At 47.8% G+C, this 57,671-nt stretch carries 49 protein-coding genes and 1 pseudogene (1 of these 50 only partly in view); 25 read left to right on the forward strand and 25 right to left on the reverse strand.

The annotated features are described in order from the left end of the window. The 3 genes from ACYVGO_RS25910 to ACYVGO_RS25920 all read left to right on the forward strand — a co-directional run. A partial coding sequence (locus ACYVGO_RS25910; protein ID WP_460971763.1) for a hypothetical protein occupies positions 1 to 494 on the forward strand: 494 nt, incomplete at its 5' end. Positions 495 to 671: 177 nt separating this feature from the next. Beyond that, positions 672 to 1,175, forward strand: coding sequence for a hypothetical protein (locus ACYVGO_RS25915; RefSeq protein WP_460971764.1), 504 nt, complete (start codon positions 672 to 674; stop codon positions 1,173 to 1,175). Positions 1,176 to 1,178: 3 nt separating this feature from the next. Further along, complete coding sequence (locus ACYVGO_RS25920) at positions 1,179 to 3,635, forward strand: DNA methyltransferase (RefSeq protein WP_460971765.1); 2,457 nt, start codon at positions 1,179 to 1,181, stop codon at positions 3,633 to 3,635. 741 nt (positions 3,636 to 4,376) lie between these two features. Here the strand turns inward: ACYVGO_RS25920 and ACYVGO_RS25925 are convergent. Continuing rightward, on the reverse strand, positions 4,377 to 4,637 hold the full coding sequence (locus ACYVGO_RS25925) for a hypothetical protein (RefSeq protein ID WP_460971766.1): 261 nt from the start codon (positions 4,635 to 4,637) through the stop codon (positions 4,377 to 4,379). Between the two features lie 301 nt (positions 4,638 to 4,938). Between ACYVGO_RS25925 and ACYVGO_RS25930 the strand changes: the two genes are divergently transcribed. Further along, complete coding sequence (locus ACYVGO_RS25930) at positions 4,939 to 5,094, forward strand: hypothetical protein (RefSeq protein ID WP_460971767.1); 156 nt, start codon at positions 4,939 to 4,941, stop codon at positions 5,092 to 5,094. A 48-nt stretch (positions 5,095 to 5,142) separates the two neighbouring features. Here the strand turns inward: ACYVGO_RS25930 and ACYVGO_RS25935 are convergent, their stop codons facing one another. Beyond that, a complete protein-coding gene (locus ACYVGO_RS25935) occupies positions 5,143 to 5,592 on the reverse strand; it encodes a Kazal-type serine protease inhibitor family protein (protein ID WP_460971768.1) in 450 nt (149 codons plus the stop codon). Between the two features lie 495 nt (positions 5,593 to 6,087). Between ACYVGO_RS25935 and ACYVGO_RS25940 the strand changes: the two genes are divergently transcribed. Continuing rightward, the gene (locus ACYVGO_RS25940) at positions 6,088 to 6,489 is read left to right on the forward strand and encodes a LytR/AlgR family response regulator transcription factor (RefSeq protein ID WP_142773086.1); all 402 of its coding nucleotides are present in this window, start codon (positions 6,088 to 6,090) and stop codon (positions 6,487 to 6,489) included. Positions 6,490 to 6,664: 175 nt separating this feature from the next. On the opposite strand, the gene ACYVGO_RS25945 is transcribed toward ACYVGO_RS25940, so the two are convergent. The 5 genes from ACYVGO_RS25945 to ACYVGO_RS25965 all read right to left on the reverse strand — a co-directional run bounded on the left by ACYVGO_RS25945 (position 6,665) and on the right by ACYVGO_RS25965 (position 9,050). Continuing rightward, positions 6,665 to 6,946 carry a hypothetical protein gene (locus ACYVGO_RS25945; protein ID WP_460971769.1) on the reverse strand — a complete coding sequence of 94 codons (282 nt, stop codon included), beginning with the start codon at positions 6,944 to 6,946 and terminating at the stop codon, positions 6,665 to 6,667. A gap of 138 nt (positions 6,947 to 7,084) precedes the next feature. Then, the gene (locus ACYVGO_RS25950) at positions 7,085 to 7,336 is read right to left on the reverse strand and encodes a hypothetical protein (protein WP_460971770.1); all 252 of its coding nucleotides are present in this window, start codon (positions 7,334 to 7,336) and stop codon (positions 7,085 to 7,087) included. Positions 7,337 to 7,536: 200 nt separating this feature from the next. Further along, on the reverse strand, positions 7,537 to 7,914 hold the full coding sequence (locus ACYVGO_RS25955) for a hypothetical protein (RefSeq protein WP_460971771.1): 378 nt from the start codon (positions 7,912 to 7,914) through the stop codon (positions 7,537 to 7,539). A gap of 358 nt (positions 7,915 to 8,272) precedes the next feature. Next, complete coding sequence (locus ACYVGO_RS25960) at positions 8,273 to 8,542, reverse strand: hypothetical protein (protein WP_460971772.1); 270 nt, start codon at positions 8,540 to 8,542, stop codon at positions 8,273 to 8,275. Between the two features lie 67 nt (positions 8,543 to 8,609). Then, the gene (locus ACYVGO_RS25965; protein WP_460971773.1) at positions 8,610 to 9,050 is read right to left on the reverse strand and encodes a hypothetical protein; all 441 of its coding nucleotides are present in this window, start codon (positions 9,048 to 9,050) and stop codon (positions 8,610 to 8,612) included. Positions 9,051 to 9,258: 208 nt separating this feature from the next. Between ACYVGO_RS25965 and ACYVGO_RS25970 the strand changes: the two genes are divergently transcribed. Next, positions 9,259 to 10,866 carry a serine hydrolase gene (locus ACYVGO_RS25970; RefSeq protein ID WP_460971774.1) on the forward strand — a complete coding sequence of 536 codons (1,608 nt, stop codon included), beginning with the start codon at positions 9,259 to 9,261 and terminating at the stop codon, positions 10,864 to 10,866. Positions 10,867 to 10,948: 82 nt separating this feature from the next. Here ACYVGO_RS25970 and ACYVGO_RS25975 read toward each other — a convergent pair whose 3' ends face one another. Then, positions 10,949 to 13,120 (reverse strand): xanthine dehydrogenase family protein molybdopterin-binding subunit, encoded by a 2,172-nt coding sequence (locus ACYVGO_RS25975; protein ID WP_460971775.1) that lies wholly within the window; start codon positions 13,118 to 13,120, stop codon positions 10,949 to 10,951. A gap of 199 nt (positions 13,121 to 13,319) precedes the next feature. On the opposite strand from ACYVGO_RS25975, the gene ACYVGO_RS25980 reads away from it, so the two are divergent. The 4 genes from ACYVGO_RS25980 (at position 13,320) to ACYVGO_RS25995 (ending at position 16,178) form a co-directional block, all read left to right on the forward strand. Continuing rightward, positions 13,320 to 13,724, forward strand: coding sequence for a hypothetical protein (locus ACYVGO_RS25980; RefSeq protein WP_142773078.1), 405 nt, complete (start codon positions 13,320 to 13,322; stop codon positions 13,722 to 13,724). Positions 13,725 to 13,878: 154 nt separating this feature from the next. Then, complete coding sequence (locus ACYVGO_RS25985) at positions 13,879 to 14,745, forward strand: alpha/beta fold hydrolase (RefSeq protein ID WP_142773077.1); 867 nt, start codon at positions 13,879 to 13,881, stop codon at positions 14,743 to 14,745. Between the two features lie 12 nt (positions 14,746 to 14,757). Next, positions 14,758 to 16,050 carry an allantoate amidohydrolase gene (locus ACYVGO_RS25990; RefSeq protein WP_460971776.1) on the forward strand — a complete coding sequence of 431 codons (1,293 nt, stop codon included), beginning with the start codon at positions 14,758 to 14,760 and terminating at the stop codon, positions 16,048 to 16,050. Then, positions 16,047 to 16,178 (forward strand): hypothetical protein, encoded by a 132-nt coding sequence (locus ACYVGO_RS25995; protein ID WP_460971777.1) that lies wholly within the window; start codon positions 16,047 to 16,049, stop codon positions 16,176 to 16,178. Before ACYVGO_RS25990 ends, ACYVGO_RS25995 begins: the two co-directional genes overlap by 4 nt. A gap of 309 nt (positions 16,179 to 16,487) precedes the next feature. On the opposite strand, the gene ACYVGO_RS26000 is transcribed toward ACYVGO_RS25995, so the two are convergent. Next, the gene (locus ACYVGO_RS26000; protein WP_460971778.1) at positions 16,488 to 17,579 is read right to left on the reverse strand and encodes a tetratricopeptide repeat protein; all 1,092 of its coding nucleotides are present in this window, start codon (positions 17,577 to 17,579) and stop codon (positions 16,488 to 16,490) included. Positions 17,580 to 17,605: 26 nt separating this feature from the next. On the opposite strand from ACYVGO_RS26000, the gene ACYVGO_RS26005 reads away from it, so the two are divergent. From ACYVGO_RS26005 to cobA, 8 genes are all read left to right on the forward strand, one after another. Beyond that, positions 17,606 to 17,854 carry a hypothetical protein gene (locus ACYVGO_RS26005; RefSeq protein ID WP_142773074.1) on the forward strand — a complete coding sequence of 83 codons (249 nt, stop codon included), beginning with the start codon at positions 17,606 to 17,608 and terminating at the stop codon, positions 17,852 to 17,854. Between the two features lie 52 nt (positions 17,855 to 17,906). Further along, positions 17,907 to 18,299, forward strand: a complete 393-nt coding sequence (locus tag ACYVGO_RS26010; RefSeq protein ID WP_142773073.1) for a hypothetical protein — start codon at positions 17,907 to 17,909, stop codon at positions 18,297 to 18,299. A gap of 89 nt (positions 18,300 to 18,388) precedes the next feature. Further along, on the forward strand, positions 18,389 to 22,726 hold the full coding sequence (locus ACYVGO_RS26015) for a CusA/CzcA family heavy metal efflux RND transporter (protein ID WP_460971779.1): 4,338 nt from the start codon (positions 18,389 to 18,391) through the stop codon (positions 22,724 to 22,726). Positions 22,727 to 22,740: 14 nt separating this feature from the next. Further along, complete coding sequence (locus ACYVGO_RS26020; RefSeq protein ID WP_460971780.1) at positions 22,741 to 23,916, forward strand: efflux RND transporter periplasmic adaptor subunit; 1,176 nt, start codon at positions 22,741 to 22,743, stop codon at positions 23,914 to 23,916. Positions 23,917 to 23,945: 29 nt separating this feature from the next. Beyond that, positions 23,946 to 24,680, forward strand: coding sequence for a ZIP family metal transporter (locus ACYVGO_RS26025; protein WP_460971781.1), 735 nt, complete (start codon positions 23,946 to 23,948; stop codon positions 24,678 to 24,680). A gap of 125 nt (positions 24,681 to 24,805) precedes the next feature. Next, a complete protein-coding gene (gene tkt / locus ACYVGO_RS26030) occupies positions 24,806 to 26,851 on the forward strand; it encodes a transketolase (RefSeq protein WP_460971782.1) in 2,046 nt (681 codons plus the stop codon). 259 nt (positions 26,852 to 27,110) lie between these two features. Beyond that, on the forward strand, positions 27,111 to 29,261 hold the full coding sequence (locus ACYVGO_RS26035; protein WP_460971783.1) for a nitrite reductase: 2,151 nt from the start codon (positions 27,111 to 27,113) through the stop codon (positions 29,259 to 29,261). Between the two features lie 88 nt (positions 29,262 to 29,349). Further along, positions 29,350 to 30,102, forward strand: coding sequence for a uroporphyrinogen-III C-methyltransferase (gene cobA, locus ACYVGO_RS26040; RefSeq protein ID WP_460971784.1), 753 nt, complete (start codon positions 29,350 to 29,352; stop codon positions 30,100 to 30,102). A 109-nt stretch (positions 30,103 to 30,211) separates the two neighbouring features. Here the strand turns inward: cobA and hisS are convergent, their stop codons facing one another. Beyond that, positions 30,212 to 31,576 (reverse strand): histidine--tRNA ligase, encoded by a 1,365-nt coding sequence (gene hisS / locus ACYVGO_RS26045; RefSeq protein WP_460971785.1) that lies wholly within the window; start codon positions 31,574 to 31,576, stop codon positions 30,212 to 30,214. A 222-nt stretch (positions 31,577 to 31,798) separates the two neighbouring features. Here hisS and ACYVGO_RS26050 point away from each other — a divergent pair, with 222 nt between their 5' ends. Next, entirely contained in the window at positions 31,799 to 31,954 is a 156-nt protein-coding gene (locus tag ACYVGO_RS26050; RefSeq protein WP_168207803.1) for a hypothetical protein, read from the forward strand. A gap of 23 nt (positions 31,955 to 31,977) precedes the next feature. Here the strand turns inward: ACYVGO_RS26050 and ACYVGO_RS26055 are convergent, their stop codons facing one another. From ACYVGO_RS26055 to ACYVGO_RS26080, 6 genes are all read right to left on the reverse strand, one after another. Further along, positions 31,978 to 32,334, reverse strand: coding sequence for a hypothetical protein (locus ACYVGO_RS26055; RefSeq protein WP_142773065.1), 357 nt, complete (start codon positions 32,332 to 32,334; stop codon positions 31,978 to 31,980). Positions 32,335 to 32,444: 110 nt separating this feature from the next. Further along, the gene (locus ACYVGO_RS26060) at positions 32,445 to 33,452 is read right to left on the reverse strand and encodes a glycosyltransferase (protein ID WP_460971786.1); all 1,008 of its coding nucleotides are present in this window, start codon (positions 33,450 to 33,452) and stop codon (positions 32,445 to 32,447) included. An 81-nt stretch (positions 33,453 to 33,533) separates the two neighbouring features. Continuing rightward, positions 33,534 to 34,829, reverse strand: a complete 1,296-nt coding sequence (gene hemL / locus ACYVGO_RS26065; protein WP_460971787.1) for a glutamate-1-semialdehyde 2,1-aminomutase — start codon at positions 34,827 to 34,829, stop codon at positions 33,534 to 33,536. Positions 34,830 to 34,921: 92 nt separating this feature from the next. Further along, positions 34,922 to 36,700: a tetratricopeptide repeat protein gene (locus ACYVGO_RS26070; protein WP_460971788.1), complete on the reverse strand. Its 1,779-nt coding sequence runs from the start codon at positions 36,698 to 36,700 to the stop codon at positions 34,922 to 34,924. A gap of 110 nt (positions 36,701 to 36,810) precedes the next feature. After that, positions 36,811 to 38,664, reverse strand: coding sequence for a membrane protein insertase YidC (yidC, locus tag ACYVGO_RS26075; RefSeq protein WP_142773062.1), 1,854 nt, complete (start codon positions 38,662 to 38,664; stop codon positions 36,811 to 36,813). 117 nt (positions 38,665 to 38,781) lie between these two features. After that, on the reverse strand, positions 38,782 to 40,479 hold the full coding sequence (locus ACYVGO_RS26080; protein WP_142773061.1) for a CTP synthase: 1,698 nt from the start codon (positions 40,477 to 40,479) through the stop codon (positions 38,782 to 38,784). A gap of 272 nt (positions 40,480 to 40,751) precedes the next feature. Here ACYVGO_RS26080 and ACYVGO_RS26085 point away from each other — a divergent pair, with 272 nt between their 5' ends. The 3 genes and pseudogenes from ACYVGO_RS26085 to ACYVGO_RS26095 all read left to right on the forward strand — a co-directional run bounded on the left by ACYVGO_RS26085 (position 40,752) and on the right by ACYVGO_RS26095 (position 41,742). Further along, entirely contained in the window at positions 40,752 to 41,216 is a 465-nt protein-coding gene (locus ACYVGO_RS26085; RefSeq protein ID WP_460971789.1) for a GNAT family N-acetyltransferase, read from the forward strand. A gap of 144 nt (positions 41,217 to 41,360) precedes the next feature. Continuing rightward, positions 41,361 to 41,516 (forward strand): annotated as a pseudogene (locus tag ACYVGO_RS26090) (DUF4160 domain-containing protein). After that, positions 41,500 to 41,742, forward strand: coding sequence for a DUF2442 domain-containing protein (locus ACYVGO_RS26095; RefSeq protein WP_460971790.1), 243 nt, complete (start codon positions 41,500 to 41,502; stop codon positions 41,740 to 41,742). The pseudogene ACYVGO_RS26090 and the gene ACYVGO_RS26095 overlap by 17 nt, the downstream one beginning before the upstream one ends. Positions 41,743 to 41,798: 56 nt before the next feature. Here ACYVGO_RS26095 and ACYVGO_RS26100 read toward each other — a convergent pair whose 3' ends face one another. From ACYVGO_RS26100 to lpxK, 5 genes are all read right to left on the reverse strand, one after another. Further along, positions 41,799 to 42,440: a gluconate 2-dehydrogenase subunit 3 family protein gene (locus ACYVGO_RS26100; protein ID WP_142773058.1), complete on the reverse strand. Its 642-nt coding sequence runs from the start codon at positions 42,438 to 42,440 to the stop codon at positions 41,799 to 41,801. Then, a complete protein-coding gene (locus ACYVGO_RS26105; RefSeq protein WP_460971791.1) occupies positions 42,437 to 42,892 on the reverse strand; it encodes a four helix bundle protein in 456 nt (151 codons plus the stop codon). The genes ACYVGO_RS26100 and ACYVGO_RS26105 overlap by 4 nt, the downstream gene beginning before the upstream one ends. Positions 42,893 to 42,935: 43 nt before the next feature. After that, the gene (locus ACYVGO_RS26110; protein WP_460971792.1) at positions 42,936 to 44,684 is read right to left on the reverse strand and encodes a GMC oxidoreductase; all 1,749 of its coding nucleotides are present in this window, start codon (positions 44,682 to 44,684) and stop codon (positions 42,936 to 42,938) included. 209 nt (positions 44,685 to 44,893) lie between these two features. Beyond that, entirely contained in the window at positions 44,894 to 46,915 is a 2,022-nt protein-coding gene (locus tag ACYVGO_RS26115) for a putative porin (RefSeq protein ID WP_460971793.1), read from the reverse strand. A gap of 62 nt (positions 46,916 to 46,977) precedes the next feature. Next, a complete protein-coding gene (lpxK, locus tag ACYVGO_RS26120) occupies positions 46,978 to 48,042 on the reverse strand; it encodes a tetraacyldisaccharide 4'-kinase (RefSeq protein ID WP_460971794.1) in 1,065 nt (354 codons plus the stop codon). Positions 48,043 to 48,125: 83 nt separating this feature from the next. On the opposite strand from lpxK, the gene ACYVGO_RS26125 reads away from it, so the two are divergent. Together ACYVGO_RS26125 and ACYVGO_RS26130 are read left to right on the forward strand one after the other, a co-directional pair. Continuing rightward, positions 48,126 to 49,238 (forward strand): o-succinylbenzoate synthase, encoded by a 1,113-nt coding sequence (locus tag ACYVGO_RS26125; protein WP_460971795.1) that lies wholly within the window; start codon positions 48,126 to 48,128, stop codon positions 49,236 to 49,238. A 14-nt stretch (positions 49,239 to 49,252) separates the two neighbouring features. Then, positions 49,253 to 50,752: a helix-turn-helix domain-containing protein gene (locus ACYVGO_RS26130; protein ID WP_460971796.1), complete on the forward strand. Its 1,500-nt coding sequence runs from the start codon at positions 49,253 to 49,255 to the stop codon at positions 50,750 to 50,752. A gap of 51 nt (positions 50,753 to 50,803) precedes the next feature. Here the strand turns inward: ACYVGO_RS26130 and ACYVGO_RS26135 are convergent, their stop codons facing one another. From ACYVGO_RS26135 to ACYVGO_RS26150, 4 genes are all read right to left on the reverse strand, one after another. Beyond that, complete coding sequence (locus ACYVGO_RS26135; protein ID WP_460971797.1) at positions 50,804 to 52,276, reverse strand: TolC family protein; 1,473 nt, start codon at positions 52,274 to 52,276, stop codon at positions 50,804 to 50,806. Continuing rightward, on the reverse strand, positions 52,251 to 55,445 hold the full coding sequence (locus tag ACYVGO_RS26140) for an efflux RND transporter permease subunit (protein WP_460971798.1): 3,195 nt from the start codon (positions 55,443 to 55,445) through the stop codon (positions 52,251 to 52,253). Before ACYVGO_RS26140 ends, ACYVGO_RS26135 begins: the two co-directional genes overlap by 26 nt. 101 nt (positions 55,446 to 55,546) lie before the next feature. Further along, positions 55,547 to 56,686, reverse strand: coding sequence for an efflux RND transporter periplasmic adaptor subunit (locus ACYVGO_RS26145; RefSeq protein WP_460971799.1), 1,140 nt, complete (start codon positions 56,684 to 56,686; stop codon positions 55,547 to 55,549). 154 nt (positions 56,687 to 56,840) lie between these two features. Continuing rightward, entirely contained in the window at positions 56,841 to 57,245 is a 405-nt protein-coding gene (locus ACYVGO_RS26150; protein ID WP_460971800.1) for a hypothetical protein, read from the reverse strand. A 133-nt stretch (positions 57,246 to 57,378) separates the two neighbouring features. Between ACYVGO_RS26150 and ACYVGO_RS26155 the strand changes: the two genes are divergently transcribed. Further along, positions 57,379 to 57,671 carry the 5' portion of a GNAT family N-acetyltransferase gene (locus ACYVGO_RS26155; protein WP_460971801.1) on the forward strand. It continues 241 nt past the right edge of the window, so the window shows 293 of its 534 coding nt (coding positions 1-293); its start codon is at positions 57,379 to 57,381; the stop codon falls past the right edge of the window.

The raw sequence follows: 57,671 nt of genomic DNA on the forward strand, positions 1-57,671 counted from the left end.
AACTTTTCTATTTACAAGTAGAAAATGGCCAACAAAGTAATTTATTACACGATGCAAATATCCGTGCCTGTGGTCAATTTTTAAAAGAAAATAATCGTGGACAACGCGGTGTTCATGGAACAGCCGCTGCTCTCTATGTCTTATCCCATTCACACGAACAAGCTCATAAACTAACTCTACCTAAACTTTTTAATTATATAGAAAATAGAGAAACTATTGAAAATAATTTAGCAACTAATCAAATCGATCCTTCTTTTTCAAGAGACAGTAAAAATATCATAAAAATTGGTGAGATTTTAAACAGCCTTTCAAATGTAAATACCGGCACAGCTTCAAAAGATGTATTTGTAAGAAATTTATTATTAGAGTTAGCAAATAATAAAAAGAATTTAGATGGTTGGGGGTATTTTACAGATTCTGTAGAACCAGATGCCGAACTTTTACCAACAATTATTGCTACGAAAGGGATATTATCAGTTCAAGGAAATGACTAAGATGCAATAAGATTTATTGCTAGAGAATGTACAAATAAAATAAATGCGAATAGTATTGATAACACTACATACGCAATTGTTATCTTAGGAATATATACTTTATCTTTTTATGATTTGGGCAACACTGTACAGTTAAATTTTAATGATTTAGTTTCAAAATTATTCTCGCAGAGTCCAATGTCACTAAGTGAGAATAATGAAGTGAATATTGAATATTGGTATGGAGGAAAACATGAATACATTAGAATTCCTTGGCAAGTTTATTTGATAGCATTAGCTGCTAAGCACTCTCCAATAAATTTTTCTAAATTAGTTACACAAGAAAGGCTAAATGAACTTGTTCGCTCTACAGCTTCTAATGGTTTTAAATATAGCTATTCAGGGCCATATATTTCTTCAAGAACTAACTCGATAATTTATGAATGTTTCATTCATATTAAAAGCAATTTAGAAAACAGAATTCGTTATGAAATATTGCATTTTATTGATTTGGTTCGAGAGATTTTAGGAACAAGGTTTGTAAGATATTCGATTAGAGTATTTGTTGTTTTGCTTTTTTCGTATTCACTTTATATGTGGCGAGATGGAACTACAGAAAAAGAAAAGGTAAATAATATAGCAACAGATGTGGTCACATTTGTTTTGTTCTGGTTATTTAGTTTTGGCAAGAAAAGAAAATGAAATATGATATTTTCAGACACTCTGTACGGTCAGATTAATATACCTGATTGGTTAATACCATTTATCAAATCACCAGAATTTCTTCGTTTACGAGGAGTTAGATTATCCAACGTAGATTCATTTCAATTCAAGGATTTTAATGCCCCTACACGCTGGGAGCATTGTATAAGTGTAGCTTATTTAGCACTTCATTTTGCTCAAATTAAAAGGTTAAACGAAAATGAAACTACCCATCTAGTACTTGCTGCTTTATTTCATGACATTGCTACTCCTCCATTTGCACACACAATGGAATATGTGTTAGATAATTTTGATCATGAACTTGAATCTTACAGAATATTAAGCTACAAAAACTCTGACAATATTAGTCTCTCAATTCCAGTTTTCGCTTCACAGTTTCCTCGCTTTTTAAAACTGATTGAAATTGCCTCAAAAAACTTAAATATTAAAATCGACGCTGAAGAGATTGCAAAGTTAGTTGTTGGAGAAGGCAAATGGGGATACGTAATAAAAGGCACCTTAGATATTGATAACATTGATAATGTTTGTAGAGCCTGCCTTTTTATGGGAATTAAAATTGACAATGAAGTTCCTCTTAAATTAGTTAAATGGCTAGCAACTAAAGAAGGTTATCCAACAAATTTGAAGGCAGAAAATAATGAATCTGTTAAAGCATGGCTAGGATATAGGTATCAAATGTATAAAAGCTTTTATTATTCATCTGATGAAGAAATTGGCAGGCAGGCATTTTTGCAACATTTGATCCGAAGGTTGTTAAAGTCAGGTATAAATAGGTCATTTTTAATTTTTAATACAGATGAAGGTTTGCTTAATTTAATAGAAAATATAGAATCAAGAAATTCTATTGATGAACAAACCTCTTATCAAAACACTTTAAAAGATTTAGTAATTCATTACAGATTATTGAGCGACACAAATAAGATTTGTGAAATTTCAATTGAAAGAACAGATGATTTACGAATAATTAATAACCCTGTTTTTTCAGACTGGCTTGAGAGGTATTTATCTTCTAAAAATTTGGAAGTATTTGTTTTTGTTAAAAAGAGAAGATTTGAAGAACAAAACGTCCTATTCCCCCCCCCAGCAGGATCAGTTTCAATTTTTAAAATTAGTAGTGGTAGTTTAAAACACTCATTTTTACCTCAATGGTTACAAAAAATGACTCTAGAAAATACATCGGGTGACCAACTTCATAAGCAAGTTTCAAGTGTTTTGCATTCAGAAATCAAAAAATGGATAAAAGATAAACCTTGGCATTATGCTGATTCAACTAGGACAAATAATATTAAAGCAAATTTAGACAATATTGAGAACTGGGATTTCAAATTAAGCCGAAATGAAACTTCTCACTCCTATCCTGCTACATTTGTTCATGCAATACCCGCTGCTTTAATAACTGCTTTGGGCCTAAAAGGCGAAACTATATTTGATCCTTTTGGGGGTTCAGGAGTAACGGCGATGGAAGGTTTAAAGCAAGGTTGTAACGTTATAATCTCTGATGTCAATTCTGTATCAGACTTGATAATGCGCTCAAAATTTACATATCTGTCTCCTGAGAACTTGCATTTCATCAAGAAAATTCAAAAAGATTCTATTGCGGCAATTTCAAAATATAAAAAACCCAAACAAAAAGATTTAAATAAGTGGCATCACCCAAAAACTGAAATTGAGTTATCCAAAATAAAAACTTTTATAGAATCATTAAGTGAGGAATCTATTAAGATTTTCTTACTAGTTTGCTTTTCTGACATTTTGAATTTTACATCTGAGCGTAAGGGAAAAGATTTTGCTTATTTTGCAGACAATACACCTTTGCCGAAAGGAACTTTAATGCCAGAATATGTTGATGCTGTATCTTTATTTTTATTGAAGATACAGAGAAATACTCAAATCGTTGAGAAAACATATTTTTTGTTCGAACAACAAGGTAAAGATGTTGAAAAAGAATTTAATCGTGTAAAAGCTTTTAGAGCCGATATTACAACTATAAATCCTTCTGACTTTGGTTTAGAAAATAATTCAATAGATGCCATAATTACATCTCCTCCATATTTATGTATGGTAGATTATACTTACGGAAATAGATTGCCATATTACTGGCTATTTCCAGAAAGATTTGAATCAGATCACAAAATTGAAATCGGGTCTAGAAGAAGCAGAGGAAACCCAAAGGCTAAAGAAAATTACTTAAATGGAATGAGGAAATTTGCGCAGCAAAGCCATAAGTTTCTAAAGAAAAATGGTTACCTAGCTACAATAATAGGGTCTCCACTTGCACAAAAGTTTTTAGACTTTAATGTAGTTGATGAAGTATACGCGATTTTTGAGCAAGAAGGTTTTGAACTTCTTTGGGCAAACAGTAGGCAAATACATTGGCATCGTAATCACGGATTAGCAAAACTTAAAGAAGAGCGAATCGCTGTTCATATAAAGAAATAAAACCATACTCTAATATCATTTTAAAGCAACTAAACCAAATTAGAGTTTTACTACCTATTTCTTATTCTTTATGGCTTCTCGGCATGAGAAGCCATAAAATCCATAATCAACTCATAATCAACAATTTACAATGATACCTGCTTAAAAATTTGAATCCTATTTTGGTACTTTCACTTTCGATTATGACTAAAAATCCCATAAAGTGCTGAGGGTAAAAGAGTTAAACCTAATTGTTCATATAATTTTGCATTTGGATAATTGTACAAATAGACTCTTTAACCAACTTAGGGCTTCGTCTTCTAGTATTATCTGATAGTGAAGAAAAATTTGAAAGCCGTTTAAAGAAATTCTTTAAACGGCTTTTTCTAAAATATCACTTTTATGAACTAATTTTTTGTTTAACTCTTCGCGCTGCCTTCGCACACGGATAACAGCAGTAAGCTGAATCCATCCGTATACTCTCATATTGGCAGTTACAATGCAAACAAAGCTTTTGGTAGTATACCCGCGCTCCGTAGCGTTCAGCCCTCTGATACTTGAAATTCCGTACTGGTTTGGTTTTGTTTTGCTCCTCCATTTGTTAAAAATTAAGTGTTGAATTGGACTCGATAGTCCTCTGAAAGTTCTTCAAAAGCTCTCCGATAGACCTCCTGTAAGCCTTCGATAGTCCGGCAAAAGCCTGCCGGAAGCCTTCAAAAAGCCCTTTTTTAGCCTATAGAGGATTTTGTATAGGTCGTTGCTTTATCCTATCATTGAAATCGTTGTAGTCTGCGTATAGACCGAAGCGGTCATAGACGGGAAAATTTGCGCTTCGTAATTGCCCATAGGCCGCACGTCCTGCCCTATCGTTATCGAATAGGTATGAATCCGTTTAGCCCCTTCTAAGCCCGGCAAAGCTTGCGCCAGATTGGTTGTTGAGTTCAGAATAATAGTCGTGCATTCAGGCCGTAGTTGCTTTTTGTAGGTAAGGGCAGAGAGAAAGTCAAAAAAGCCCTCAAACACATCAACCGACGTTGAACCCGCTACCGGAATGGTTCGGATGGCACTTGCTCCTAAGCAGCCTTTAAACAGCTTGGAGCGTAGGGCGTAACTGTCCTTAACCGTCTTGAAGCCTACCGCGTAATACTCCGGATTGCTGTTACGGTAGCGAACCTAAATACGGTGGTTGGGAGAAATTACCAGTTCTCTCTCTGGCTAGATTCAATTACTGGTTAAAGCTGAGAGCAACGGAGCTGAACCTTACGGAGGGTTTACGTTCGAAGGCTGGTCGAAAAACCTTTACTAACTGTGTTTCAATACCCTCTTGCTAAGTACCGGCTCGGTCAAAGTGGTGCCAGGCAGAAAGTCCGATAAAGGACTGGAGGTCTATGGCCGTCCGGACGAGCACCGGGTAGCCGGGGAACTCCAGAAGAGTGAGGAGATGAAAAAAAAGCGGCAAAAAGACGATGATTTAACCTAAAACGCCCGGTCATTAGTTGACCGGGCGTTTTAGGTGGTACAACTATTTCTACTGTCTACAACTCCCAGAATAGACCACTCTAATACCTACCGCCTGAGCAAAGCAGGCATTCAGGTAGGTTACATTATTGCAGCCGCACACGGGGGCGCTATTAAAGGAGCAATTCGTTAGAGGAAGAAGCGGATTTTCAACGCAGTCCTCTTTGCAATTCCCTGAGTACTCTACTCTAATGCCAGCAGCCTGAGCTAAACAGGCATTCTGGTAGGTTACCTTATTGCAGCCGCACACGGGGGCGTTTATATTGCCGCAACTAGTTTGAAGAGTGAGCGGGAGCTGGAGTGCGACGCAATTTGAGGGGGACCGTGTACGAAGACGGGCCTGATCTAGACTGGAGTCTGGGCTGACATTATCAGAAGCCGGGTTGCAGCCCGTCAGCAGAAGCAGAACGAAGACCAGGCGCACTAATTTAGGCCAGGAAAGGGTGTAATGTAATTTCATGATTGATAGGTGTTTATTGGTTGAACGTGGCTTATATTGGGTAGGGCTGGCCAGCTTGCAATAAAGGTAATGGGGGGCGTTCGATCCCAGGCGACAAAGTAGGTGAGCGCATTAGATAGGTATGTAGATTACCGATCCTTGTAGGTTAATTGTCTAAAAGCCAGTGAAGAAGAACCGAATAACAAAAAAGCTACGGTTCCTAAGTCGTAGCTTTTTTTGTCAATTGGTACGACCGTTACTTTGTCCAACATAACGAGCGTTACAATTAACAAAATTGCCTCCGGGCTTTGGCCTTTAAGCCTCGATGCTTTAAAGGTGAGTTAATGTTTCGGGTGTTTTGGGTCACTACCAGCCAAAATAACCTGAACAGGCTATAGGAATAATGCAAGTTCTTTTGTTACCAAAAGGAGAAAGTAATAAATATTGACGTTTACCGCTTGTAATTCAGGGTTTTGTGCGATAGTTTTGACTATCCCTCCATTAACCATCCTGAGTATGAAAAATGTAAACGCTGCCCAGCTACAGCATAAGTTTGCCCCGCAGAAGGTACTTTATTTAACAGGGGACATTAATTATTGCACGCTTTACCTGCTTGATGGCAAGGCAATTCTGTCCAGCCGGACCCTAAAATGGTATTTTGAACGCTGGCCCAACTTTGTCCGGATTCATAAAGCCCACCTGGTGAATCCCGACCATATTTATAGCTGTGTCCTGAGTTCCTCTACGGATGCCCATCTGATTATGCGAAACGGGGCTCGATTAACCATCGGTCGAAGGCGTATTGTCGATGTTATTGAGCAGTTAGGGATTGACTTACCGAACAAATCCTACCAAAGTACGCACCTGCTCAACCCGGAGTGGAACACCCTGGTGCCCGCGCACGTGCGGGTTGCTTAACCTAAAAAGCATGTGCTACATCACGTTAACATGAACCCTTTAAGGGTAATCAATTACTACAACTTTGCCTATTCTGATAAAAATTTACTACAAGTTAGGTGACCAATCACCTATAATTTCGTCATTAGTAAACAAGACAAGCGGCCCGGAAAACTCCGGGCCGCTTGTCTTGTTTTTATAGCTTAAAGCGGATGGCATACACAGCCTCATGCCAGAGGGTCACCACCAGGGTAAATATGACCAGTAGCAGCGCCCCGGCCGGTATGATCCACAGTGGCAGGCTGATCCACCACCAGGACCAATCAATTGCCTGCGACTGTTTTAAAAGTGTTAGACAAAAAAAGATGACAGCCAGAATGGATAGGAAGGCCACGGTTGATTGGGTCTGTTGCTCCCTGGGACTTGGATAGTCCAGCTCGTAAAGCTGGTCGTTCCCGTCAAGTTGATACGTGTGCATAGGTATATATGGGTTTTGTTTATGGGTGTCAAGCTACTAAAAAGTACTCCATCGGGGTTGAAAAGCTGCATAAACGGTCGAACACGAGCTGGATCGGTGGTACACAGTAACCAGGCATTTGTTTTCGCACAACAGAGATTACCGTTTCCGAATACGATTTTGGGGTACGGATTTGCCAACCCAGGTAATGATACTTCTCAGACCATACCCCGTGGGTAAGATCCAGAGCGGCAGGCTGATCCACCACCAGGACCAGGCGAGTACTTTAGCTCGTTTCAATAGCAACAGAAACAGGAAAACCACCACCAGAAGGGCGTATAGTGTTACTTTGGGTCTGACGGGTAACTCCCCATTTGAATCAAGTTCCGGATCGTACTGTTCTGGGTCCACTGTGTAATCTTACTTGTGGCTGGACATACCCTGTATGTATGCATTTCCAGCAAAAAAAACTGATTGTCGACTGGTATTGAAAGCAACTGGAGACGGGTTGTAAGGAAACGGCCCCGCCCCAAATTAACCTGCCTACTCTATTGGCAACTTCTGTGGCTTTGGTGGCGTGAAGGCGGAGCGTAGAATCGTAACCGGACGAATCAACCTAATCCGGACTCATCGTCGAGCACGTACCCCCAGTCTTTCAATTGCTTCAGCAGCTTAACCATCTGATCAGGCTCGGGTTTAGTCATAAGAAACGCAAGCCAAAAGGTGTTGAACTCAATAAAGTACTCCTCTTCGCCGATATAGGTATTGCTCAACTGATGCAGATGCTGCTCCGAGATATCTTCAATGGGTTTGGCCCAGGGGTTTTCGCCCGTTTCAGCTACAAAAATGGCCCGTAGTTCCGTCACCAGATCAGGCAGGAACTGGTTGTTTTCCTGATCTGGCTGGCGTGTTTTTGCTCTCTGGGTGTCACCCAGGGTTTTAAGTGTTTCGGCTAACTGGCCTATCCGTACTACGTTTTCCGTTTTCATATGGGTCTAGAAATGCGATGAGTAGGGCACTACTAGTCGTAATGCCCAATCTAGTCACCGCAACTTCAGGTTGTTAGCTCTTAAGATATTGACTCATAATCAAAAAATTAATAACCGTTCATGTCAATTTATTAACCGGCAAAACTTGAGGGCTTTATTGGTAAAAATGCCCCTTAGAAAGCCCTCAAACACATTAATCGCCGTTTTTCCCGTTTGTAGTCTGGCTTTTGAAAACGATATAGCACTGACTGGAAAACAACCAGTCCATTCGGGCTGGAAGGATGCCCTGCCGCCTGGAACAGGCTACTAAAAAAGCCCCGGATGGCCAGGGCTTATAAACTCGTTAAGGCTCAATCAACTAGTTGTTTTTAGGCTCAATTTCATTAAAATCATACTTAAGTCTACGGGGCTGGCCAATGTAACTCGTCATAACTACAAATTGCCCCGTTTTGGTGTCCAGAATAATGGTTTCCCGCTCGCCGGAAACCGCCTGAAACCGGCGGTTTTCAATAAAGCCGGGTTCGGGTTGCCCCGAAGGCGTAAAATTTGTGAGTAGCAGGATGCCCGTGACGGTAAGTGCGCCCAGAAAGAAAGACCGTAGGTCGATGGAAAAATGAATTGTTTTCATGGCTGAGAAATAAGTTTACATAAGCCTATACACTGGAGTACTCTTAAGTATCATCAATCGAGCGGAGCTAATTCACTTTGCTGAATTCATAAGCAGGCAAGTCCTGAGCCCTGCCCAAATCTAAATACATTCGATCCTTATTGATATATAAGCTGGGATCACGGATATACCAGTTGTCTCCTCTGGGTTGGGCATTGGTTTTGATCAGCAGACCATAATCTGTCTTAACTGTCGTATAATCAACCTTGTCGGTCTGAATACCGTCTTGTATAAGATTGATCTGGTTCTCATCGATCACCAGTTCTACATTCGGTATAGTAGGGTTAAGAATCTGGGCTGATACCTTTATCAACTTCCACTTACCAGGTAACCACGCCTTGGCTTGGTTCAAATCCAGCGTGTATTCTTTTAAGGGATAGGCTGTGGGATCAACCTCGGCTGTTTTTTTACAACTTATGATTCCCAAAGCCACTAGTAGCAACAAGCTCAATATACTATTTTTCATCATTCAACGGATTTGGTCACGCGTACAATACGACCCGAATAAAGCCAATAAGGTTGGATTCCGGGCGGTTTTTAAAGATACAGGTATCAATCCACACTGGACCAGTTCCAATCTTAATCGCACAGACGTACTTCTTTTGGTTACCCTGTGTTCATTAGCTTTTCCTGTAGCCTTAAATTTGCGTTCTTTCGGGACCATTCGGCCATCATCTATGAAAACACATGTTCTCCTGTTCGCTACTGCCATTATACTCTTTAATGGCTTCATCCCCTTTCAGTCTGCATCGGCTCAGGGTATCCCCTCATCTCAGATCGACGCCCTGGTGCAGCGCACCCTTACCACGTTCGATGTGCCGGGGATTGCCGTAGCCGTTATCAAGGATGGCAAGGTCATTCACAGCAAAGGCTATGGGGTTCGCTCGTTGAAAACGAACCAAAAGGTAGACGAAAACACGCTGTTTGGGATAGCCTCTAACAGCAAAGCCTTTACCGCTGCCGCTCTGGGTATACTGATGGATGAAGGAAAACTAGCCTGGGATGATAAAGTGATCGACTATATCCCCGAGTTTCGGATGTATGATCCCTATGTGACGGAGGCCTTTACCATCCGGGATTTGCTGACCCACCGGAGCGGACTGGGCCTGGGAGCGGGGGATCTGATGTTTTGGCCTGATTCCAGCAACTTTACCATGAAAGACATCATTCATAATCTCCGTTACCTGAAACCGGTTTCGGGTTTTCGGACTAAGTACGATTATGACAACCTGCTGTATATGGTAGCTGGTGAAGTAGTAGAACGGGTGAGTGGGAAAAGCTGGGAAGCATTTGTGGAAGAACGGATCATGAATCCATTAGGCATGAATCGCAGCGCGGGCAGCTACAGCCGCCTGACCGATAAAGTCAATGTGATTGATGCCCATGCGCCTGTGGACGGGAAAGTACAGGTCATTAGCCGGGATATGTTCCGGTTTGGGTATTCGGCCGGTGGGATCAACTCCAGTGTAGCGGATATGAGTAAATGGGTGATCTGCCAGTTGAGTAAAGGGAAATATGGTGAACATGGGAGCAAGCAGTTATTCAGCGAAAAACGACAGGCTGATATGTGGGGTGCCCAAACTATTCTTCCGGTAAGTCCAACACCGACGCCCCCCTATAATACCCATTTTGCAGCCTATGGACTGGGCTGGGGCCTGAGCGATGTGAAAGGCTATAAACAGGTAACGCACACGGGTGGACTCGCCGGTATGGTTACGCAGGTAACCTTACTCCCCGAGCTCCAGTTGGGTATTATCGTCTTCACCAATCAGCAGTCCGGTGCAGCGTTCAGCGCCATTACCAACACCATCAAAGACAGTTACCTGGGCCTCCCTCCCACCGACTGGATACAGGTTTACAACGACCGGGTTAAAAAGGGGCAGGAAGAAGCGGATAAGATCACAAAGGGAATCTGGGAGTCTATAGGCCGGGAACAGAAAAACAATACGACGCCGGTTGATTTTGCCGCGTACGCCGGAACCTATCACGATACCTGGTTCGGGGATGTGGTCATTAGCCAGAAGACTGGAACCGGGTCGCCGGGGCGATGGTGGTTCCAGTCGCTGCGCTCCCCCAAACTCACGGGAGAGCTGTTCTTCTACAAGAATAATACCTTCATTGTCAAGTGGACCAACCGTAGTTTCGATGCCGATGCTTACCTGACATTCCAGTATGACGAGAATCAGAAACCTGCCTCCATCAAAATGAAACCCATTTCGCCCCTCACCGATTTTAGTTTCGATTTTCAGGACCTGGATCTAAAACGGGTACCGGCTGCCAACTAGGAAATGAACATAGCGGCACAGATAACATTGAGTTTTTAATTTATTCTCTGTGTTATCTGTGCCTCTGTGTTTACCTAGAACCCTACACGTCCTCTAACTTAAACGGCAAGGTACGGATACGCTTCCCGGTCAGGTCAAAAATTGCATTGCACAACGCAGGCGCGAAGGGCGGCAAACCGGGTTCGCCTACGCCCCCGGCTTTTTCATCGTTTTCCATGATATGCACCTCGATGCGGGGGCTATCGGCGATGCGGGGCATGGTATAGGTATTGAAGTTTTGCTCCACGGCTTTCCCGTCTGTAAAGGTAGTGGCGTGTTTACTGGCAGCACCCAGGCCCATCAGGATACTTCCCTCCACCTGCGCACGAATACTATCCGGGTTTACGTACCAGCCGCAATCCATCAGGGCAATCACGTTATCGATCGTTACATGCCCATCCGATTTACGCGATACCGTTACGACATGACCGCAGATACTGCCAAAACATTCCGTTATGGCAACGCCCCAACCGGCCTGCTTACGCCTTGATTTCCAGCCGCTAACGTGCTCAAGTTGATTAATAAATGCCTCATAGCGAGTATCCTGAAGGTGAGCTCGCCGGAAGTCCAGGGGGTCTTTTCCGGCCGCATGGGCCAGTTCATCGATAAAGCTTTCGCAGGCAAAGCCACTCGTGGATGCAGATACCGAACGCCACCACATCACGGGAATGGGCGACCGGGTACCCACACCGCCCAGGCTGTAGTGAGGAATAGACGTAAAGTAGGGAGTTAGCATACCTTCCATCGTGCTCGTATTATCGGTCATCGGTTCAGGAGCTGAATTGGGTTTCGTGCTCCACTCTTGCCCGATCCACTGCCCGGCGGTTATCGCTTGAAAAGCCAGGATGTTGCCATCCCTGGAAAGCCCTCCTTTGCAGGCATACAGAGCACCGGGCCGAAAGGGCCCCTGACTCATATCATCCTCCCGGGTCCAGACCACCTGAACGGGGGCTTTCATGGCTTTGGAGATCAGGGCTGCTTCGTGGGGGTAATCGGTAAACGCTTTGCGTCCGAACCCGCCACCGAGAAAGGTCATATTGACGGACACATGCTCAATAGGAACGCCCATTCGCGCACTTAAATCCGCCTGAATCCAGTTCGCTTCCTGGATGGGTCCCCAGATCTCAATCCTGTTTTCCTGGACATGTGCCGTACAATTGAGGGGCTCCATCGCGCTATGCGATTGGTAGGGTGTTTCATAAACGGCCTCCAGTTTAGTGGCAGCCTGTTGAAAGGCGCTTTCGAATTTCGCAGCGGGCGCTGGCTTTTTAAGGTCGTCCCGCATCTGGGCAACTAACTGTTCGCTATCCAGGTGATCAAACCCCGTATCGTCCCACTCGATCTTCAACAGCTTGCGTCCCTTCATGGCCGCCCAGAGTGTATCCGCTACAACCGCAACGCCTTCAAATAAACTCGAGAAAACAGCCCGTTGAACGGTAAGAACCCGCTTCACTCCGGGTACTGCCTTCGTTGCGCTATCGTCAATTCGCTTAACTTTTCCCCGGAAGCGGGGATTGCGTTCTACCACGGCATACAGCATACCCGGTAGTTTCTTATCAAGTCCAAATTGAGCACGGCCATTGACTTTTAGAGGAATATCCTGCCGGGGTACTGATTTTCCGATAAGGGTATACGCGCTCCGGCTTTTTAAGGGAACGTTCTGTGGGGGAGTTAATTTGGATGCGTCCTCGACCAGGGCTCCATAACCGAGTTTCTTGTTGGTTGGGCGATGAATTACCTGTCCCTTTTCGGCGTAGCATTCCGACGCAGGAACAGTCCATTGGTTCGCGGCAGCCTCAATGAGCATCTCACGGGCAGACGCACCGATCTGTAACAACTGTTTGTACCATCCCCGAATCGAGAAACTCCCTTCCTGTGGCTGAGGTCCGTACTTTTTCGGATTGGCGGGCGCAAACTGGATCGTTACCTGATCCAGGCTTACCTCCAGCTCTTCGGCAATTAGCTGTGGAATTGCCTGGAAGGTCCCCTGCCCCATCTCGGAGCGATGATTCATGATGGTTACCCGCCCAGCCTGACTGATCGATATCCAGGAAACCAGTTCGATACCGTCGGGAGCAGCCGTTGGTATGGTCACAATCGCTATGGACTCGGCACCGAAAACGGGGACCGTAACCCCAATTGTTAAGGCTAGACCAGACAAGCCAGCCGACCGAATAAAATCCCTGCGGGAGGGTGTTCGTTTCCTGTTTTCCATCGAAACTATAGTTGGGTAGTGTCCGCTCCGGATCGTCTGGACCCTGCACCCTGAATGTAGTGACTTGACCGATCGGCGGGAAATTAGTTTGACGACCGGTACAACAGGATAGATAAACGACATACCAGAAACGGTATTTATCCCGAAACTGTACTTTTGTATAAGCCAGCAAATCACTGGTCGTAATCAATTGGCTCGCATGAAAAATTACATTGTCGCCTTCGCGCTACTGCTTGGCTCATCAACGGGTATGGTAGCCCAGACCAAACCCTCCTCCGTTGAAAATGAGAAATTTGTCTTCCTCAACAATGGCACGACCATCGGCATGATTGTTAAAGCCGTTATAAAAGCGGATAAACAACGGCTGAAGCTCACCGATCAGCAACTTCCGAAGGCGAAAGAAATTATTACCAATGCGGTTGTGAATTACAACGATGGGGTAAAGAAGCTGAAAGCATCCGGCATGAATCAAAAAAAATTACGAACGCTGGCCATAGGTGTTGAAGACGATAAGGTGCGCGCTTATAAAGCAATCTTAACCCCGGAACAGTACACGATACTCGTGGCCCAGCACAAAAAGGTGTATCCAGAAAGTAAAGTATAACCAACAGCCTGGTATCTACCAGCGAGTTGTCACGTTGGTAGATACCAGGACCGGTTAACAGTCACCGCTTAGACTTCCAACCCGGATTGAGCTGGAAGCGTATAAGGTTCATTAAGTTCGGTATATTGTCTTCCTAAAAACAATGACCAGCCCAATGAGCAACTCCCAAAAACTACTCCTCTCGCTACTAACCACTCTGTTTACGGTACCCTCGTTTGCGCAATCGACATTACCGGTTGCGTCATCCGGCAACAAACAATTTGGCAACAACGCCAATGTGGGAAACTATGCCACTATCCGGGGGTTCAATATGTATTATGAAGTCTATGGTGCCGGGAAACCACTCCTGTTGATTCATGGCAACGGCGGCTCCATCAATAACTTCAAGAACCAGATTCCCTATTTCGCCAAAAACTACAAAGTCATTGTAGCGGATAGCCGGGCCCAGGGAAAATCGACGGACACCAGCGACTCCCTCACGTATGAAATGATGGCCGACGATCTAAACGCTCTGCTGAATCAGCTGCATGTAGATTCATGCTACGTTATTGGTTGGAGTGACGGTGGAATCGACGGGTTGTTACTAGCCATGCGGCACCCCGAAAAGGTAAAGAAACTGGCTATTACCGGCGCAAATCTATGGCCCGACACAACCGCCGTTGAACCTGACCTTTTTCAATGGATCGTTTCCACCAACGATAGTCTGGCCAAGGTGCAGCAAATCCCGGCGGTTAAAACCCAGGAGAAGCTGCTTACGCTGATGATCCGCCATCCCCATATTTCAACCACCGATTTGCAAAAAGTAAAATGCCCTACGCTGGTAATTGGTGGCGATAACGATGTAATTTTACCCAAACACACACTGGTCATTGCCCAGTCCATTCCGCAATCGTACTTGTGGATTTTGCCCAACTCCGGGCATTCAACGCTGATTACGTACAAAGATCTATTCAATCAGATTGTCGGAGATTTTTTCAAAACGCCTTATCGAAAGAAAAAGGGCATGGCACAGCTTGACTAACTATATCCATTCATGAAAAACACATTACTCATTTGCCTGGCCCTTGTTTCATGTACGGCGATTGCCCAGGCACAGCCAATCAATCTGAAAATCAACCAGCAGCGAATTCAAACCCGACTGCTGGAGTTATCAAAATTTGGCGAGCTGCCCAATGGCGGAATAGGGCGGGTGGCGTATAGCAAAGCCGATCAGGAAGGCAGAGCCTACTTCATTGGGCTAATGAAAAAAGCCGGACTCGATGTAAAAATCGACTATGCAGGCAATATCATTGGCCAACGAAAAGGAAAAAATCCGGCCCTGAAACCCATCGCCTTTGGCTCCCATATCGACAGCGTCCCCAATGGAGGCAATTACGATGGTCCCGTTGGTTCCATTAGTGGCCTGGAACTCATTGAAACCCTCAACGAAAACAATTACGTCACGGAACACCCCCTGGAGCTGATCATTTTTGCCAATGAAGAAGGCGGTACGGTTGGTAGTGGGGCAATGATTGGTAAAATCACGCCTGACGCCCTGAAGTCGGTCACCCAAAGTGGACTGACAATAGCCGATGGCATCCGAGCCATTGGCGGCAACCCGGATAGCCTGAACAAAGTGATCCGAAAAAAAGGAGATTTGACTGCCTTTATCGAACTGCACATTGAACAGGGCGGCATCTTAATGACCGAAAATCAGCAGATCGGCGTGGTTGAAGGAATAGTCGGGATCGAACACTGGGATGCAACGGTTGAAGGGGTACCCAACCATGCGGGCACCACCCCGATGGCAATGCGTCGCGATGCGCTGTTGGCAGCGGCCAAACTCATTATTGCGCTGAATGAGGTAATTACCAGCCACGAAGGCAAGCAGGTTGGTACCATTGGAAAACTGGCGGTTGAGCCTGGTGCCTACAATGTCATTCCGGGCAAGGTAGTACTGGGCGTGGAAATCCGGGATTTGTCGTACGATAAAATCTGGAGCCTGTTTCATGAGGTCGAAGCAAAAGCCAGGGGAATTGCCAAAGCTTCCGAAACAACCATCACCTTCAAGAAGTCGTCTGTAGGCGTAACACCTGCCCTCACGGCCAAACCGATTCAGGATAAAATCATAAGTTCGGCCAAAGCGCTGGGATTCTCGTACCGGTATATGCAAAGCGGGGCCGGGCATGATTCGCAGGAAATAGCACAAATTGCGCCGGTGGGCATGATTTTCATCCCCAGTGTGGGTGGTATCAGTCATTCACCCAAAGAATTCTCGAAAGGAGTCGATATTGGGAATGGAGCTAATGTATTACTGCAAACGATGCTCGCCATTGACCGGAATTGAAACGTGGCTACACGCTGTCGTTTACTGGTAGTCTGACCAGCATCAATGTCACAGGTGGAGAGCACAATCCGGTAGCCGTCGATAACGGGCAGTGGACGGTAAGCCCTCCCTGGCGAATCGGCAGTTGACGTTGACGATGAATTCGGGGGCCTTTATCAGTGGCGGGGGCGAGTCGAGTTTAGGCTTCAGCATTACCCGCACAACGGCCAATTCAGGCAGTATAGCCACTATCACGGTGAATGTGGCCGATGACCTGACGGCGGGCTACGATGGCACTCTACACAACAATGTTTTACGCCCGCGTGATCAACGGGCTATAGCACGACCAGCAGCTAGTCATGACAACGTACTAAAAAGGGACAAATCACGATTGTTCGTTGAGTTGTCCCTTTTTATGAGCCGTCTATCAACTCGGAAAGTTAATGGAGTGAAATGCTCTACCGGCAACGATCCGCCCGTTCGTGCCGGGCCTGTTCATCGCCTGCTGATTCGCCCCGTTGCCAGGCTTCACAGGCACCGGTTTTATTGCCGACTGCCAGCTCCGCCGTGCCTATATAATAATAAAGCTGCTCAACGGAGGCATCCAGTTTTTCGGCCAATCGAAACTCGGAGAGGGCTTTATCGGGTTGCTGCTGGCTCAGCCAGTATAAACCTAGCGTATGATGCGCCCAGGCATTCTGGTTATCACGTTGAAGCGATTCCTGTACCAGTGGCAGGGCCTCGCCCGGGCGGTTCAATTTCAGCAGCAGATAGGCCTTATTATTCAGGTAATAAGGCTGCCGGGGCTGATGACTTAACGCGCGATCAACATACGTAAGTGCTTCGGCATAGTTTCCGGCATGCGCCAGTAATAAACTCAGGTTATTGAGCGCGGCATCCTGATTTGGTTTCAGTTTCAATGCCTGCCGGATGTCGGCGTCAGCTTCTTTGTAGGCTTTCTGACTAAAATACAACGCCCCCCGATTGGTGAGGGCTTCAACATTGTCGGGCTTGAGTTGCAGGGCCCGATCATAGGCCGTTTGCGCCTGCGACACCTTGTTGAGTCGAACGTAGGTATCCGCTAATCGGGTCTGGTAAAAGGTAGAATCCTGGTATTGCTTCTCAATTCGTTCGAGATCCGCCAGGCTGCCTGCCGCGTCGCCGGTTTCCAGTCGAACTTCCGCCCGGTTAAAATAGGCCGTCCCGAAATCAGGGTCTGCATCGATAGCTCGAGTGTAATCAGCCAGAGCGCCTTCCCGGTCATCGTTTCGGAATTTCGCTAATCCCCGATTGTTATACGCATCGGCAAAATCGGGCTTTTTACCGATCGCTTCCGAATAATACCGAATGGCTTCCTTATACTCTCGTTTCTGGAGCTGCACATTCCCCTTCAGAAAAAACTGAGCCGCTTCGTCGGTTTCGTTTCCACAGGAGAGAATGTATAATGAACAATGAAGAATGAATAACGATTTGAGAAGTAGATGACAAACTGCGTTGCCTACCTTTGTCTCCACACAGTTTTGATACGCTGTTAACAAGTCGTTATTCATTATACATTAACAATTATTCATTAAAAATGCGTTTCGTTCAGGATATTCCCCACCCTCAGTTCCGCATAGGCCTTTACGCCTGGAATGGCAAATATATCGTCAAAATTGAAGCCGGTCCCTATGAGCAGACGTATAAGATCAGTGAAATGGACATTAGCGACCCGGAAGCCGTTCCCACCATGCTCGATACGCCTTTTCTGACGCGGGTAGCGCAGCGGTTTCAGGAGATGGACGCCGACTGGCAGGAAACGGGTGAGCGGAACGAGGTATTTTGACCAAATGCCTCCTTGACGCAGAAGTACGCCGATTGAGCCCTACCTTTGCCCCATGAAATCCGCGCTGGCTCTTTTTCTGGGTATACTCATGCTGGCCGGCAGTTTGTTCCCGCAGACTGACGTAGAGGAAGTGTATAAACTCCCCGGACTTCTTGTCCATTATCAGTTGCATAAAAAAACGGCCGGAGCCGGGTTTGACTTCTGGCAGTTTCTGGACCTTCATTATAACACTGCGTCCAAACACGCGAAGACACCCCATCAGGGCGTAAAACTGCCCATGTACAATCACCTGTCGGCGGGATTTGTGTTTATCTTAACCCAGTTGCAATGGCGTCCTGATCAGCTTTCAAGCCTTATTCTCCGATTACCCGTTCGGTTTGCGTACGAAAATCTGTACTCCTTTCTACAAGCCCCCTTTCTGTTTCAACCTCCTCGCATAGGGTAATTCTCGCTTGACTTATCGAGTGTCCCTGCCTTTGTCTCCGACAGAAGCGCGGTCACTTGTTCTTTATTTCTCAACGAGTTACCTTTTTCATGCTGCAAAAAATCATTCAGTTCAGCATCCATCAAAAACTGATGGTGGTGCTGGGTGTCGTGGCGCTGATTGCCTGGGGAACCTATGCCCTCAGCCAGCTTCCTATCGACGCCATTCCGGATATTACCAACAATCAGGTTCAGGTTATTACGCAGGCGCCCTCACTGGCTGCTCAGGAAACCGAACAATTTATCACCTTCCCGCTCGAAACAACCCTCCGCAATGTACCGGGGGTTACTGAAATCCGATCGATCTCCCGCTTTGGGTTATCGGTCATTACGGTGGTTTTTGAGGAAGCTACGCCCACCTTACAGGCCAGGCAGTTAGTTACGGAACAGTTGAAAACCATTGAAGCCGAACTAACCGCAGGTAAGCCTCAGTTAGCACCCATCACAACGGGGTTAGGGGAAATTTATCAGTACGTTGTCCGCCCTAAAGAAGGCTTTGAATCCCAGTACTCCGCCACCGATCTGCGTACCATCCAGGATTGGCTGATCAAACGACAACTGGCGGGGGTCCCCGGCGTGGTGGATATTAGTAGTCTGGGCGGCTATTTGAAAGAATATGAGGTAAGCATTGACCCGGAACGGCTCAGGGGTATGAATACAACCCTCACTGAAGTGGTCGATGCCTTGTCCACGAACAATGCCAACACGGGAGGAAGCTATATAGAAAAAGGGCCGGAAGCCTTTTTTATTCGCGGAGAGGGCATGGTCAAAAGCCCCGACGAAATTGGTCAGATCGTGGTCAAGAACCTGGGGCCGACACCTGTACTCGTTCGGGATGTAGCGCAGGTGGGGTTTGGTCATGCCGTTCGGTACGGCGCAATGACCCGCAACGGCCGGGGCGAAGTAGTGGGCGGAATCGTGTTGATGTTAAAAGGGGCTTCTTCTGAGAAAACCATTGAAGGGGTGAAAAGCCGGATGGCCGACATCCAGAAAAGTCTGCCACCGGGTCTGGTAATTGAGCCCTTCCAGGACCGTAAAGTACTCATTGACAAAGCCATCCACACGGTTACCAAGAATTTGCTCGAAGGGGGACTGATTGTGATGAGTGTTTTACTGCTCTTACTGGGCAACTGGCGAGCGGGTCTGGTCGTTGCATCGGTGATTCCGCTTTGTATGCTCTTCGCACTGGGCATGATGCATGTCTTCGGCGTATCGGCCAATCTGATGAGTTTAGGCGCTATTGATTTTGGCCTGCTGGTCGATGGGGCCGTCATTATTGTGGAGAGTATGATTTTTCAGATCGTTCATACACGGGCCAGCCGCTCGCAGTCCATGGATGAAATTGCGCTGGACTCCGCCAATCGGCTAATGCGCTCGGCCCTGTTCGGTCAGCTTATTATTCTGATCGTCTACTTTCCTATTTTATCACTGACGGGTATTGAGGGAAAGATGTTTCGCCCGATGGCCCTGACGGTTGGTTTCGCCATAATTGGGGCTATGGTGCTCTGTGTGACTTATGTACCAATGATGGCAGCTACCCTTTTGCGGCAGGATATCCAGGAAGAAGGTACCCTGGCAGACCGAATCATGAAGGCCCTTTACCGCATTTATGCGCCCTTACTGACTGGGGCCTTACGGTGGCAAAAAAGTGTTTTAGCAGCCTCTGTACTCCTGCTGGCCGGAACAGTTGGGCTATTTGGCACCCTGGGTGGTGAGTTTATTCCGAATCTGGACGAGGGGGATATTGCGATTAGTTTAACCCTAAAACCAGGCTCGTCGCTCTCCCAGACAATTGAAACAACCCGACGGTTGGAAACCATTCTTAAAAGCGGCTTCCCGGAAGTGAAGGAAGTTATTTCCAAGATTGGCACGGCAGAAATCCCGACAGACCCCATGCCCATTGAAGCGGCCGACGTCATTGTTGTCCTGAAAGATCAGGCAGACTGGACAACGGCTTCGACTAAGGAAGAACTGCTGATGAAAATGGAGCGGGCATTACGGGTCTTACCCGGCCTGAATCTGGAATTCACCCAACCCATTCAGCTGCGCTTCAATGAATTAATGACAGGCGTAAAGTCGGATATTGCCGTTAAAATTTACGGCGAAGACCTTGCCATCCTGTTCAAAAAAGCCAATCAGGCAGCCGCTAAACTAACGTCTATCCCGGGCGTGGCCGACCTGAAGGTGGAACAGATCAGTGGATTGCCACAAATGCTCGTTTCCTACAATCGACCCCGGTTGGCGCAATATGGGGTTTCTGTAGCGAGCCTGAACCGCATCCTGAAAACAGCCTTTGCCGGGGAAACGGCTGGTGTTGTTTTCGAAGGGGAGAAACGTTTCGATCTGGTCGCGCGGCTCGATAGTACGTATCGGCAGGACATCGACAACATTCGCAAGTTATACGTCGATTTGCCCAACGGCCAGCAGGTTCCGCTGGATCAGCTAGCCACCATCAGCTACCAAAACGCACCGATGCAGATTTCCCGGGACAATGCCCGGCGACGGATCACCCTGGGGATCAACGTCCGAGGCCGCGATGTTGAAAGTCTGGTCGGCGAGATGAAAACCATTCTGGAGAAAGAGGTACCCCTACCGGCAGGCTACAGTTACAGCTACGGTGGGCATTTTGAGAATCTGGTTAAAGCGAAGGAGCGACTGGCTATTGCGGTGCCACTGGCCCTGGTCCTGATTGGGTTACTACTTTTTTTCACCTTTGGTTCGATGGCACAGGCCCTGATGATCTTCTCGGCTATTCCTCTTTCTGCCATCGGCGGGGTGCTGGCACTTTGGGTACGCGGTATGCCCTTCAGTATTTCGGCGGGGGTTGGCTTTATTGCGCTCTTTGGCATCGCGGTCCTGAACGGCATTGTACTGATCAGCTATTTTAATCAGCTCGCCGAAGAAGGCATCACGGATGTAGTAGAGCGGGTGAAAGCAGGCACAGCGGTTCGGTTCCGCCCGGTTGTCATGACTGCCGCGGTGGCGTCGCTGGGTTTTCTGCCGATGGCCTTGTCGAGTTCAGCCGGGGCCGAAGTTCAGAAGCCCTTAGCAACGGTCGTGATTGGGGGTCTGGTATCGGCCACCCTCCTTACGCTGGTGGTTTTGCCTGTATTATATAGCCTGGTTACCTCTCGTAGCGTACGTCGCCGGGAATCCGGTCAACAACCTACTGTTTTACAGATCCTTGCGGGATTTTTCCTATTGGCTGGGCTGGCTAGTCCTACAACTGCCAGGTCCCAATCAACACCGGCTCCCCTATCCATTGACCAGGCAATTACCGTGGCGTTGCAAAACAACGGTGCGCTACAGGCCAGCAATCTGGGCGTCAGAGTGACAGAACAGCTGACGAAAACTGCCTGGGACATTCCCCGAACCACCGTCGATTACCACCGCGGACAGATTCAGTCCTATCCCATCGACCATAGTTTGGTGGTCATGCAGTCGCTGGCGATGCCCTCTGTGTACGTGGCTCAGAAAAAACTAAATCAGTCGCAGCAACAGCTAGCCCAACAGCAAGCAGCCCTCCACCGAACTGAACTGATACGTGAAATTCGGTCCGTCTTTTATACCCTTCGACTCAATTACGAACGGCTTAGCCTATTCCAGGCCCAGGATACGTTGTACCAACGGGCATCCCGGGCGGCTGGTATCCGCTACCGCACTGGTGAAACCAATCAACTGGAGCGCGTAACGGCCGAAACCCGGCAACGCGATATCCAGAACCGACTAGCAGTCCTCCAATCTGAAATTGGGATTGGCAGGCAGCAACTGGCCATGTTACTACAGGTGAACGAGCCAGTAGTTATCGATACAACCAGCTCAATGAAAGTAAGCCAACCGCTCTTGCCCGCAGCCTTGGAGTCTACTCCAATCCTGGCACTCCAACGTGCGCAGGTTGAGCTAAGTCGTCGTCAGATCAATCTGGAACAGCAACGCTTTTGGCCGGATGTTCGGGTAGGGTATTTATCGCAATCCATTGAACGACGAGGTGGATTTGGCGTCTATCAGGTTGGTGTTTCGCTCCCCCTCTTCCTAACGCCGTTACGGGCCAGACTGGAAGCGGCCCGGCTTCAGGGCCAGATCGCTGATCGTCAATTGGTGTACCAACAACACCGGCTTCGGGGTGAACTTTCGATTCGGGAACAGCAGTATCGTCAATCGGTAATGACGCTCTCCTATTACGAGACCTCCGCCTTACCCCAGGCGAATCTGATTCTGCGAACCGCCGAACGGAGTTACCTGGGTGGCGATATTGAATACGTTGAATTTGTGCAAAGCACTACACAGGCCTGGCTCATTCGTGAGCAATATCTGGACGCCCTGGCCCACTATAACCAATCGATTATTGAACAGGATGCACTAACCGGCTATTCGCCCAAGGCTCCTTAATATACTCATTCCCCATGAAAACGACTCAAACGAAAAAACAGATAATTTTTGGGATATTTGTCGGACTAGCTGGTCTCTGGAGCTGTTCCTCCTCCGAAAAAAAGTCGGAAACGGCTCCCATATCGTCCAATCAATCTGCGTCTACGGTTACCATCAGTGCCGCCCAGTTTATTGAAACAGGTATTCAACTGGGTGGCCCGGATACCCTTACGTTGGGAGAAACGATCCAGGCAACGGGTAAGCTCGAAGCCCCACCCGATCAATGGGCTACAGTGAGTGCCCCCATGGGTGGCTTTGTCCGGTCAGCCCAATTGGTGGAAGGGGATTTTGTCCGCAAAGGCCAGGTACTGGCTGTATTGGAGCACCCCGATTACGTCAAATTACAACAGGAGTACCTGCAAGCCAAAGCCAAGAATCGTTTTGAACGCCAGGAACTTGACCGACAAACCGAGCTGGTTCGGGAGGAAGTGGGCGCACGACGGAAACTACAGCAATCGACGGCGGAGTTTGAAACAACTACGGCTTTGCTGTCTTCACTGGAGGCCCAACTATCTCAGCTGCATATTCCACTGGAAAGCCTTCGCAACGGAAAAATTAGCCGTACTATTCCGCTTCTGGCTCCCATTAGTGGGTACGTCGACAAAGTCAACCTACGCCTGGGCCAGTACGTGGGCACGACGGATGCACTCATCGAGATTGTTGGGAAAGAGCACCTCTACCTCGAACTGCGCGTTTTCGAGAATGATATCCGCCATGTTCGGGAGGGACAACTGGTGCGTTTCACCGTGCCCCAGCAACAAACCGGCAACATGCAGGCGAGAGTGATTCGGGTAGGCCAATCCTTTGACGCGCAAACCAAAACGGTACTGGTACATGCCGACTTAGTGGCGGGGAAACATGATCGACTTTTCGCTGGCTCGTATGTTCGCGCTACAATTCTGGCCGCTCCCCGGCAGGTGGTCGCCTTGCCCGAAGATGCGCTGATCAAAGAAGGCAACCGGGTGTTTGTTTACATTCGAAAGGCCAACAGTCCAGCAGGTACCTATCAATTTGGCATGCTTCCGGTCCGAGCTGGCATTACCCAAAATCATCGAACCGAAGTAGCCTTACCAGCCTCTATAGACCCATCCTCAATTGTGCGGCAAGGGGCTTATTTCATTAGTGCCGAACGGGCTAAGACAGCGGGGTAATTCTCAAGTTACTGACTAAATCAATCAACATGACACCAATTGTTCAACAAATTCTAGTTTACGCGCTTCTGCCTGCCCTTGGGCTTAGCCTGGGCGGATTAATAGCCGTTTATTTCCGGTTATCCATTAAGCTACAAAGTGCCGTACTTCATTTTGCAGCCGGGGTCATTTTCTCCGTTGTAGCCGTCGAGATTTTGCCCGAAGTGGTTCATTTACACCATCCTGTATTGACGGCCCTGGGGTTCGGGGCAGGCATCCTCCTGATGCTCCTGATCCGTCAATGGACGGAAGCAAAGGAAAACCAGAGCAAAAAGAAAGATACCGGCGGAAAATGGCCCATTACGTTCCTGATTGTTATTGGTATCGATGTGTTTGTCGATGGCTTACTGTTAGGCGTTGGCTTTGCCGCGGGCGCAAAACAGGGGAAATTACTGGCGTTTGCGCTGGGAATCGAAAGCCTGTCCCTTGGACTGGCCACAGCAACATCACTCGTCAAAAACAAGCTGACACGAGGCCGAATTAGTAGTCTGATTGTTGGCTTTGCCGCTTTATTTCTACTCAGCACGGGCCTAGGAGCCAACCTACTGCAAAATGTATCCGAACAAGTGCTGGATATGGTACTATCGGTGGGATTGGCAGCGTTGCTGTTTCTTGTTACCGATGAATTACTCACCGAAGCGCATATTGCCGAAGAGCCCGCCTGGTTAACCGCCACCTTTTATGCGGGGTTTCTCTTCTTTTTACTGCTGGGGATGGTTATGTAAGCTACGTTGGACCAATTCAGTAATTTTTTCAACCCTTCATGGCGATTCACGTGTTACTACCTAACAACCGGCCTGACAATCGGATATCCAATCAGGTCTATTGTTTACTAGCTGACTCGTTCGTTATGACTAAACATTCTGTTGACCTCGACCAACTTAGCGTGAACACCATCCGACTGCTATCGGTCGATGCCGTTCAAAAAGCAAATTCGGGACATCCTGGTTTACCGTTGGGAGCCGCTCCTATGGCGTATGTTCTCTGGTCGCGCTTTCTGCGATTTAACCCCAAAGACCCCAAATGGCCCAACCGGGATCGGTTTGTATTATCCGCAGGGCACGGGTCTGCCCTACTCTACAGCCTGTTGCACCTGTACGGATACGATCTTTCTCTGAATGACCTGAAACAGTTCCGGCAGCTCCATTCTAAGACACCCGGCCATCCAGAATCAAATCTGACGCCTGGGGTTGAAGTAACTACCGGCCCGTTGGGACAGGGTTTTGCCAATGGGGTTGGGATGGCAATGGCCGAAGCCTTTCTGGCCGCCACCTATAACCGAGATGGGCATACCCTCATGGATCATTACACGTATTCGATTGTTAGCGACGGTGATTTGATGGAGGGAATTGCCTCAGAAGCGGCTTCGCTGGCGGGTCACCTGAAATTAGGCAAGCTCATTTACCTCTACGATGATAACCTGATCTCGCTCGATGGCCCCACGAATCTGGCCTTTACCGAAGACCGGATGGCTCGGTTCGAGGCCTATGGCTGGCACACCCAGCATGTTAACGATGGCAACAATCTGGATGCAATTGAAGCCGCCATTCGATTAGCTCAGGCCGAAACCGAACGTCCGTCTATTATCGCCGTGCGCACGATCATTGGCTACGGTAGTCCGCAGGAAGGTACCAGTAAAGTGCACGGTAGCCCATTGGGGGAAGAGAATGTGCGAAAAACGAAGGAATTCTTCGGTTGGGACCCCGACAAGTCATTTGTCATACCGGAGGAAGTGAAACCCCACCTGCTCGAAGCCGGAAAACGCGGAGCCGATGTACAGGCCGACTGGAAAAAGCAGTTTGCCGCTTATAAGGACCAATTTCCCGATCAGGCCAACGACTTTAGCCGATCCTTTTCAGGCAAGCTCCCCGAAGACTGGGAAGCTGATTTACCTAAATTTACCCCGGCCGATGGCCCACTGGCCACCCGTCAGGCGTCTGGTAAAGCACTGGAGGCTTTGAAAAAGCGGGTTCCTTTCCTGTTTGGGGGATCTGCTGATCTGGCATCGTCTAATGACATGCCCACAAAAGGCGATGTTAGTTTCCAGCCGGGTCATTACGAAAACTCGAATATCTGGTTTGGCGTGCGCGAACACGCTATGGGCGCAGCTCTTAATGGAATGGCTCAACACGGTGGAATACACCCTTACGGCGGTACCTTCCTCAACTTTTCGGACTATATGCGGGGCGCTATCCGGCTGACTGCCCTTGCCGAATCGGCTGCAACGTTTGTGTTCACCCACGACAGCATCGGCTTAGGGGAAGACGGCCCCACGCACCAGCCCGTTGAGCAGTTCGTATCGTTACGCACCATTCCAAACGTAATTGTCCTTCGCCCGGCCGATGCCAACGAAACCGTTGAAGCCTGGCGCGTGGCCATGAAACAGCCTAAAACGCCTGTATTGCTGCTACTCTCCCGCCAGAAATTACCGGTGCTTGACCAGAGTAAATACGGTTCGGCACGGGGGCTTGAAAAAGGAGCCTATATCCTCAGTGAATGCGACGGAATACCCCAGCTCATTTTGATCGCCACAGGCTCGGAAGTATCGCTGGTACTGGAGGCTCAGACAGCGTTAAAAAAACTGGGTATTCGGGCTCGGGTTGTCAGTATGCCTTCCTGGGAGTTATTTGAGCAACAGGACAAGACCTATCAGCATCAGGTGCTACCCCCTGCTATCCGCAAACGATTGGCGGTAGAAATGGGCTCCCCCATTGGCTGGCACAAATACGTTACCGACGAGGGGACGACCATCAGCATGAATCGCTTTGGTCTTTCCGGACCCGGCGAAGAGGTCATGGCTTACTTTGGTTTTACGGTCGAAAACGTTGTCAACCAGGCAAAAGCGGTGCTGAAAGGCCAACCAGAGGGTATAGAGAAGAAAGAGGTACTGTCCTGAACAAGTTACTGCGTTAAGGCTAAAGGTTAATATCGGTTTAGGGTTAACGCAGTAAAACGGATCGATGAAGCGGCCGGTGTTCCGTTATAAATAACACATTTCTATAACCGTTCTTTATCGTCCATAACCAGAAGTTGGGCACCCCCAGAACTTTATGCCGGTCGAATGGCTTTATATTTGTACATAAACGAATACGCCGGGCTGTTCCGGCGTTTCGTTTTAATAAGCTAGACTATTAAATCTATAGACAATATACCTTATGTCTATTCAGCTCACTGACAATGTAAGTACAGCCGCCCGTCGCGACATTCTCGATCTGGCTCAGAAAATCGGTTCGTTTCAGCAAGGGGATATCGCCGATGAAGCGTTCCGGAAATTCCGTCTGACACGGGGTGTATATGGCCAGCGGCAACCAGGGGTACAAATGATTCGGATCAAGCTCCCCCACGGACGCATCACGGCCGATCAACTGGTTCGTATTGCTGACTTATCGGACAAGTATGCAACGGGCAACCTCCACGCTACTACCCGCCAGGATATCCAGCTGCACTTTGTCAAATTGGCCGATTCGCCCCAACTCTGGGCTGATCTGGAAGATGCGGGCATTACCCTGAAAGAAGCCTGTGGCAACACCGTCCGGAACGTAACCGGTTCGGCACGGGCGGGTGTTGATCCACTAGAGCCGTTTGATATTACCCCCTACGCTCACGCTATATTCGATTATTTCCTGCGTAATCCAATTTGCCAGGATATGGGTCGTAAGTTTAAAATTTCGCTTTCATCCAGCGAGAAAGACTCTGCTTATGGCTATATGCACGATGTTGGGCTAGTTGCCCGCACGCAGAATAGCCAGCGGGGATTCAAAGTGATGCTGGGTGGTGGTCTGGGCGCTCAGCCTTTTTCGGCACAAACCGCATTTGAGTTTCTGGAAGAAGACCGGGTTATTCCGTTTATTGAAGGTGTCATTCGCGTATTCGACCGCTATGGCGAGCGCCAAAAGCGGCATAAAGCCCGGATGAAGTACCTGCTCAATGACATTGGGCTAGAGGAACTGCTCCGTCGGATTGCCGACGAAACACCCGCTTTACGCGTTAAATCGTATGAAGTCGGCGAGACATCCGGCAATTCGCTCTTTGCAACACCACCAGCCGCTCGTCCGGATGCTCCGGCTCCGAATGTCCTTAGTGGGAACGAAGGTTTTGAGCGCTGGCTGAAAACCAACGTTTTCGAACAGAAGCAGGCGGGCTGGTATGCCGTTCAACTCCGGGTGTTACTGGGTGATATGCATTCCGATACAGCCCGTGCTCTGGCACAAATTGTAAACCAGTATGCAGCCGATGATATTCGGGTGACGGTCAATCAAGGGTACTTACTTCGTTTTGTGAAGCCTGAGGATTTACCTGCTATTTATGAAGCCTTGAATGCACTGGGATTAGCTGACCCTGGTTTCGATACCACCGCTGATATTACCACCTGCCCCGGTACGGACACCTGCAATCTGGCCATTTCGAGCAGTTACGGGATTACACGGGCACTGGAAACCATGATGCACGACGAATTCCCGGATCTGGTATTCAACGACGATATCAAAATCAAGATTTCGGGCTGCATGAATGGCTGTGGACAGCACTCGGTGGCCAACATTGGCTATCACGGCTCATCACTCAAAAATGGGGCTTACGTGCTTCCTGCGCTACAAGTGCTGCTTGGGGGCGGCTTTAACGGAAAAGGCGAAGGATTGATTGCCGACAAAGTCATTAAAATCCCGGCTAAACGAGGTCCCGATTCGTTGCGCTATTTACTGCGTGACTTCGAAGCGAATTCATTCGATGGCGAGTACTATAGTGATTACTACGCCCGTCAGGGGAAAAACTACTTTTACCAGTTACTGAAACCACTGGCCGACCTCAAAACTCTCATCGACAGTGATTATATCGATTGGGACCATACGGAACAGTACGTAACGGAGGTTGGTATTGGTGAGTGCGCCAGCGTACTGATCGACCTGGTGGCTACAACCCTGACAGAAGCCAGCGAAAAACTGGGCTGGGCACGGGAAGCCCTTGCGGAAAGTCGCTGGTCCGATGCCTTATACCATACATACAACGTATTTATAACAGGCGCTCGAGCTGCCTTGATGAGCCGGGACATACCCACTAATACGCAACATGGCATAGTTAGCGATTTCGATAAAACCTTTGTTGGTAAACCGGATTTCCACCAGGCAGAGGGCGAGTTTAAAGCACTGGTGTTCAGTATAAACAAACAGGAGCCGTCGGAAGAGTTTGCCCGTCGATTCATTGCCCAGGCCGAAGCATTCCTGCAAACCGTTCAAGCCAACCGCGAAGCTCAGATCGAGCAGGAAGGTTTACCCGAACTACAGGAATTAACCCAGGCGCAGGACAGTTAATTTTCAATGAGTGAATGAGCGAATGAGTGAATAAGCTTCGCGTTAGCAACTCACTCAATCGCCCATTCACTCATTCATCATTGAAATCATGAAACTTACTCTTGTAGGAGCGGGTCCGGGAGATGCGGATCTGATAACGGTAAAGGGAATCAAGGCGTTACAACAGGCCGATGTGGTTATGTATGATGCACTGGTTCACCCGGATTTACTCGACTATTGCCGTCCCGACACCCTGAAAGTTTACGTAGGCAAACGCCGGGGCGCCTATTCGTGCGTTCAGGAAGACATTAATCCCTTGATCGTACACTACGCGCAACAATACGGGCATGTAGTGCGGCTGAAGGGTGGTGATTCATTCGTATTTGGGCGTGGTTATGAGGAAGTTGATTACGCTCGTCAGCACGGGATCGACACGCATGTAGTGCCCGGTTTGTCGAGTAGCTATGCGGTACCTGCCGCAGCAGGAATACCCCTCACCACGCGAGGTCTCTCTGAAAGTTTCTGGGTAGTAACGGGTACCACTAAAGAAGGGCAACTGTCAGCCGATCTTACCTTGGCAGCTCAATCGTCGGCAACGGTTGTGATACTGATGGGCATGCACAAACTGGCAGAAATTATGGCCGTTTTTGCGAATTGTGGTAAAACCGATACGCCCGTTGCCATCATTCAGAATGGAACCCTACCCGAACAGCAGCTTGTGATTGGCAATGTAGAAACCATCAACGAGAAAGTGGCAGAGTCTGGGATCAGTAATCCCGCAATCATTGTCATCGGCGAAGTAGCCGCACTTCCACAAATGGACCTCCAAACGGTTCTTAGCGCGGCTAAAGTAGGCCTGTAAGTGAACCCCATTTCTAGTTTGTCATATCCCGTTCGACCCCATTCGGGGTCGTATGTCTATAGTAAAAAGATACCTCTATAAACATACGACCCCGAATGGGGTCGAACGGTTACTGCACGACTTGCACAATTTCATCGGGGGTCACTTTCGTCTGCTCGCCGGTTAGCATATTCTTTATCGAAAGGATGCCTGTCTGCACTTCTTCCGAGCCAATCAGCACCACATACGGGATAGCTTTGGCATTGGCATAGTCCATCATCTTTTTCACTTTCGCCAGGTCAGGATACACCTCCGAGACAACATTGGCAGCGCGGAGTTTACTCAATAAAGGCAAGGCAACTCCGCGAGCTTCCAAATCAAAGGGGATAATAAGCACCTGGGTTCCCTGACCAGCATTTGCCGGAAACAGATTCAGTTCTTCCATCACGTCATAAATCCGGTCTACACCAAACGAGATACCCACGCCCGATAATCCCGGCATACCGAAGGCGCCTGTCAGGTTGTCGTAACGCCCCCCCCCACTAACACTTCCAATCGATACGCCGTTAGCTTTTACCTCAAAAATGGCTCCGGTATAGTACGAAAGCCCACGGGCCAGTGTCGGATCTAATTCTACACGGCTGTCTGCTAAGCCGTATTGACTGACTAATTCAAGTGTTTCTTTAAGTTCGGTAATTCCCTGGCAAGCCGTTTCGGATGAAACAAGCCATGTTTGGAGTTGATTCACTACCTGATATACCTCCTGATTCATAAACCCAAACAGTGGATCAAGGTTAACAATGGCCTCCTCTGTAAAACCTCGTTCCCGAAGCTCATCCAGTACTTTCTCCTTACCGATCTTATCCAGTTTATCAATAGCCACAGATAATAACCCCTCCTGGCCGGGTGCTCCTATTACCTCAGCGATACCCGCCAGAACTTTCCGGTTGTTTAACTTCAGCGTGAAATCCTGAATATTGAGATTTCTAAATACCTCGTGGATCATGAGAATGATTTCGGCCTCACAAATCAATGAATCAGTACCAACTACATCGGCATCGCACTGGTAAAATTCCCGGTAGCGCCCTTTCTGTGGTCGGTCGGCACGCCAAACGGGTTGCATCTGATAACGCTTGAAAGGCATGGTCAGGTTATTCCGGTTCATCACCACGTAGCGGGCGAAGGGAACCGTCAGGTCATAACGCAGGCCTTTTTCGGAAATTTTAGGGGTTAGTTTTTTAGACCCCGACGCCAGATCGAGTTCAGTAAGCGTAGCGGCAAAATCGCCGGAATTGAGGATTTTGAATAATAACTGATCCCCTTCATCACCGTATTTTCCTGTTAGGGTTGACAGGTTTTCCATGGATGGGGTTTCGAGGGGCTGGAAGCCAAACCGTTGGAATGTCTTGCGAATGGTATCGAATATAAATAGCCGTTTGCGCATTTGCTCCGGACCAAAGTCACGGGTGCCTTTTGGTAAGCTTGGTTTTTGCATGCTGCAAAATTAAGAGACAGGAGTACAGGATTTGCAGAAATCAAAAAGGTTTATGGACAGGATTACAGGATTTTTAGCCCATCCAACTTCCCTTAATCCTGTCAAATCATTTCTTTTAACTGGCATGGTAGTATAAAAATCCTGTTAATCCTGTCAATCCTGTCAGAAAAAACCGTATTTTTGCACCTTGATTTTGAACCGATACGTTAAAAACATACAATCATGGGAGTAACAGAACTAAAGCGTAAGGCTCGCCGGAACCGCGCTATTGCCAACAATAAAGTAAATGCGATCAAGCAATTGCTGCGTAAGCCAACGATCAAGAACGTAGATATTGACGCCATCAAGGCATCGTTTGCAGAAAAGAAAGCTGCTTAAGTTTTTTCAATGACTTGTTTCAGTCATTTAACCTCGCCCTTAGTAGGCGAGGTTTTGCGTTTCTGGAGAATCCGGGTCAGTTCGCGATCCCGCTTTTTAAGCTCCCGGCGCACAAACCGGCGATAGTCCAACTGAGCCCGGTAGCGAACCGCCTGCCCAAATAATAATAGTCCACTGTTAATCAGGATCAGGCTATACGCACCCCATAGAAACCATTGCCGAAACGGAGCTCCCGAATGGTTTGCCTCAGCTGCTACACTCAACACACACAGTCCCGCACTAAACAACAACAAACCCAGAGGAGCTATAATCAGTCCCTTCGTTCGGGTGCTCATACGTTTCACTAATCGTTGGCCGGGTGGTTTAGCAAGCTTGGTCATAGAAATGCGTCGTTCAGCGGAATTTGGTAGATAACGTTCAACAGGCCAATTTCGTTACGATTGGTGAAGGGTTGGCCTAAATATAAACGAAAATGGTCTATTGATCCTTTTCAGGATGGGTACTCAATACTAGCCCCTGTTTCGCGAAACTGTTTCGGTTCCCAAAATCGTTTCCAGCCTTCACTTAAAAACCCTACCCCATAACCTGTTAATTGGACAAAGGCTGCCTCGACACTCAGTAAACCAACTTGTAAACTTTTTTCTTTTCGGGTAGCATCAATAAAAATGAGGATTGCCAATACGATAAGTACACTCAAGGCAAGCCCGAAGAGTACGGGACTTATTAAGGCCCAGACCGGTACGGTGGCTAAAAACAGCGTGAATAAAGCCGGAAAGGTATGAACGAGCTTTAGTTCGCTGGGATAATACCGGGAGATGTTAATCCGGGCGCGACCAAAAAAACGAAGCTGCCGAAAAAACTGACCAAAACTTGTTCGACGTTTGTGATAAATAAAAGCGTCCTGGATTAAGCCGGTTTTGAATCCGTTCTCGATAATGCGGATCGCAAATTCAATGTCCTCCCCCATCCGGCTCAGCTTATACCCACCGATCGTTTCCCAGACCTTTCTCGATAAGCCCATATTGAAACTTCTTGGGTGATAGGTACCGCCCAGATTTTTGCCACTGCCCCGAATGCCTCCTGTTGTAAAAGGTGAAGTCATGGAGTAACTAATGGCTTTCTGAATAGGCGTAAACTCAGGATGGGCCGCATCAGGACCGCCATAAGCATCTAACCAGGAGCTCGTAAGCTGTTCGTTGACAACCTGGAAGTAGTGATCAGGAATGAGCGCGTCTGAATCGAAAATAACGAAATAATCACCCTTAGCCTGCTTAAAACCGTAGTTTCGGGTGAACCCCTGTCCTGAGTTCTCTTTAAAAAAATACCGGATAGTAAGCTGGTTTTCGAACTCCGTTACGACTCCATCTGCTTTTAATTTAGAGCCGTCCTCAACAACAATAACTTCAAAACTGGTGTAGGTCTGTTTTGTCAGACTACTCAGCAACTCGCGAAGTTCGTCGGGGCGATTGAAGATGGGGATGATAATGGAGAAGAACATAATAATGCATACTATAGAATGAATACTGTAAAATGGGTAATACCCCTGCAAGGCTATCACCAACTGTCCATCTTACAGTATTCAGTCTACAGTATGCATTACTTCCAATAAACTTTCGTCATTCGCCTGAATTACTTGCTCTACTAACTCATCCGTTAAGGCTACCGACAAGAACAGGCTTTCGAACTGCGAGGGTGCCAGGTAAACACCCCGCTTGAGCATGGCGTGAAAATACCGCCCAAACAAGGGTATGTCGCAGGTCTTGGCATCTGTAAAGTTCGATACGGGCTGCTCCGTCATGAACAGCGTGAACATAGAGCCCAGATGATTGATCGTATAATTCAGCCCGATTTTCAGTAGACTAGCCTTGAAACCGGAGGTTAGCTTCTCGCCAATTTCCTCCAGGCGCGTATAAACTTCGGGATGTTCATTCAGGTGGTGCAACATCGCTAATCCGGCCGACATCGCAATTGGATTGCCTGACAGGGTTCCGGCCTGATAGACGGGTCCAGCGGGAGATACCATATTCATGATATCAGCACGACCACCGTAAGCGCCGACAGGCATCCCGCCACCGATGATTTTCCCCATAGTGGTCAGGTCCGGAATAATACCAAATCGTTCCTGTGCTCCGCCCTTTGCTAATCGGAAGCCGGTCATGACTTCGTCGAAAATCAGAACAACACCATGCTTGTCGCAGAGCGAACGAATTCCTTCCAGAAAACCGGGTTCGGGCAATACGCAGCCCATATTGCCTACCACAGGCTCCAGAATAACAGCCGCCACCTGGTTATGGTTATTATCCAGCAACGCTTCTACAGCCGCCAGATCATTGAACGGTGCAGTCAGTGTATCGGCAGCCGTAGCTTTTGTAACACCGGGGCTATCCGGGATGCCCATCGTCATGGCACCACTTCCGGCAGCGATCAAAAATGAGTCGCCGTGGCCATGGTAGCAGCCTTCAAACTTGATGATCTTGTCCCGATTGGTAAACCCACGCGCTACCCGAATGGCAGCCATGGTAGCCTCTGTACCGGAGTTGACCATCCGTACCTTCTCCACGGAAGGAACCATTGTCGTAATCAATTCGGCCATCTCGACTTCCTTGCGCGTCGGAGCCCCAAATGAAAACGAATGTTGGATGGCATCCCGAACAGCTTTTTCTACGGGCTCGAAGGCGTGCCCTAAAATCATGGGGCCCCAGGAATTGATCAGTTCAATATATTGGCGACCATCTTCATCATAGAGATAAGGCCCTTTGGCCGACTTGATAAAAAGTGGTGTACCGCCTACCGCCCGGAAAGCCCGCACCGGCGAGTTTACTCCGCCAGGAATCAGCGTTTTAGCTTTTTCGAATAACTGTTCGCTCGTTGTCATTTTTGTGGAGTGAGTGGACTGGGTGGAGTAAGTGTACTGAGTGGGATAGGGCTATACTTACTCTACTCATTACACCTATTTCACTTACTCCACTAATTAATTTTAACCAACCGCCCATCTTCGTATTTTACGATTGGTACGATTTGGTTTTCATTCGTTTGTGTATAGTCAAAACCCGACAGTAAATAATCGTCTGTATCAGAGTGCAGATTGCTTCGATTCCGGGCCTGGAGTCCATTTTTCGCCAATTGCCGCCCAAAGAAAAGCATCATGTCATAGCCTTCACTGGCAAAAACGGATGGTATCGTATTCCGTTTGGCTACGTATTGCTCCTGAAAAGAGATGACCGGCTCACGTGAGGTATCTATGAAATCGGGATAAAGTAAATACAAATCCTTCCGATTGAAGGTTGATGTTGAATTTCGATAAAAATCAAAGGCCGATGCCGTGGTAATGAGTGGCCCCATCACATGCCGTCGACTGAGGGCATCGATCATCCGTGCGCCATCTTCTTCGTTACTACTGGCAAAAAACACATGGCCAACATTGATTGTAGCCGTCGTAGCAGCCGGACGCGTCGTAGTGGGTTTTCCCGTTAGTTGCATGGCATCGGCCATGGCCTGTGCTGTACCACTTACTTTCCGAAAATCAATTACGGTATAATTCTGCTGTTTGAGTTCATTCTGATAGGTCATTGCCAGCAATGAATCTTTACGGGATGTCCCAAAATAAATGGCCGCCCGGCGGCTCCCATTCAGGCTACGAGTATAGTCGGCCACTTTTTTTGCCTGCTGATTCATCGACGGTTGTGCCAGAAAGGACATGGGTTGATTCGCCACCAACTCGCTACTCGTCGCAATGGGGTTCAGCAGCAGGATATTATTTTGATTGGCATAGGCCGAAGCAATCCGATTCGGTTCTATATAAAGCGGCCCGATAATCAGATCTGTTTGCGCAAAGGCAGGGCTATTAACTAATTCCAGCGTTTTGTTGGCGTCATTATCAAGATCGTAGGCAAACACATTAACCGTGATCCCTTCCTCCTGCAACTTGGCTTTGGCCATCTTGATCCCATCGTACAGGTCATACACATACTGATTGGCACGGGCTCGTTTTTCAGCATTGAACTCATCGAGCCGGAACGGAAACATCACCGCAATGTTATAATAGCCTTTTGGGCGTGAATTACGGGTGGGCGATGTAACTGGCTGACTGGTCTGATTTGGTGTACCTATAACCGTTGATGTGGAGGATTGGGTAGCTGTTACGCCCGGAACGCCAAACCGATTGGTTAGTCGGTCAGACAGTTCCAGATCATCTTTGTCGCTAGCGGTTCGTTGGATCAGGTCAATCAGGGCAAGCCCAATAATTCGATCATTCGGGAAATTTCTGTTTAGTTGTTTTAGGCTTGTTAGATCAGTAATTCTGGGTATAAAATTCTGTTCCAGTTTCGTAACGTCTGGGCGAAGTGCAGGATCACTTATTTGCTGAATAGTCGTTAGTGCCTCTTCATATTGACCCATTTCCATGGAAACAGCAGCAAGCAAATAATAGGCATCGTTTACTTTACGCCAGTCTGGAAATTGGTCCATTAACTGTTTAAGCATCAGCCGGGATTGAGCAAAATTTCGCTGACGAAATGCGGCAATAGCATAATAATAACTGGCATAGGGGGCCAGAGGTCCCCGTTGCTGAATCAGTACATTCAGATCCGTTTTTGCCCGCTCATAATCGCCTGATCGCAGCAGGCTAACCGCAGCATTGTAGCGTTTCTGAACCTCAGGTGCTATCTGAGCCGTAGTTGTGTGCCCCTGTAGCAAGCAGAACAGACAAACAACCATCAGCTTATACCAACACGATTTACCGTTCATGTTTTTTGGGTTAATGCAAAAAAATAATGAGTTAAGCATGTAGCGTGAAGAGTGAAGAATAATCTATCATGTCTATTCTTACTCTTCACGCTACATGCTTAACTCTCCACTTACTTCTTGGACTTTGCTTTCCGTTGTGCTTCGTCAGCCTGTTTGCGGGCTTCTTCAGCAGCCGCCAGTTGTTTTTGCAGAAGCGCCTGGAATCCACCGGGTTTCTTACCCTGACCAGCGGCATTTTTCCGCCGATTTTCGTCCAGTACCGCTTTTATTTTGTCCTCATCAACAAACCGGCGAATGAGTTGCTGTTGGGTGATGGTCACTACGTTCGACACGAAGTAATAGAATGTTAAACCAGCCGGATACGAGTTCAGGACGAACATAAACATCAGCGGGAATACATAGCTCAGCGCTTTCATATTCACCGGACCCGGTTGCGTTGGCGTCGTTTGGTTGTTGTAGTAAGCGTACGCGATGGAAGATGCCGTCATCAACACCGTGAACAAGCTCAAATGACTACCCACAAACGGAATGGCGGGAAACTTAATGAACGCATCGTAGGTAGACAGGTCACTTGCCCACAAAAATGATTTCTGCCGCAATTCAATGAGGTTTGGGAAGAGCATAAACAGGGCAAACAGAATTGGCATCGTAGCCAGCACCGGAACGCATCCACTCAGCGGGCTTACCCCTACCTCCTGGTATAGCTTCATTTGCTCAGCCTGCTGCTTGGCCATATCATCGCCAACGCGTTCCTTCATCTCATTCAACTCCGGTTGCAGCACCCGCATTTTAGCCATACTAACGTATGACTTATAGGTTAAGGGGGTTAGAATCAATTTTACAAACACCACCAGGGCAATGATTAGCAACCCGTAATTCGAAATAAACTTTTCGAAGTAGTTAAAGACTGGTACAAAGAAATACTTGTTAATGGGTTTCAGTACAGAATAGCCTAAATACACGTTCCGATCAAATTCCGGGGCTACGCTTCCCAGCAACTGAAAGTCATTCGGACCGTAAAAGAGTTTGTACTGCCCTTTACCCGCTTTAACATCAGCCATCGAAAGACTTACATCTGCAATGGCGGTTTTCACAACACTGCTGTCTGTTGGATCAACAAGCGCTTTAAAGTTAGCCTTGGTTAATGGAGCATTCTTAGCCACAAATCCCGCCAGGAAATACTTGTGTTTGACCGTAAACCACTGTACGGGCTCCTCAACAGTAACTTCCTGATTACTTTCGCCTTCGGTCAGGTTTTGAAAGTTCTCATCGGCAGTAAGGTAATTGATCGTGGCAGCCCGACGGTTGTTGCTCAGGTCGTTTTCATACTGCCGCATCTTGTCTTCCCAAAAGAACCGGATGTTGTCGTTAGTGACAGCATTACCCAGACCATTTAGTTTCAGACCATAGTCCAGCACATAACCCTCGGCGGGTATAGTGTACACTTGCTCAACCGACTGCCCTGGCGCAACTTCCGCCCGGAATGTAATTTGCTGTGGCTGGCCGCTAACCGTGCTGTTTTGAGCCGTTGTCTGGTAATACAGTTTGTGCAAATCGACTTTACCCCGATTAGTGGGCAATTCCAGTAATGACTTGCTGCTTTGCTCGTCGATGAGCACCAATGGTTTCTGATCGTAGGTCTTGTAGTTTTTCAATACAACCTCCTTCACGCGTCCACCCTGCGTACTAAACGTTACTTTAATATCTTTATTCTCAATGATAATATCGCGGGCCTCACCCGTGGCGGCAGCGGCAAAATCACCAAACTGAGCTTTAGCAGCAGCGGAATCCAGCGGTTGCTCTGCCTTGGCAATAGCGGCCTCCGCCCCGGAGGCTGACTTCGGTTTCGTGGTTTGTGTTATTTGGGCCGGCTGTTTTTCGGGCGCGGGTTTCGGTACCAGTAGCTGATAGCCGACCAGCATCGCCAGAATCAGGACAATGCCAATTATTTGATTACGATCCATTTTTATAGTTTGATGTTTGATGTACGATGTTTGATGTTGTAGCTCCCGGAGAAACAACAAACGTCAAACATCAGACGTCAAACTGAATTTCGTGCAAAATTACAGCAATCTAGCTGCTTAATCAACCGCATCGACAGTTTCTACATGGGCGGTTGTTGTAGATGCGGGTTCGGCACGTTTTTGCTGACTATAGGCCAGCGCGGCCTTTACAAATTTCACAAAGAGCGGATGCGGATTTAACACCGTGCTTTTAAGCTCTGGGTGAAACTGCACGCCTACATACCAAGGGTGGACTTCCTTAGGTAGCTCAACCACTTCAACTAAGCCCGTTTCCGGGTTAATACCGGTTGGGCGGAGTCCTGCTTTTTCAAAAGCGGCTAAGTAATCATTATTGAATTCATACCGATGGCGATGGCGTTCACTAATCTGCGTCTTGCCATAGATATGGTGTGCCAGCGAATCGCGTTTAAGTTTACAGGCATAGGCCCCTAACCGCATCGTTCCGCCTTTGTCGGTAATGCTTTTCTGCTCTTCCATCATACTAATGACCGGATTAGCCGTGTGGGGCTCCATTTCGGTGGAGTGGGCGTCTTCGATACCCATCACGTTCCGGGCATATTCAATCACCGCCATCTGCATGCCTAAACAGATACCCAGGAATGGAATACCCTGTTCGCGGACGTAACGCACTGCATTGATTTTTCCATCAATACCACGCTCCCCAAAACCAGGCGCAACCAGCACCGCATCCAGTTGACTCAGTACCTCAGAGCAGTGGTGTTCATCCACCAGAGTTTCCGATTGAATCCACTCCAACTGCACTTTACACTCGTTGGTAGCGCCTGCATGAATGAACGACTCCGCAATCGACTTATAGGCATCGTGAAGCTCAACATATTTCCCCACCAACCCAATACGGACAACATCGCCAGGGTTCTTGAGTCGCCCCAAAAACGCTTTCCAGACGTCCAGATCAGCATCTTTGTCGTTGTAGAGATCCAGCATATACAACGCCCGCTGGTCGAGTCGCTCCTTTTGCATGAGCAAGGGTACGTCGTAGATCGTCTCTGCATCAATCGCTTCGATCACAGAACTCACCTGAACGTTACAGAACTGTGCAATTTTCCGACGAATATCCTGCGGCAAGGGGTGTTCGGTTCGGCAGGCAATGATATCAGGTTGCACGCCATTTTCGAGCAACATCCGGACCGAGTGCTGCGTGGGTTTCGTTTTCAGTTCACCCGCCGATTGCAGATAAGGCACCAGTGTAAGGTGAATAACAAGGGTATCTTTTTCCCCTAGCTCAAACTTCAACTGCCGAACAGCTTCGACAAACGGCAGCGATTCGATATCGCCCACGCAACCACCAATTTCGGTAATCACGATGTCGTACTCACCCGTCTCGCCCAGAAGCCGGATATTCCGTTTGATTTCGTCGGTGATATGCGGCACAACCTGTACCGTTTTACCCAGGAAATCGCCCCGGCGTTCGCGGGTGATGACGTTGTTGTAGATCCGCCCGGTGGTGATGTTGTTGGCCTGCGAGGTTGGTCGATTCAGGAACCGCTCGTAGTGCCCCAGATCGAGGTCGGTTTCAGCGCCGTCGTCGGTGACGTAGCATTCGCCGTGTTCGTACGGATTGAGGGTGCCGGGGTCAATGTTGATATACGGATCGAATTTCTGGATCGTTACCGTAAGCCCCCTGGATTGAAGCAATTTAGCCAGCGAAGAAGCAATAATGCCCTTGCCTAATGATGAAGTTACTCCGCCAGTAACAAAAATATATTTCGCGGATTTTGGTCCCGTAGCCGCCATGATTGAAACCTGTTTAGGTCGTTACGGGATGTAAAGGTAAGAGAAATTTAGGAGGAAAGGGAGGATGACAGAAGGAAAAGTTGGTAGGTTTGCGCTAATCAATTGGCCATCAGCCGGCTGTTCACTAAATCTTTATGTTGTCGCTTCTTTTTCCCTTTATCTTTACATCATCCAGACAATAGGCGTCAAGTAATTGCGCAAATTATTAACCACAGAGACACAGAGGCCACGGAGATCAACCATTGTTTTACCTCTGCCCCCCCCTCCTGATTATGGATCAAAAACTTACCTTTCGCTTAGCCACCGAGAACGATCTGCTTACGGTCATTCAACTACTCGCCGACGACGCCTTGGGTGCCTTGCGGGAAAACATAGAACTGCCTCTTTCAGAGAACTATACCAACGCATTTTCCCGCATCTCAAACGATTTTAATCAAGAGTTAACCGTTGCTGAAATCAATGGCGAAATCGTTGGCACGTTCCATCTATCGTTTATCCAATATCTCACTCATCAGGGCGGATTGCGAGCGCAGATTGAAGCTGTTCGCGTGCATTCAGCCCATCGTGGCACGGGAATCGGAACCCGGCTTTTTAGCTATGCCATTAACCGGGCTACAGAAAAAGGCTGCCATATGATCCAATTGACAACGGATAAGAAACGACCCAGAGCTATTCAATTCTATGAAACGCTGGGTTTCGTAGCCACACACGAAGGCATGAAACTTAGATTAGCATAGCAATAAGTAAGCAAATAATATAATAAAGTACAATTAAGAAAATATTAATTTGTAACAAAAACCTTAATGCCTACCGTACTCCGCATCGATGGATTTTGATTCTTCTTTTACAGTAAAGAAGGGAATGAGCCACCCCATATACACATCGAGCAAGGTGATGATGTTGCTAAATTCTAGCTCGAACCTGTTGAATTGGAATCTTCTTATGGCTTTACAGCGAAAGAAATAAATCAAATCCGTAAATTAGTAGTAGAACATCAAGTAACGCTCCTGCAAGCCTGGCATGACTACTTTAACTAAAAATCCAGAAACCGTTTTCGCTACCGATGTGTGGTTTGAAGATAGTAAACTATATGTCCGCCTAACGGATGGTCGAGAGGTTGGTGTACCTATTGATTGGTATCCCCGCTTACGAGACGCTTCCGAAGTAGATCTCAACAATTGGCGATTTATAGGCCGAGGGCAAGGTATTCATTGGGAAGCTCTTGATGAAGATTTATCGGTAGCAAGTTTCTTACGATTCTAATTGTCACAAAAAAAGGCCCTGAGGAGTTTCTCAGGGCCTTTTTTTATTGTAAGTTGTTATTCCTTCCAGGCATCAATCTCACGTTGTTCATACGCAAGACCATATTGCTTCAGGACATCGTCTGGCACACCGTTCCACTGATTGGGGACGTTACCCACATAGCCGAGATCTTTAATACCGATCTGACTGGTATAAAAGCCGGATGCCGTCATGTTACGCATCATCGAGAAGAACGAAGCGCCCTGCGTCATGTCGGGAGTGGCTTTGCTCGGGTAGGCAATCTGGTCAACCATGTCGATCTGCTGCGCTTTGGTGCATAGCACAAACTGCTTGCCATAGCGTTTCACGCAGGTGTTATCCAGCCATTTAATACCACCCCGCATAGGCGTCTGGTTGCGGGGCTGGTCTTTCATCATAAACTCGATGAAAGCCGGAACACCCGCCTGCGAGGCACTCCCCGACCGCTCATCGGCAGGAATGATGATATCGCACAGAACGGTAACGGTTTGTAGTTCGTGGGGGGTAAAGAATTTTTCGGCATGAAGCTTGGCATCACGCTCAGCTTCATGCTTCTGCCGACCACCCGGAATTTTCAGGGGTTTCGGGTCTGGTGGCTCAGGAACGTTGGCTTCGACAGGATTAACAGCTAAACCAAAGCTGGCGAGCGATAGCGTTTTTAAGGAATCTCTGCGTTTCATAAACCTTCGGGTTTGAGGTTTGTAGTTTGTAGTTCGAGGTTATAGTCCGGTAAATCTTCAGAAACGATGTACTTATTCCCCTTATAAGTGGAACGGTTCAAATACGCAATCAAATTTGTTATCATTCGACTAACTTCTTCGGCCTGAGCATACAGACTGTCGAACGTGGTCTGGGTAATATATGATTGATCCAATGCCCGATACAGTTGTGATCTTACTTCTCCAGCAGATCCCTTAGCCATACCCAGAAACTGAATAAACTCACCTTTTCCTCCACGCTCAAAACCTTCTGTTATATTATCCATGGCTGACCCACTGGCGCGACGTATCTGGCCTTTAAGATCAAAATCTTTGGCAAATGGTCCTTGCGAAGTAATTAAGTATACTTCTTTTGAGACCAAACGAGCTTTTTGCCAAGCCTTCAATTCTTCAAAACGCTGTAAAGTTGCCATGTACTTATAACATCAGACCTCGAACTACAAACTTCAAACTGATTTATATATTTTTCTTTTTGACTTCATCGATCAGATACTCACTTGTACGCATGGAGCTGGCCAGAATTGTCCAGGTTACATTTTTGTCACCCTGCGACACGAACGGGGCCGCATCAACGACAAACAGGTTTTTCACATCGTGAGCCTGCTGCCATTTGTTCAGAGCGGATTTTTGTGGATCGTTACCCATCCGAACCGTACCGACTTCGTGAATGATTTTTCCAGGCGCTTCCAGACCGTAATTATTCTCAGCACCTGGCTTATTACCCAACGGAACACCCCCCATCGAATGAATGATTTCTTCGAAGGTGTCCTGCATGTGTTTGGCCTGCTTTATCTCATTCTCCGACCATTTGTAATGGAAACGCAGGGTTGGAATACCGTACTTATCCACGCTGTTCGGGTCAATTTCACAATAGTTGCTTTCGAGCGGAATCGGTTCTCCACGACCAGCCATACCAATATAAGCCCCATAGAACCGACGGTAATCATCTTTCAGACCTGCGCCATAGCCACCGCCAGTCTTCATCTTACCATCCCGACCGGGGAACCGGCCGTTCATGTTCTCAATGCCACCACCAAAGCCGTAGCCAGGCATACCCATGCCACCACCGTACTCGATGTGATAGCCGCGTGGGAAATCCAGTTTCTTGTTATCAAGCCACCAGGGCGTAAATACGTGCATACCACCTACGCCATCTTCATTGTAGCGTTTGCGATCCATCAGAGCCGGAACAAACCCTGAACGACTAGCGCCGGTCGAGTCATTCAGGTATTTGCCGATTACGCCACTGCTATTGGCCAGTCCAGTCGGGAAACGGGATGATTTAGAGTTCAGTAAAAGCCGGGCTGTTTCGCAGGTACTGGCACTCAGGATAACCGACTTTGCTTTAATCGTAACCTCCTCAAGCGTACGGGTATCCACATAACTTACGCCTGTTGCCAGACCCGTTTTGGGGTCGGTCAACACTTCACGGGCCATAGCTCCGTTGATAAGGGTTACGTTACCGGTTTTAACCGCAGGAATACAAAGTACCGACGACGACGAGAAGTCGGCATACGCCTGACAGGCACGTCCGCATTGGCTACAATAGAAGCAAGAGCCACGGTCTTTATTGATGGGTTTGGTCAGGATGCTCAGTCGCGATGGAATAACCGGAACCCCAATACTCTTCGCCCCTTTCCGAAGCATCAGTTCATGCAGGCGGGGTTTGGGCGGTGGCAGGAAGTGGCCGTTCGGTTCATTTGGAAAATCAGTCTCTATCGAACCAAATACCCCAATCATCTTGTCAACCCGGTCATAAAATGGCTTCAGGTCGTCGTACGTGATTGGCCAGTCGTCGCCTATTCCGGTAAGTGAACGACGGCGGAAATCATCCGGGCCGAAGCGCATAGAAATACGTCCCCAGTGGTTGGTTCGTCCGCCCAGCATCCGGGACCGGAACCAATAGAATTCGGTACCCTGTTTGGCAGAGTACGGCTCACCTTCAATATCCCAACCACCCCAGGCAGCGTCAAAATCACCGAACGCACGCGTTGTACTCGCGCCACGCCGGGGTGACTCCCAAGGCCATTTCAATTGGGTAATGTATTTGGGATCAGCCGGGTCAAAATAACCACCCGCTTCTAACAACGCGACTTTCGCACCAGCTTTCGCCAGCGTATAAGCCGCCATGCCACCCCCAGCCCCTGAGCCAACGATGACTACATCAAATTGGGTGGGTGCTTTTTGAATCTGAAATGGATCCATGCAGAATTTATAAAGAATTATTGGTTTTGCTGAGACAAGTAACCTGATTATGCTAGTAAAAGCAACTGGAGATTAAAATTACCCTAAAGTAGTACGAAGAACCCGATATTTCGGACTAGTACCCGGCCAATTTAGATTGTTTTTAGGTAGCAACGTCGCCTATACAAGTATAAGCCATCTGTCAGAAGAACCCAAATCGTGATGTAGTTCTAGTCGAACAAGTACCAGTCGACGCCAAACGAGAAACCCCGGCGCATTTGCAGGAAACCAGGCGATACAAAATAGCCCGCCTGTGGCAAGCCCTGATTGGCATGGGTAAGCTTTACAAACAATCTCGTTCGGTTGATGCGCAGATTGGCATATAGATCGGCCAGTATGGCCCCTTCAACCTTCTCCGTGTTCTGAAGATAAAACTGCTGCGTGACCGGCATATAGGCATCGGCAAAATAAGACGACTTATAATGTAAATCAATGCCGGTTTGAATATACAGGACTTTGGCATATAGAAATTCATACTGGATACGGGTATTCATAAAAAATGGCGGTATCCGGAGCACATCCGACCTTGATTGAACCGTATAATACCCCTGTCCAGATACCAGAAATTTACCTAGTTGAAAATGATAGCCTAGTCCGGTTCGAAGCACACTGAACGAGCCATCGACCTGCTGAGGTGTGGCTTTGTCGTCAAAGTAAATATAATTCGATAACAGGTAGTAATCTAGACTCGGTTCAATTCGAAGCTGTCTGTAACGAAGGTTCAGCTTGCCATAGGCATGGTTAAAAATTGGCAATCTGAAATCGTTCCGCCAGAAAAAAACCATGCTCTGATACCGCTCCTGCATCAACGTGGGATTTGTGGAGATTGACGAATAACCAGCCGTTAGAAATTTACTCTCAAGCTCTCCCTTGAGCCGATATAGGAGGTTTCCCTTGGTATTCGTGCCAAATTCAGCTTCAGCCGTCAGGCGTGATAAACTATCCGGGAAATAATAACCAAGCCATCCTCCCACAAACGTTTCGAGCCGGGAAGTTGAATAATCATTAAACGATGTGCGCGACTCGTTATAATGAGTAGTTTGGTTATAACTCCGAATGCGGAGATAGGCACGGTAGTTAAACGAAGAGCCTTTGTATTGAGCATTCCCTTTTATACCAAACTGATTCTCCAATAATCGGTATCGGGTTAATTGAAAAATGCGCGACGTATCGCCCAAAATAGTGGGGTAAAAACGAATAGCTGCCGAGCCATCAATTGGCGTAACCGACTGATTTAGACGGAGGGTATCATCCTGATAAAAATTCTTATGGGTCTGGTAATCAAACCGATGGTACAGTTGAAAGCCTTTATCCAGTACATATTGGTGATAAACGTGCCAGTCATTCCGGATTTCCCAGCCATGTGGTCCCTGCACCGTTGAGCTGCCACTTCGTAAGCGTGAATCTCCCGTATAATTATAAACGATAGGCGTAGTTCCATCAGCCTCCAGTCCTGGCAGTACACCACCCTGTTCATCGAGACTGTGGTTCATGTTGTTAAAATGAGCCAGCAGAGTGTATTTGTCGTTTTTCGAACGATAGTTTGTATGTAATAATAGTCCCCAATTCTGAGCCAGGAGTTTGTAGGGGTCGTTTGTTCCGCTGGTGCCAAATAGTTTCTGCGATGTAAATCGCTGTACATCAAAGCCTACATTCCATCGGGGATTAATATTCTGCGACATATCGAAGCGCAGAATATTCTGGCTGTTTCCGCCCAGGGCAATATACATATCGGTGTAGGGCGATTTTGTATTGAAGTACTTGACGTCCTTTGTCTGGTAGGCGTAGGGATTAAATACGTAGTAGCCCGATTGGGCGCCTAATTGTTGGGGAACCTGTAAAAATACGGGGCGTATGGGCGTGCCCAGTGTACCCAAATCCTGGTATAAATTCTGGCTTCGCTGCACATAAGTAAACCGATGCACCTCGTCCATGGTAGTATCTAAGGTGTACAGTTTCTGACGATTATTTAAAATATCATCCTCCAGCACGAAGCGTGTTGATTTCGGGCCATAGATAACTTTCGTCGAGTCATCAATGATCCCTGTCCCTTTATTCCCTGTCGTGGAAGCAGGCATTGTCTGCCGCCCACCAAAACTTCCAGGAAACCCACCCGGCATTTGGCCCGTTTGCGCCAAACTTCTGAGCACCAGGCCCAGCATTAAAAATAAAACTAGAAGACTCCGATTCATTAGGTCAAAAGTACGTCAAAACGCGGGACAGCCGAAAATTTGCCTGAACACACGATCAGTATTTAACGATTTTTAAGGGCGTTTGCGTCCAGAAATTGAGTAAACTCTGTTTCCTGTCCAGCGAGAAACTGAACAGCAACTGGCAGATAAAAGAGCGGCAGGGTGGACCGTTCTTCCGGGCTGAGCAGGGCATCAAGTTTCACCCAGTCTTTTTCGGTGGTCAACAGGACTGTTTCAGCCGGTAAATCCGCCAAAAGTACGTCAAGATCGGACCTTGTATAGGCATAATGATCAGCAAATCGGTAATGGCTACGTAGGCCAAATGTTTGCCGAACATACTGTTCAAGTGGGTCAGCATTGGCCAGCCCCGATACCAGCACAACTGGATTAAGATCTGTAGCCACTTGATGGGTTGCCAATGTCATGGGTGAACTATAGCTCAGTCCGGCAAAAAAGATAGGAACTCCCGGGGACGTATAACGTCGAATCCGTCTGGCAATTCGTTCCTGCTCTGTTGCCCACAAATTCATTGGGCATTTTGTAACAACCACAACATCGGCCCGACGAGCTCCTTTCCGTCGCTCACGTAGTCGTCCGGCAGGAAAAGCATAGTCATCGTAAAAAGGGCGGTTGTAATCCATCAACAGAATGCTCAAATGCGGCCGAACGGCCCGGTGCTGGAAGGCATCGTCGAGCAGGATACGTTTTGTTTCGGGATGAAGCCTCAGAAGTGACAGAATGGCATCGACCCGTCGTTCGCCCACACAAACCCGAACTTGAGTGCCAAACTTCCGGTAAAGTTGAAGTGGTTCGTCGCCAATTGTTTCGGCCGAATCGGTACCTGTTGCGATCCGAAACCCGTTGGTTTGTCGGCCATACCCTCGACTCAAGGTAGCCGTCTCTTCCACTCCGTTTACAGCGGAAAAGACATACCGTTTAATCAAAAATTCGATCATAGGTGTTTTTCCTGTGCCCCCTACGGTCAAATTACCAACGCTAATGGAGTAGACAGAAGGTCGATATGATTTCAATAAGTGACTATTAAAGAGCCAATTACGAATATCAACAACTAGTCCATAGAGTCCACTGAGTGGCAAGAGTAGCCATTTAACTACCAAACGTTTCATTAATATTTTCGTAATATTGCCCGGTTGAGCAGCCAAAAGTAGTACTTTTAGGACTGGGATTTCCCGTCCTCGCCATCCTTACAATGAGTTTAAAAGCCGACTTCCTACCATATACGTTGCATTTTCGCTTCGAAGCGGGTACGTCGCGCGGAACCCTTACGAAAAAAAAATCCTACATTATCCGGCTCTTCGACGACGAGAATCCATCCATTGTCGGCTACGGTGAATGTGGTCCTCTGGTAGGACTAAGCTATGACGATCGGCCTGATTTTGATGAACGACTTCAGCAATACTGCCTGGAATTCAACGAATTAGATCTTCAATTATTTAGCTGGAATATTCCGATAGTACTCAACCAAGTGATCAGCCCACAGTTTCCAAGCATATTATTCGGCTTTGAAACGGCCATGCTTGATTTTCTGGCTGGTGGTCAGCGTATTATCCGGGCCTCTGATTTTACGACGGGTCAACGGGCGTTACCCATCAATGGACTGGTCTGGATGGGTAGTCCGGCTTTTATGCGCCAGCAAATCGAGGAGAAATTGCAGGCAGGTTATACAACCCTAAAATTAAAAATTGGCGCACTCGACTTTGAGCAGGAATGTGACTTGCTGGCCATGATTCGGGATCGCTTTACGTCCGACCAGATTACGCTTCGGGTCGATGCGAATGGTGCCTTTAAACCTGATGAAGCATTAGTCAAGCTCGAACGGTTGGCAACTTACGATTTGCATTCGATTGAGCAACCTATCCGTGCGGGCCAGCCTGATCTACTGGCCGATCTTTGCCGCCACACACCCATACCCATAGCGCTGGATGAGGAACTCATTGGCCAGATGGAGTACGTCCATAAATTCAGGTTGCTGAAAAAAATCCAGCCGCAGTTTATTATCCTGAAACCAACGTTACTGGGTGGATTACGCCACTGTGATGAGTGGATTGAACTGGCTGGACGATTGAATATTGGCTGGTGGATTACCTCAGCACTCGAGTCGAACATTGGACTGAATGCCATTGCTCAATACACAGCCCAATTCAAGCATCTACTGCCACAAGGGTTAGGCACAGGTCAGTTGTACTATAACAATATCGATAGTCCGCTGTTTACCTCGAACGGATTTCTGCATTATGATTCGACCAAGCCCTGGAACTTCGACCCGCTTACGGTTGATCAGTCTGGCGCTGAACTTTCTTAACCTACTTCAATCCGTTGAACTTACCTGCCGATCATATACGCCTGTTATTTGGCCTAAAGCTACGCCAATTAAGACTAGACAAGGGCCTGTCTGTCAGTGAACTGGCGCAAAAATCAGGCTTATCAATTTCGTATGTGACTGAAATTGAAAAAGGTCGTAAATACCCCAAGGCAGATAAGATTTCAGCCTTAGCGAATGCAATGCAAGTCGATTATGACTCGCTTGTTTCGTTGAAATTGAGTAAAAAGTTAGAGCCTATTTCGGATCTGCTTCGCTCAAAATTCCTCACTGAGATTCCCCTCGAACTCTTTGGCATTGATCCCTCCGACCTGCTCGAACTACTAGCCGAAGCACCCGCCAAAGTCAGTGCCATGATTCGCACGTTTATGGATATTGCGTTAAGCTATAACATGAGCGTTGAGCGACTGTACCTGACCATGCTTCGGTCGTATCAGGAAATGCACGACAATTATTTCCCGGAGATCGAAGCAGAGGCCGACCAATTTCTGAGCGAGTTTGCCCCATCTGACCGACCCGTTGAAGAAGCTCTGTTGGTTAATCTGCTCAAAACCCGTTATGATGTTCGAATTGAACAGTTCGATACCCTTACTCATCCGGAATTGGTTTCGCTGCGATCAGTGTATCGGCCTGAACAGCATACCTTACACATGAATGTCGGGCTATCGGTCGAACAGCGAATATTCATTCTGGCCCGCGAAGTGGGCTTCCAGTTTTTGCATCTAAAAAATCGGCCCTATACCTATTCCTGGGTTGAAGCCGAGTCGTTTGAGCAGATCCTCAATAACTATAAAGCCTCCTATTTTGCTGGGGCGATCCTCATTCGGCGTGATGCGCTGGTGACTAAAGTAAGCCAGCTGTTTGCCCGCGAAACCTGGAGCAGTGAGGATTTTCTTCAACTCATCTCCGATTTCGGGGCTACGCCCGAACGCTTCTTTTACCGATTGAGTAATGTGTTACCAAGCCATTTCGGGATAGATCAACTATTCTTTTACCGATTCAATCACGTACCCGGCCAAACTACGTTTAAGTTAACCAAAGAGATGCACCTTTCCCGGCAACAGGGGCCGCGTGGTATTGTGGATGAACATTTCTGTCGTCGGTGGATTGCGTGGACAATTTTGCAGGAGCTTCAGTTTTTGCAGCAAAACAAAGGTTTTGATGGTACGCTTTGCCACGCACAGCTCTCAGAATACGCTGATTCTGGCTCCCAGTACCTGATCATTTCGGTTGCTCACCCATTTCAGCCCGAGTTTCAGCAGAATATGAGCGTTTCGATGTGCTTTGCGGTGAACGACACCTTGAAAAGCAAAATGAAGTTTCTGAACGCACCTAACGGTGTGGCATCCCTGACCGATATTCCTTTTCGGGTTGTCAATCAAACCTGCGAGCGCTGCGGTATTTTCGATTGTCGCGAGCGCGTAGCAGCGCCAACTGTACTGCAAAAAAAGCGTCAGTTCGAGGCCACCAAAAAGGCCATGGAAAAGCTGAAGTGATGTAGGATATAAAGTGATCTTATCCATACATCACATATAATACATCCTACATCATTTTGCTCTTCCGCCCAACGCTCTGTACAAACTAACTAATTCCAGAAACTGCGCCCGTTTTGTGGTAATCAATGCTAACTCCGCTTCGAGCACATTTCGCTGGGCCGTTATGACCTCCAGATAGGTTGCATACCCATTAGCAAATAATTCGTTCGATGTGGTAGCCGCCTGCCGAAGTACAGCTACCTCCTCTTGCTGAAAACCAGCCACATTCCGGTAGTTTTCCAGACCCTTCAGATTGCTCACTACTTCTGAAACACCGGTTAAAATTGCCCGTTGGTAGGCATAATACGCTTCACGGCTCTGGGCCGTCGTAATGGCTAGATTCCCCTTTAGCTGTTGTCGGTTGATGACTGGAGCGGCTAATCCACCCAGAATGCCTAAAGCCAGCGACTGTGGATTTAGCAGTACATTGGGCCGAAAGGCATTGAAACCTAAATACGGAGCCAGGTTGAGTGAGGGTAAAAATTCAGCTCGTGCCACGGCTACGTCTATGTGAAAGGCTTCCAGCTCACGCTCCGCCTGACGAATATCGGGACGACGATACACTAACTGCGCAGGCAAACCCGCCGACACAGTTGCAGGCAATGACTGCTTTTCGATCGATGCCCCACGCGCTACTGTCTGTGGATAGCGGCCCAGCAGCACGTTCAGTTGGTTTTCCGTTTCTACGACCTCCTGCTTTACCCGGCCTTCCAGTCCCCGCGTATTAAGAAGTTGAGCACGAAATTGCTGAACAGCAAGTTCTGTTACCCGTCCTGCAGCTTTCTGAACTTCGACTAGCTCAAGCGCTTTCTGCTGTAGCTCAACGTTCTCGACAATGATTTCCAACTCCGCATCCAAGGCCAGTAATGAGTAATATAATCGGGCCACATCGGCAGTAAGTACCGTTGCCACCAGATTTTGCCCTTCCTGTGAAGCTAGTACGCGTGTATAAGCCGCTCGTCGGCGGTTACGGAGCTTCCCCCAAATATCAACCTCCCATGAGCTACGCAGCCCCACAAAGTAATCGGGGGTTGGGTTCGGGATTCGGCTCGATCCGGAAACGTTACCCGACAGATTCGTGTCGTAATTACCCACGCCATTGAGTGTGTAGCGACCATACCGCTCTACCCCTGCCGTAGCCACAGCATCGACACGGGGGCGCAATGCGCCCTGGCTAATTCCGTAGTTTGCCTGAGCCATCTCGATACGTTGAAACGCAATCTTCAGATCAGGATTGCGAGCCATGGCGGTGTCGATAAGTGCCACCAGATTCGGATCGGCAAATAAGTCCCTATGTGACCAATCCCCAATACTCACCGAATCCGCTCGCCCATCTGCACGTCCAACGTAAACCTTGGGCACCGACATTGCCGGTACAGATTCCGGGTTATGCTGAATCCGACAACTACCTAAACTACCGGCAACGATCAAACTCACTAAAAAAGAGAAGGGGTTACGGTTAAGATTCCTGAAAAATGGCACCATTGGTATTCGTTTTGGTGGATATAGATTCTGATTTCATATCATCAATTGGCGATTGCGTCCCGCCAAACCATTGGGCAAGTCGGGCGAATAGGACGTACAGGCCTGGGACCAGCACCAGTCCAAACACGGTTCCAATGAGCATTCCGCCTGCAGCCGCCGTGCCGATGGAACGGTTCCCCAATGCCCCTGCGCCTGAAGCGATACAAAGCGGAATGAGTCCAGCAACGAATGCCAGCGACGTCATGAGAATAGGCCTCAGGCGCGTTACGGCTCCCTCAATTGCTGCTTTCATGATCGGAAGTCCCTCCTGCTGGCGCTGATTGGCAAACTCTACGATCAAAATGGCGTTTTTACCAAGCAAACCAATGAGCATCACCAGCGAAACCTGGGCGTAAATGTTGTTTTGCAATCCCGCCAGTTGCAGGCATAAAAACGAGCCAAAAATTCCGGCAGGTAACGACAATAACACGGGAAGCGGAAGGAATAAACTCTCATACTGTGCTACCAGCAATAGATACACAAAGACCAGGCAGATTGAAAAGATAAAAATAGCCTGATCGCCCGACAGAATTTCTTCCCGCGACATACCAGACCAGGCAAACGAATATCCTTTAGGCAGCTGTTTGTCAGCCACTTCCTGTACCGTTCGCAGGGCATCACCACTGCTATAGCCGGGCGCTGGGTCGCCGTTGATAAGAGCCGATAAATACATGTTGTAGCGAGTAATCTGCTCGGGCCCGTACACTCGCTCCAGCCGAACAAAATTCGAATAGGGAACCATCTCTCCATCTTTGTTCTTGACTTTCAGATTCAGTACATCTTCAGGTTTGGCCCGATACTCGGGCGAAGCCTGCACCATCACCTTGTACATCTGCCCAAACCGGATAAAATTGGAGGCATAATAACTCCCCATCAGCGTTTGCAGCGTACTCATGGCATTGTCAATGGAGACACCTTTCTGTGCTGCCTTATCCTGGTCAACCTGTAGGAGATACTGCGGAAAACTGGGATCAAAACTCGTAAAGGCGTTACCTATTTCGGGCCGTTTTTTCAGCGCATCAATAAACGAATCCGTCACTTTCTTCGTCTTTTGCAGATCACCGGAACCCGATCGATCCAGAAGCCGTAACTCAAACCCGCTGGAGTTGCCGAAGCCCGGCACGGTAGGTGGTGGAAAAAACTGGATGCTGGCGTCCTGTACTGTTTGGGTTTTGTCTTCCAGCAGGGCAATGACCTCCTCCAGCGTCTGTTTCCGCTGGTCCCAGTTTTTCAGGTTGATCATGCCCATTCCGTAGGAAGCGCCAACGCCATCGGTCATTAAACTAAATCCTGCCAAAGTCGACACGTTTTCGACTGCATCCATCTTCGAAGCCACCTGCTGAATTTTATCCAGTACATCTTCCGTACGTTTCAGGGTTGCGCCAACGGGTGTGGTTACGCTTACGTAAATCATACCCTGATCCTCGGTTGGAATAAATCCACTTGGCAAAAATGACGCAACACCCCAGGTCCCCCCAACAAACAGCAAAAACATAGCTATGGTAACGGCACTTCGGCTAGCTACCCGTTTCAACAAGCGCTGGTAGCGGCCCGTCATTGCATCGAAGCCTCGGTTGAAACGATCAAAAAATCGGCCCAGTAATCCCGTAGGCGCATGATCGTGCGACGAACGAAGTAATAAGGCGCACAAGGCAGGTGTGAGGGTAACGGCGTTAATTCCCGAAATCACAATGGCCACGGCCAGCGTTAAGGAAAACTGCCGATAGAAAATACCAACCGGTCCGGACATGAACGCCACTGGCACAAACACAGCCGACATAACCAGCGTAATAGCCACCAGTGCTCCACTGATTTCTTTCATGGCTGCAAACGTAGCCGCTCTTGGTGCCAAATTTTCCTCCGCCATTTTCGCGTGTACGGCTTCAACGACAACAATGGCATTATCCACGACAATACCAATGGCCAGAACGAGCGCAAAGAGCGTAAGCAAATTGATTGAAAACCCAATTACACTCATAAACGCGAATGCCCCCACCAGCGCGACCGGCACGGCCAGCGCACAGATCAGCGTTGAACGCCAGTCCTGCAAAAACAGAAAAACGACCAGAAATACCAGCACAAACGCTTCGATCAGGGTTCGGATTACTTCGTGAATCGAGGCATCCAGAAACCGCGAGACGTCGTAGGCGAAGTTGTAGGTCATGCCGGGTGGAAAGTTGGTTTTCTTCAACTCCGCCATCCGCGCTTTTACATTGTTAATCACATCACTGGCGTTGGAGCCAGGTCGTTGTTTAAGCATAATGGATGCCGATGGCCGACCATCCGTTTTGGACAGCACATCGTAATCAAGCGAACCAAATTCGATCTCAGCGACATCTTTCAGGCGTAATATCGAGCCATTTGTTTCGGCCCGGAGTACCAGATTTTCGTATTGTTTAGGGTCGAAAAATTTACCGCTGTAGCGAAGAACATATTGCAGCATCTGCGGAGCGCGGTCGGCACTTTCGCCCGCTTTACCCGGAGCAGCCTCCACGTTTTGTGCCCGAATTGCACTGATAACTTCATCGGGCGACACCCCATAGGAAGTCATACGATCAGGTTTGAGCCATACCCGCATCGAGTACTCCCGCGAACCCATAATGTCGGCAAAACCAACGCCGTCGATCCGTTTCAACTCGGCTAATACGTTGATATCGGCGAAGTTGTAGATGAATTTCTCATCGGCACTCGGGTCATCGCTGAAGATATTGAGGTACAACAGCATACTGTTAACCTCTTTTTCGGTCGAGACACCCGCTTTAATTACTTCTTCGGGTAATTCGTCCAGTACGGTTGTCACCCGGTTCTGAACACTCATAGCCGCCAGATCGGGATCGGTACCCACATTGAAGAATACCTGGATCAACGTACTCCCATCATTACCTGATACAGAGTTCATATACACCATACCCGGCACCCCATTAATAGCTCGCTCCAGCGGCATAGCAACGGCTTTAGTGGCTACTTCGGCGTTAGCACCAGTATACTTGGCCGTTACGGTCACGGAGGGTGGTACAATGTCCGGGAATTGCGTTATGGGCAGACCCGTCAGCGCTAAAAAGCCCATCAACGTGATCAGCACTGAAATAACGGCCGATAGCAGCGGGCGTTTGATAAATAAATCGAACATGAGGAGAAAAATTTCCAGTTTTTGGTATTCGGTTTATGGTAGCTGACGCATAAATCTACGCGTCAGCTACCATAAACCGAATACCAAAAAGCGTATACTAATTATTGTTGAGCAAGCGTATTTTGCGAAGCCAATCTATCGGCGGAAACGGCTTCCGGAATGATCTGATCGCCATCGCGAATGTTTTGAATGCCTTCATAGACAACCCGATCACCCGCTTGCAGTCCCGACCGAACAATGTAGTTCTGACCAACCCGGGCCTGCGGCACGAAACTCCGCGACTTCACTTTATTGGCCTTATCAACTACATATACATAGTTTTTATCCTGCACCTCGAATACCGCTTTCTGCGGAACCAATAAAGCATCGCTTTCAATGCTGGGAATCCGAACTTTACCCGACGAACCGTGTTTCAGCATCTTGAGTGGGTTGGGAAACCGTGCCCGAAACGCAATGGTGCCGGATTCCTCTTCAAATACACTCTCCATCGTTTCGATCCGTCCTTTTTGCGGGTAAGGGGTCTCATCGGCCAGCATCATCTCTACTTCCTGCCCATTTTTACCCACCAGATCGCGGTGTTTTTTCAGAAACCCCAAGTATTCTTTCTCCGATACGTCGAAGTAGGCAAACACCTCGTGGATATCAGATACCTCCGTGAGCAGGGCCCCCTCTTCAATCAGACTGCCCATTTTGAAGGGAATGCGGTTAATAACGCCATCGAAAGGGGCCCGAATGTTGGCATGGGCGAGCCGAAGAGAGGCCGTTGATTGGGCCGATTGTGCCTCTTCGATCTGGGCTCGGGCGACATCCAGTTTAGCTTTCGCCAGTTCTAGCTCAGAGGGTGAGACAATTTTTTTATCGACCAGCAACTTTACCCGACCTACTTCAACTTCGGCTGTTTTCGCTCCGGCTTCGGCACTTCTCAGGCTAGCGCGGGCTTTATCCAATCCAACTTTGTATTCGGCTGCATTCAAACTAAACAGCAGTTGGCCCTGCCGAACGGTCTGTCCCTCATCGACATATATTTTTTCCAGAAAGCCCGACACCCTGGCGCGAATTTCCACGTTTCTGACAGCCTCCAGTGTCGTGACATAGTCCCGTTGCAGGGTTGTCGTCTGTCGGGACAACTTGACGACGGGTAAGGTGAGTTTCTCAGGCTCTTCCGTTTTCGTCTCGCGACTGGAACAGCCAACAACGAGTGCACTCATCAGAAGAGTTGTCCATCTGGTCCTGTTTTTCATAGAAAAATTGAGTTATAGGGAAACCTGGCAGAAGGATATAGTCTTATCTCTCCCGGCTAAGCGGTTTCCAGAAAATGAATTAATACGTTGTAGTTTGTCGGGGAATCGACTGCTAGCCAACCCGATAGAATCAAGCTGTCAGAACTAGCCTGCGTTAAGCCAGAACCTGAGGGGGCGGAGCTACAATTTCCTGCACATGGGCTGGAACGAACTCAGACCGAAACGGGACACTTGCCGTAAACAGGTACTGAACAGGAGCTAGTATAGGGGCAAAAACAAATAAGGGGTTGAAGTCGTAATCCTGCTCTAGTTCAGTCAATTCCGACTCATCATCCGGATCATCATGTTCGGGGAAGGCATTTTCCAGACCGAAGCATTCTTCCAGCAGTAGTTCACCGATACTCTCGATCTTATTGATCGACAGATCTTCATGATAGGCAACGGCACATCCAGTCAACAATACTGTATCACGAACATCAACGCTTAGATTGATGACGTGCAATGCCATCAGTAAGCATAGAAATCGGTAGATAAAGAAATTATATTGCCGTTTATTCATATCGTTCTGCACCAAATGTAATCCGGCGATTTCAAAAACTCAACTAATTATTTACCAGATAGTTGTAAAACTTGAATAAAGATAACACTATCCTGAATAGATTAAATTTTGATTAAAATTCAGCAATCTCTTTATGAATTTAGTACGAATAACGCGGCCACACTCGTATCTGGATGGCATTAAAATCTGGTATGAGGACTCATTCCCAATTAATGAACGCCGTGCTTTCAACGAGCTAATGGCGCTCCTCTCTTATCCAGATATGCACTTATGCGCGCTCGTCGATGCTGATCAACTCGTGGGTTTTATCATCTACTGGCAATGGGACACTATTCTCTTTGTCGAGCATTTTGGGATTGATCCGGCCCAGCGAGGAAAGCAGTTTGGCCAGCAGGCATTGGCGAAATTGCTGTCTCCTGCAAACGA

The organism is Spirosoma migulaei (genome assembly GCF_054776855.1).

Excerpts from the sequence above, each read along its gene's own strand:
- cobA (WP_460971784.1), top strand. The coding sequence starts at position 29,350 with ATGAAACTTACTCTTGTAGGAGCGGGTCCGGGAGATGCGGATCTGATA.
- lpxK (WP_460971794.1), bottom strand. The coding sequence starts at position 48,042 with ATGAAACGTTTGGTAGTTAAATGGCTACTCTTGCCACTCAGTGGACTC.
- ACYVGO_RS26010 (WP_142773073.1), top strand. The coding sequence starts at position 17,907 with ATGAAATCCGCGCTGGCTCTTTTTCTGGGTATACTCATGCTGGCCGGC.
- hemL (WP_460971787.1), bottom strand. The coding sequence starts at position 34,829 with ATGACAACGAGCGAACAGTTATTCGAAAAAGCTAAAACGCTGATTCCT.
- yidC (WP_142773062.1), bottom strand. The coding sequence starts at position 38,664 with ATGGATCGTAATCAAATAATTGGCATTGTCCTGATTCTGGCGATGCTG.
- ACYVGO_RS26020 (WP_460971780.1), top strand. The coding sequence starts at position 22,741 with ATGAAAACGACTCAAACGAAAAAACAGATAATTTTTGGGATATTTGTC.
- ACYVGO_RS26015 (WP_460971779.1), top strand. The coding sequence starts at position 18,389 with ATGCTGCAAAAAATCATTCAGTTCAGCATCCATCAAAAACTGATGGTG.
- ACYVGO_RS26050 (WP_168207803.1), top strand. The coding sequence starts at position 31,799 with ATGGGAGTAACAGAACTAAAGCGTAAGGCTCGCCGGAACCGCGCTATT.
- ACYVGO_RS26150 (WP_460971800.1), bottom strand. The coding sequence starts at position 57,245 with ATGAATAAACGGCAATATAATTTCTTTATCTACCGATTTCTATGCTTA.
- ACYVGO_RS25915 (WP_460971764.1), top strand. The coding sequence starts at position 672 with ATGTCACTAAGTGAGAATAATGAAGTGAATATTGAATATTGGTATGGA.
- ACYVGO_RS26080 (WP_142773061.1), bottom strand. The coding sequence starts at position 40,479 with ATGGCGGCTACGGGACCAAAATCCGCGAAATATATTTTTGTTACTGGC.
- ACYVGO_RS25970 (WP_460971774.1), top strand. The coding sequence starts at position 9,259 with ATGAAAACACATGTTCTCCTGTTCGCTACTGCCATTATACTCTTTAAT.
- ACYVGO_RS26095 (WP_460971790.1), top strand. The coding sequence starts at position 41,500 with ATGACTACTTTAACTAAAAATCCAGAAACCGTTTTCGCTACCGATGTG.
- ACYVGO_RS25955 (WP_460971771.1), bottom strand. The coding sequence starts at position 7,914 with ATGAAAACGGAAAACGTAGTACGGATAGGCCAGTTAGCCGAAACACTT.
- ACYVGO_RS26135 (WP_460971797.1), bottom strand. The coding sequence starts at position 52,276 with ATGGTGCCATTTTTCAGGAATCTTAACCGTAACCCCTTCTCTTTTTTA.
- ACYVGO_RS25980 (WP_142773078.1), top strand. The coding sequence starts at position 13,320 with ATGAAAAATTACATTGTCGCCTTCGCGCTACTGCTTGGCTCATCAACG.
- ACYVGO_RS26145 (WP_460971799.1), bottom strand. The coding sequence starts at position 56,686 with ATGAAAAACAGGACCAGATGGACAACTCTTCTGATGAGTGCACTCGTT.
- ACYVGO_RS26070 (WP_460971788.1), bottom strand. The coding sequence starts at position 36,700 with ATGAACGGTAAATCGTGTTGGTATAAGCTGATGGTTGTTTGTCTGTTC.
- ACYVGO_RS26100 (WP_142773058.1), bottom strand. The coding sequence starts at position 42,440 with ATGAAACGCAGAGATTCCTTAAAAACGCTATCGCTCGCCAGCTTTGGT.
- ACYVGO_RS25945 (WP_460971769.1), bottom strand. The coding sequence starts at position 6,946 with ATGCACACGTATCAACTTGACGGGAACGACCAGCTTTACGAGCTGGAC.
- ACYVGO_RS26105 (WP_460971791.1), bottom strand. The coding sequence starts at position 42,892 with ATGGCAACTTTACAGCGTTTTGAAGAATTGAAGGCTTGGCAAAAAGCT.
- ACYVGO_RS26125 (WP_460971795.1), top strand. The coding sequence starts at position 48,126 with ATGAGTTTAAAAGCCGACTTCCTACCATATACGTTGCATTTTCGCTTC.
- ACYVGO_RS26035 (WP_460971783.1), top strand. The coding sequence starts at position 27,111 with ATGTCTATTCAGCTCACTGACAATGTAAGTACAGCCGCCCGTCGCGAC.
- ACYVGO_RS25990 (WP_460971776.1), top strand. The coding sequence starts at position 14,758 with ATGAAAAACACATTACTCATTTGCCTGGCCCTTGTTTCATGTACGGCG.
- ACYVGO_RS26140 (WP_460971798.1), bottom strand. The coding sequence starts at position 55,445 with ATGTTCGATTTATTTATCAAACGCCCGCTGCTATCGGCCGTTATTTCA.
- ACYVGO_RS26055 (WP_142773065.1), bottom strand. The coding sequence starts at position 32,334 with ATGACCAAGCTTGCTAAACCACCCGGCCAACGATTAGTGAAACGTATG.
- ACYVGO_RS26000 (WP_460971778.1), bottom strand. The coding sequence starts at position 17,579 with ATGAATAACGACTTGTTAACAGCGTATCAAAACTGTGTGGAGACAAAG.
- ACYVGO_RS26005 (WP_142773074.1), top strand. The coding sequence starts at position 17,606 with ATGCGTTTCGTTCAGGATATTCCCCACCCTCAGTTCCGCATAGGCCTT.
- ACYVGO_RS25960 (WP_460971772.1), bottom strand. The coding sequence starts at position 8,542 with ATGAAAACAATTCATTTTTCCATCGACCTACGGTCTTTCTTTCTGGGC.
- ACYVGO_RS25940 (WP_142773086.1), top strand. The coding sequence starts at position 6,088 with ATGAAAAATGTAAACGCTGCCCAGCTACAGCATAAGTTTGCCCCGCAG.
- ACYVGO_RS26060 (WP_460971786.1), bottom strand. The coding sequence starts at position 33,452 with ATGTTCTTCTCCATTATCATCCCCATCTTCAATCGCCCCGACGAACTT.
- ACYVGO_RS25920 (WP_460971765.1), top strand. The coding sequence starts at position 1,179 with ATGATATTTTCAGACACTCTGTACGGTCAGATTAATATACCTGATTGG.
- ACYVGO_RS26115 (WP_460971793.1), bottom strand. The coding sequence starts at position 46,915 with ATGAATCGGAGTCTTCTAGTTTTATTTTTAATGCTGGGCCTGGTGCTC.
- tkt (WP_460971782.1), top strand. The coding sequence starts at position 24,806 with ATGACTAAACATTCTGTTGACCTCGACCAACTTAGCGTGAACACCATC.
- hisS (WP_460971785.1), bottom strand. The coding sequence starts at position 31,576 with ATGCAAAAACCAAGCTTACCAAAAGGCACCCGTGACTTTGGTCCGGAG.
- ACYVGO_RS25965 (WP_460971773.1), bottom strand. The coding sequence starts at position 9,050 with ATGATGAAAAATAGTATATTGAGCTTGTTGCTACTAGTGGCTTTGGGA.
- ACYVGO_RS25985 (WP_142773077.1), top strand. The coding sequence starts at position 13,879 with ATGAGCAACTCCCAAAAACTACTCCTCTCGCTACTAACCACTCTGTTT.
- ACYVGO_RS25975 (WP_460971775.1), bottom strand. The coding sequence starts at position 13,120 with ATGGAAAACAGGAAACGAACACCCTCCCGCAGGGATTTTATTCGGTCG.
- ACYVGO_RS26085 (WP_460971789.1), top strand. The coding sequence starts at position 40,752 with ATGGATCAAAAACTTACCTTTCGCTTAGCCACCGAGAACGATCTGCTT.
- ACYVGO_RS25935 (WP_460971768.1), bottom strand. The coding sequence starts at position 5,592 with ATGAAATTACATTACACCCTTTCCTGGCCTAAATTAGTGCGCCTGGTC.
- ACYVGO_RS26025 (WP_460971781.1), top strand. The coding sequence starts at position 23,946 with ATGACACCAATTGTTCAACAAATTCTAGTTTACGCGCTTCTGCCTGCC.
- ACYVGO_RS26110 (WP_460971792.1), bottom strand. The coding sequence starts at position 44,684 with ATGGATCCATTTCAGATTCAAAAAGCACCCACCCAATTTGATGTAGTC.